Raw genomic sequence first — 41,309 nt, forward strand, 5'->3', positions numbered from 1 at the left:
GCTCGGGCGGGCGCGCGTGTAGATTCTCGCTCATGTCCATGTCCACGCGCCCTCGCGCCCATCTCGATGGTGTTGCTCGCCCCCTCGCTGGCTGTGAGCAATTGGGCAAGCTGTTCGAGAGCACCGTGTCGAAGGACAAGATGGCGGCCGAGTTGGCGACGTGGCTGAAACAGAACATTGGGTCACGTGACGCTCAGGGTTCAAGCAGCGAACTTCAGCACGAGCTGGCCGGCCGAGGGCGGCCGAAATGGACGGCGCCGAGCTCGGCGGCGTGCATGGCATGAGCCTGTATATGCAGCGCGTGGCCGTGCAAGGCGGCGCCAGCGAGCTGGCGCCGCTGCTCGGTAAGTGCGGCGGCTGCTCGGGATGCCGTCTGCCTGGACCCGCGCCCGAGTGGGCTGCTAAGCTGCCTGGATGCCGACCGCGCTGCCGAAGCCAACCGCCACCGCGTCACGGGTCGAGGACCTCGTCGCCCTGGTCATGGCGGGGCAGATTCGTATTCCGTTTTTTCAGCGCGGGCTCAAATGGGACAGCAAAGACGTCATCGCGTTGTTCGAGAGTATCTATCTCGGTTATCCGGTCGGCTCACTGCTCTTTCACCGCCGCGCGGCCACGGCCGTGCTCGTCAAACTGGGTCCTTTGAAGATTCACGCCCCAGAGAGCGAGGCCGCCCTGTGGGTCGTTGACGGTCAGCAACGATTGGCCGCGCTCGCGGCCAGCTTCAAGCGGCCCAAGCCGGTGCCGACCACCCCCGACGATCCGTGGGTGGTCTACTTCGACGCGCAAAACAAGAGGTTCTGCGCGCCGCCAGATGACGGAAAGGTCCCGGATACCTGGGCCCCCGTCCCCGAATTGCTCGACGCCTCGGCCCTCTCCGAATGGATATTCGCTTGGCCGAACGCCCATGACCCAGACTTGCGCAAAGCGATATTCGATGCGGGTGCCCGCTTGCGCGAATACACAATCCCGTCTTACACGGTCGAAACCGACCAAGACCAAGTCCTGCAAGAGATCTTCTTGCGCGTGAACAAATTCGGAAAGAGCCTCAAGTGGCAAGAGATTCACGATGCGCTGTATGGCAGCCAGAAAGAACCCTCGGCACCACCGTCGCGCCTTGGCGAACTCGCCGATGAACTCGCCGTCCTAGGCATGGGCAAACCCGACGAGGAGGATCAACTGCTTCGATGTCTCATCGCATTCGAGGGGTTCGACGTCACTCGAAACTTCGAAGAGTTGCGTCGCGCCAAGCCTGGGTTCCTCGAGGGCACGGCCGCCGCTGCTCTGCCAACGCTGCGGCGCGTGCTCGGTTTTCTACAAGCGGACGCGGGTATTCCCCACCTGCGAATGCTGCCGTGGTCAGCACCACTGACCATCCTCACCCGCTTATTTCGTTTTCACCCAGAGCCAAGTTCGCGTTCGCGCGAACTGCTCGCGCGTTGGCTGTGGCGCAGCATCCTCACCGCCAGGCACTACGACGATCGCACCTTTCAACGTCGCGGCGTCAGCGGTGTCGATGAACACGACGAGGAAGCCAGCGTTCAGACCCTGCTCGACCTGATCCCCACGCTCCCCCAGCCGCCTCAGTATCGGCTCCCCGATCGCTTTGATGCCCGCTCCGCCGACAGCCGCATCGTCTTGCTTGGTCTTCACTCACTCGAGCCTCGGGACCTGCGAACAGGCCGGCCCATCGATGTCCCCGCCCTCATCGAAGCCGCAAACGACAAAGCGTTTCGCAAGATTGTCGGCGCGAGCGTCGAACTGTCGAGCAGCCCGGCAAATCGAGCGCTGCTGCCCGGGGCTGGGCTCGCGCGTGTCGACCTGCTGGAGTGCGTTGGCGGCAGCAACAGCCTATTCCCCGCGGTCAATCGCGAGTCCCTCCGTTCCCACGCAATATCGGATGCCGGCGCGCTCGCGCTCGAGCGCGGTGACCTCGACGCCTTTTTGCAGGAACGAGCGCAAACCATCGAAGATCAAGTCGCAACCTACACCTCACAGATGGCAGACTGGGATGCGAACGATCGCCCTTCGATCGACTATTTGTTGAGCCACGGCACCCGGAGCCCGAGCCATGGCACGAAGCTTTGACGTCGAACTCCACGGCCAGGTCATCGGCACGCTGCGCGAGTCGGAGTCCGGATTCGTGGGGTTCAAGTTCAACGACTCCTATCGTCGGTCCCGTCGGCGTGACGTGCTCGGCCAGGCATTCGTCGACAAACTCGGCGCCGAACACGTCGGCAAGCAGCGCGAGCTACCGCCGTTCTTCGCCAATTTGGTCCCCGAGGGCGAACTCCGCCCGTTTCTCGAGCAGAGGTTGGGAATCGAGCCCCGAGATGATCTCGGCTTGCTCGCGCTCGTCGGTCACGATCTGCCCGGGGCCGTCGAAGTTCGGCCACGTGCGGGCGCGTCAGTTGCAACCACCGAAGATCACGAGTCGGAGCTCACGGACGTCGTCACACCACGCCCGCTCACGGACGCGGACGAGGAGCTGCGCTTCTCCCTCGCCGGTATGCAGCTGAAGTTCTCTGTCGTTCGAGCCGAAGACAAAGTCACCTTCCCTGTCTCCGGTGAACGAGGCGATTGGTTGGTGAAGCTCGACTCGGAGCGCTTTCCCGGCGTCGTGGAGAATGAACATGCGATGCTCAGTTGGGCCCGAGAGGCCGGTTTTGTCGTGCCCGCGTGCCAGCTCGTGCCAACTACAAGCTTGCAGGGGTCGCTAATTCGCTACGCCGAGCCAGGCGTCAACGCGCTGATGATCAGCCGCTATGATCGGCTGGGGAGCGACCGAATTCACCAAGAAGACTTCGCGCAGGTGATCAACGCGCGCCCGATCAACAAGTACGGCAACGTCACCTACGAGCAGCTGGCGATCTTGGTCCAGAACATCATCAGTGAGACAGCCCGCGATGAATTCATCCGCAGGCTCGTGTTCATGATCGCAAGTGGGAACTCCGACGCGCACCTCAAGAATTGGTCGTTGATCTACCCCAATCGGCGCGATGCTGAGCTCGCCCCGCTCTATGACCAAGTCGCAACGGTTGCGTGGCTCGACGCCGATGGCAAGGCCATCATCAAGCCAGTGGTCGCGCTCAAGCTCGCGGGTGTGCGTCGCTTCGCAGAGCTGAGCAGCGAGACGTTTGCTAGCTTCGCGGAGCGCATTCGAGTTGACACAAAGCATGTCGCAGCACTGGTCCACGACACCCTCGAGCGACTGAGGGAGGCGTGGAAACGTGTTCGTCAGCGCAGGGATTGGCAGCTTGCGGCCGCGCATGAGCAGGCGCTAGCGGAACACTGGCAGCGGACGCCCTTGCTGGCACCGCTGCTAGAGCGCCGGGCGTGAGGTGCGGTTCCCGGGCCTGCCCGCAGCAGCAACCACGCCAAGTTGCACGCGAGGATTCATGATCGCGGTCGAGCCTCAACCCTGGACGAAGACCCGCAGGACCCGACGCTCGAGCTCGGTCTCGGAGTGATGCTCCACGAGCCAGCCCCACGCCGCGTGGGCCAGGATCAAGCGGCCCGCGCTGAGCCGTTGGGCCGCGGTCCCGTCGATCAAGCTCCAGCGACCCAGGTCGCAGTCGGCGAACAGCGTGTTGACGTCGCCGGTCTGCGCGACCTCGGCGATCGCATCGGCGCCCGCCGGGCACGCGACGGTCCACGCCTCGAGCGAGTCGACGTCCTCGGCGAAGGGCCGCATCAACACGAGGCTGACCATGTCCGGCGGGACCGACTTGGCGTCATCGAAGGCCTCGACCATCGCCGCGGGCAGGCGCTCACCCTCGAGCTCGGCCATCGCCTGCGCGGCCAGCATCGAGTGGTACTCGCGGGGCAGCGTGTCGAGGGTGTCCATCGCCTCGCTGATCTCCTTCTTGGCCTCGGGGTCGAGGGGCGGGAGGCCGGTCGCGCGCCACCACGCCCAGCCGGCGCCGACGACCGCGACGGCGGCCACGGCGACGCCAAGCCCGATCAATCGGCGCTTGCGCTGGCCAGCCTCGAAGTCCGCGAGAGGGTCTTCGGCATCGCTCGGCTCGGACATCTACGGGGTTTCTAGTTGCCCCCGCGAACTTCAGCAACTTGCGAGGGCGGGCCACGGCTCCGGCCCTGGCCGCGATCCACTGAATCTAGACGCCCCTCAGAACCTGGTGCTCGGTGACGATCATCGACATCGGCACGTCGTGCCGAGCGCGGGGCAGCTCGTCCACGACCTGCACCTTAAAGCTCATCCCGATCGCATACACCGGATACCGAGCCAAGAACCGATCGACATACCCGCTCCCATGCCCAAGCCGAACGCCGTGGCGATCGAACGCCAGGCCCAAGATAATCGCCACGTCGATCCGCTCCATGATCTGCGCGTCGTCGAGCTGCGGGGACGCCCGCGCGGGCTGCTGCAGCCCAAACCGAAGCTCGTGCAGCTCGCACGGCCACGCGTGCGCGTGCAGCTGGCGGTCGCGCGGGTCGGCCCGCGGCAGATAGACGGGGGTCCCGGCGTCGACCAGCGCTTGGATCAACGGCCGCGTCTCGGGCTCGTCGCCAAACGACAGACACACCAGCACCCCCCGCGCGGCCTGAAGCTCGGGCAGCGCACGCATCCGCCCAAGCAACTGGTCCTGCGCGGCCGCCCGCGACTCCGGCGGGATCGCGGCCGCCCGCTCGGCCATTTCTTGCCGCAGTCGCTGCTTCGCCTGGGTGATCTTCAAGGGCTGCATGGTGGTCATCGCTTACTCGACTGGGCGGGCGAGCGGCCGCGCGGGACCGAAGAACTCGATGTGCCGCCGCGCGCTGGGGACCCCGAGCCGCTCGAGCGCCTCGTTGACCGCCACCATGAACCCAACCGGCCCACAGGTCCAGCACTCGACATAGGCGCGCTCGCGCGGATCAGCGGGCAGCAGCTCGGCGAGGCGCGCGTGATCGAGGTAGCCGGCGTGATCGTAGTCGGCACCGAGCCGCTCGGTCGCGTCTGGCTGCTCGTGAATTCGCACGAACCGAAACCCAGGCGCGCGCTCGGCCAGCTGGCGCAGGTCGTCGTCGAGCGGGCGCGACTGCCTGTCGAGCGCCGCGTGGACAAACAGTAGCGGTCGCTCGGGCTTGGCCACGACGCTGGCGGCGGCCATGCTGAGCAGCGGCGTCACGCCGACACCAGCGGCCAGCAACACGATCGGGTGATCCCCAGCCGCCGGGTCGTGGGTGAAGCAACCGCATGGCATGGTCAGACTCAGCTTCGCGCCGAGCTCGAGCGCCTGGGTCAGACGAGTCGAGACCACGCCCGGCTCGGCTTGATCGCGAGCTGGCTCGGCCTTGATCACGAACCGCCAGCTGTCGCCGCCGGGCGCCTGCGCGATGCTGTACTGACGCAGCGCGAGCGACTCGGCGCCCGGCAGCGCCACCGACACGTGCTGGCCAGGCGCGAACGAGGGCAGCGGCCCGCGGTCGACCGGGCGGACCCGCAGCGAGGTGATCGAGGGCGTCTCGACGCTCCGCTCGATCACCTCGAACTCGCGCAGGCCCGTCCAGCCGGCCGTGGTCCGCCGTTGCTGCTCGTAGACGCCGCGCTCGGCGGCGATGCAGACGTCCGCCAGCTCGCGGTAGGCGGCCGCCCAGGTGTGCATGAGCTCGGGGGTGGCGGCGTCACCGAGGACCTCGGCGATCGCCGCGAGCAGGTGCTCGCCCACGACCTCGTACTGGGCCGGTTGAACCTGAACGGCGACGTGCTTGTGGACGATGACCGCGAGCGCGTCGTGCAGCACCTCGAGCTCGTCGAGGTGTTCGGCGTAGGCCACGATCGCCCCGGCGAGCGCGCCCTGTTGCCCGTCCGGGTGCATGTGTGAGGGGTTGAACATCTTGGCGACCTCCGGGTTCGCCGTGAACATGCGTCGGTACATTGCCTGTGTGATCGCGACGGCCTGCTCGCGCAGGATCGGGAGGGACGCGCGAATGAGCTCGATTTGCTTCGGGTGCATGGCGCGGGTGCATGGCAAGTGTCGTGCCGCCGCGGATCTGGCTGTGCGGGCCTGCATGTGGGGGATCGGCGGCGTGCATGCGGGTGGCTGTGGTCGTCTGAACCACGATGGTGTTGTCTGCGCGACAACAGCTCGGGCGAGAGCCGCAGCGGTGGCGCTTGCGGTCCGGGTTGGGTGAGCTTAGGAAGAGCGTGTGAGCCGATCGTTCGCCCGAAACCTCGTCGCCGCCGCCCGCTGCGTCGATGGCGATCCGGGACCGGCGGCGGCTGGGCGTGTGCTCGGGCTTCTGCGCGAGGCCGCGGGCGCCGACGCGGCGGCGCTGCTCACCGCGAACGGCCAACAACTGCGCGTGCACGAGACCACGGGGCTGCTCGGGCGAGCCCGCGGGCGTCAGCTCCGGGTTGGCGAGCATCCTCGCCTGGGCGCGCTGCTGGAGGCTGCGTCGCCGCTGGTGTTCGCGCCCGACGATCCACGCCCGGATCCGTGGGACGGCTTCTTGCTGGTGGATCCGCAGGCAACGGTTCACGCGTGCGGAGGCGCGGCGCTGCGCGGGATCGACGGCCGCCCACGCGGTGTGCTGACCCTGGACGCGGCGTCGGCCCAGCGGTTTGGGCCTGAGATCGTCGGACACCTGGCGAGCTTCGCCGCGCTGATCGAGCTGGCGCTGGACGGCGATCAACCCGGGCTCGCGCCGCGCCGCACCCCACGCGCGCGCGAGCTGATCGGGGAGAGCCCGGCGATGATGACGCTGCGGCGTGAGCTCGAGCTGGTCGCGCCGAGCAACCTCCCGGTGCTGATCGAGGGCGAGACTGGCGTCGGCAAGGAGCTGGTCGCGGAGGCGATCCACGCCGCGTCGTCGCGCGCCGCCGGCCCTCTGGTGCGGCTCAACTGCGCCGCGCTGCCCGAGTCTCTGGCCGAGAGCGAGCTGTTTGGTCACCGCCGAGGTGCGTTCACGGGGGCGGTCGCGTCGTACCGAGGCGCGTTCGCACGAGCTGACGGCGGCACGCTGCTGCTCGACGAATTCGGTGAGCTCGAGCCGCGCCTGCAGGCCAAGTTGTTGCGGGTGCTGCAAGACGGCGAGCTCGCAATGCTGGGCGAAGAGCGGACCCGACGAGTCGACGTACGGGTGATCGCGGCGAGCAATCAGGATCTCTCGCAAGCGGTCAGCGCCGGGCGGCTTCGGGCGGATCTCTGGTATCGGGTCGCCGGGTTCCGGCTGCGGGTCCCGGCCCTGCGCGAGCGCGAGCGCGACATCCTGCTGTTCGCCGAGTACTTCCTCGATCAGGCCAGCGCGCGCCTGGGTCTGCGCGCGGCCAGCTTGTCGCCAGCGGCGCAGCGCTGCGTGCTGGAGTACGCGTGGCCGGGCAACGTCCGCGAGCTCGAGCACCGGGTCGCGCGCGCGTGCTTGCGGGTCGCCGCCCGCTCGGTGCTGCCCGCGGTCGTCGAGCCCGCGGATCTCGAGCTCGACGAAGCCACGCCCACGCGGCCGGACCTGACGAGCAACGAAGAGCTTCCTGCCGAGGGCCTGGCCGCGGCCGTCGACGATCTGCGCCGCGCAATGATCGAGCGGGCGGTCGCGCTGTCGGACGGCAACTGGGCCGAGGCCGCGCGCCGGCTGCAGATCGATCGCAGCAACCTCCACCGCATGGCCCGACGGCTGTTCTCTTGACCCCGGCTGGCGAACCCCGAGGCAGTCGGCGAACGGCCACGGTCCGGGTGGGCGTCACAGACTGTGCTACTAGAAGTGGGTGCTGCGCTGGCGCCCTACCCTATTTGTGCTCCTGCTGTGTATCGGCGCCCTGTCGAGCGGCTGCTGGAACCGCGAGGCGGTGTGGGAGGCGACGGACGCTCATCGATCGTCAGTGGTGCGGCGGGGCGAGAGCGAGGCGGATCGGCTGTATCGGCACGGCCGCGACTGCATGGACACGCTCGAGCGCGACGACTGTGCGATCGACTACTTCGAGCAGCTGATCGCGCTCGAGCCCGACCGCCGCGAGTTAGTTGGCGACGCGACCTTTCGACTGGTCGAGCTGTACCGGCGGCACGACAAGGCCGACGACGCGACCTTGCTGCTGCGCAAGTTCTGGGAGCTCGGCATGGGTCGGATCAGCGCGGGGGTCGTGCCGTACAGCACCCGCTTCGCGCCCGAGACCGTGTCCACGCTGTTCATGGTCGACGTCGCCAAGCTCGAGCAGAGCGGCCTGCACCGCACGCTGCCGCAGGACGCGAAGGACATGATGTTCACCTGCGACGAGGCACGCCGCGAGCTGCTGAGCGAGCAAGCCAAGGCCCGCCGCGAGGCCAAGGAGCAAGAGCGGCTCGCTGCAATGACCGAGAAGGAGCGCGAGGAGTACCACAACCGGCGCAAGCGGCTTCGCTTTGGTCGCAGCGACGACGACGGCAAGTCCAAGTCCAAGTCCAAGGACAAAGACGAGATCCAGACGGTCTACTCGGCGGGGGGGTTCTGCAAGGTCGCCGCCGCGCTCGGGCTCGCGGATCCACGCGACTTCGAGAAATTCCTTGGCGCCAGCAACCACGCGGATCAACGCGAGTCGCTGGCGATCATGCAGATCGACGAGCTCGAGACCAAGCTCGGCGCGGCGGTCGAGGCCGGGCTTATCGTCGCCGAGCTGGCCCCGCAGATCGAAGGCCGGGATCTGTCCGCGATGACCCAGGGCATGCGCGACAAGCTGCGGGTGTGGACGCTGGCCGACTTCGAGTACGACGGCGCACCCGTGCAGCTGCTGACCCTCGACCGCGGCGAGCTGACGATGGCACCCAAGGCGATGATCCCCGGGCTGCTCGACGCCCGCGCCCACGATCGGGATCGCCTGCACCCCAAGCTGCAAGAGCTGCTGGGCCAGGTCCCGACGGACGTGACCTTCGTGTCGCTGATCACCCCGGCCGCGACCGAGTCGTTCATGGGGGAGATGGGCGCGATGGGTCGGATGCTGCCAAACCCGGCCGGCCTGATGATCGCGGCGGTCGTCTACGACTACGCGGGGCTGTTCGTGCGGGTCCCCACCGAGGACTCGCTCAAGGCCTGGGTGCTGCTCTCGCTCGCGCGCAGGCTGATCGACACCGACGACGAGGGCGCCCGCGCGGGCGAAGAGGACTTCATGGGCAACCTGGACATCTCGCAGACCCGCGACGGCAAGGCGCTGCTGATGACCAACATCCTGACCACGGGCGCGGTGACCAACATGTTCTTGGGTGGGTGAGATTCGATCTGAGATCGAGCTCGCTTGCGTCGGGGCGTTCGCCAACGTAACCCATGAACTCGATGCTGGGCCGAGACCCGAGCGGGCGACTGCGACACTGGCTGCTCGGCGCCCTGCTTGCGCTATGGGCCGGGCCTGTGGCCGCGCAGGTGCCTGACCAGCCCCGATCGGTCGTCTTGATGCTGCCGGAGCTCGAGGACGACCGCGACGAGCGAGCCGAGGTCACGATCGCGGCCCACCTGCAAGACGCCGAGATCGACCTGCTGATCCGCCGCTACGACCCGGCTAGCTTCGAGCTTGGCCAGCTGTTCACCCGCTCGGACGCGCTGCTCGACGGGACCGACGCCCGGGGGATCTTGTGGGTTGGTCTCGGCCAGGATCTCACCCTCTACGTGCTGGTTCGCGGGGAGTCGCAGCTGCATGGGCGGCGGATCGACGGGAGCGCCGACGGGTCGGATCCCGATGACGGCCTGGGCGATCCGGTGGCCCTGGAGTCGCTGGCCAACATCACGGCGACCGCCGCGATCGCTGTCGCTGAAGGTCAGCCGATCGTGCTCCACGCTCCCGAGCCAGGCCCCAGCGTGGATCCAGAGCGCCCAGACGCTGGCTCGAGCTCCACGCCAAGCGCCATACCGGAGGCTCGGATCGAGGTCACTGGCGTCGTGATCCCCAAGCTCGTGCCTCGGGCCCCGCTGCGGGTTGGCTATCGCGGCCAGACCTACGCCTCGGGCCTGCCGTGGCTGTCGGCGGCCGAGCTCGCGGTCGGCTGGCGCCCGGTCGCCAGGGCCCACCTCGAGCTCGCGTACGAGGCCAGCACGCCGGTCACGGCCGAGGCGGCCAGCATCGGCCTGCAGCTGCAGCTGTTTCGCGTGCCCGTTGCCCTGGCTGGGGGCTATCGGTTCGAGCTGCGCCGCGGATGGGCGCTCGAGCTGGCCGGGCGGCTGAGCGTCGAGCCAACCCGGCGCCGCACGATCGCGACGGGCGAGCTGCTGGTGGCGACCGACCCACGCTGGCGGGCGATGGCGGGGGCGGGGCTGGATCTGCGCAGCAGCGTGGCCCTGCGCGACGACGTGCGGGTGTGGATGGGTCTGGGCCTGATCGGGATGTTCGTGCGAAGCGACTACGTGGTAGCGGACATCGAGCAGCCGTTGCTCCACCCCAGCGCGGTGCGCGTGACCGCGGGTCTCGGGGTCGAGTTCGACCTGATCCACCGCTAACGGCCACCCGCGGCCATCCACGATTTTTCGTGACCCGGTCCGGCCGCCGATCGGTACGAGTTCTCCAGCGCCTTCATGACCGCTTCCGCTCACGCCCTCGACCCGCCCCCGGCGGCGAATCGTCGGGAACAGGTCGAGAAGATCGCGGCGGGCTGCGATGAGCTGACGCTCGCCCGGGTGCGGGCGGCGGGCGGCGGTGATCGTCGGGCCCAGCGCTGGCTGGCCGAGGCGGTGCTGGCCGACGTCCGGACCGTGGCCCGCTCGCTGTCCCGGTGCAGCGTCGAGGCCGACGACGCCAGTCAATTTGCGATCATCCAGGTGCTGCGGGCGGCCGCGCAGTTCGAAGGTCGGTCCAGCGTCCGCCACTGGGCGCGGCGCGTGGCCACGCTGGCGGTGCTCAAGCATCATCGGCGTGTGCGTGCGCGCCAAGCTCGCGAGGCGCTCGAGCCCAGCGCCACGATATTCGAGACCTCACCGCCGAGCCGACTCGAGCTGGGCGATACCCTGCCCCGGAGCTTGCGCGAATACCTGGCCGAGCTCCCGACCGAACAGGCCGAGGCGTTGGTCCTCAGGCACGCGCTGGGCTACTCGGTCGCCGAGATCGCCGAGCTCACTGACGCCAGCCCCAACACGGTCAAGAGCCGGCTGCGCCTGGGCACCAAGCAGCTGCGGCGACGCGTCCGGCAAGAGACGCTGCTCGGCCCACCCACCGGAGGGCGGCGGCGATGACCGGTCGGCAAGGTGATCGCGTGGACGCGGCGCTGTCGCTGGCCTTCACTCGGCTTGGAGGCCCCGGTGCGCTGGGTGACGAGCTGGGCGACGACGAGCTGCTCGCGGGGCTGTTCGACGACGACGAGCGCGCGAGCTTCGAGGCCCACACGGCCAAGCTCAGCGATCCAGCGTCGGCGTGCAGCGGTGACGATGACCCGCCGACACCCGAGCGCCGACGATCGTGGCCACGCATGGTGGCGCTGGGTCTGAGCGTGGCCGCCTGCGCGCTGCTGCTGGTTGCGATCAACGCGCTCGGACCCTCGACCCACGCGCAGCCCGAGCTGCCAACCCCTCGGACTGGCGCCAGCGCGGCCATGACCAACGCTCAGTCGCGACCAGTCGGCTGGGCGCTCCCGGGTGAGCGTCACGAGCTGCGCGGCGACGACTGCCGACGCGTGGCCGCCGACGTGAGCCTGTGCTCGCGGGGCGCCGCCAGGTTTCGCGTCAATGAAGGCTCGACCGAGACCGCGGTCGCGCTCGAGCTCGAGTCTGGTGAGCTCGAGCTCGACGCGCGGAGCTCCAGCGCGTCGATCGTGCTCTCGACCGCGGCCGGCCGAGTGATCCAGCTCGATCGCTCCAGCCAGTTCCGCGTGGCCTTTGACCGCGTGCGCGAGCTTCTGCAAGTCGAGGTCATCACGGGCGAGGTGATCGTCGAAGATCAGGACGGCGACGGTGTCTCGCTGGGCGCCGGGGATCAGCTCGACCTCGGACCTGCGCCTGCCCAGCCCGCCTCGGCCGCGCCCAATCCCCAGCCAGTCCCCACGCCAGTCCCCCAGCCAGGTCCCAAGCCTGCACAGGTCGAGCCCGCGCGAGCCGACTCGCCGGATCAGCTGCTCGCGGCGGCGCAGCGCGAGCTCGCGGCCGGCGAGCGCAAGGCGGCGGTGCGCCTGTATCGCGAGCTGGTCGATCACCACGGCGCCAGTGAAGCTGGCCGCACGGCGCGTGTATCCCTGGGTCGAATCCTGCTCGCCGCCGACGATCACCACGCGGCGCTCGCCGAGTTCGAGGCCTACCTCGATGACGCGGGCGGCCGGCGGTCGTTGGTGGAAGAGGCGCGCTACGGACGAATTCGTTGCTTGCGAGGCCTGCACCGCGCGCTCGAGCTGCGCGAGGCGATCGACGAATTCGAGGCGCGACATCCCAGCAGCCTCCACCTTCGTCGGCTCGCGGACTGGCGACGTGAGCTCGAGGCCCCGGCGCCATGACCAGGTGACCAGGTGACCAGGTGACCAGATGACCCGCTTCCTGAATCGCGCGCTGGTCTGGCTGTCGCTGGGTCTGAGCGGCTGTCCGCTGCCACCGGACGAGGTCGCCGAGCTCGCGACGCTCGACTTACCGGACGCCTCGAGCTCGACAGACTCGACGGACATGGGCGCCTCGAGCAGCTCGGGCGAGTCCGCGTGCTCGCCCGATCCCGACGAACCGCCAGATCCGGCGCCCGATCCCGCTGACCAACCGTGCGGGTTCGTGTGTCCAGCCGGAGCGATCTGCGACGACGCCTGCGGCGCCAATCCCTGCACCAGCGACTGCACCAGCGCCGTCAGCTGCAACCTCGACTGTATGTCCTCGGGTGACTGCGAGATGACCTGCATCGACACCGACACCTGCTCGATGGCGTGCTCCGCTGGTTGTTCGCAATACTGTGACGGCGGCGCTTGTGATCTGTCGTGCCCCGGGGGCAATTGCACCTTGCACTGTCTCAACGCCGAGCTGTGCGCCATCCATGCGTGCCCGGCGGGCTGCACCCTCATCTGCGACAATGCCATCGAGTGCCAGTTCGACTGCGGCGACCCTGGCAGCTGCACATTAATCACGCTCTGACTCGATCTTTGATTGACCCAATCGTGGGCCGACGAGGAACGAGTATGCACAAAGGCGACGTCGAGTACACACCGTCGCCTGAGGATGCAAACACCATGATCGATATTATCAAGATCTTCCGTCGCTACCCGACTCAACTGACCCTGGCCGCCGCGCTGATGACCGTCACCGGCTGCGAGATCGGCCTGCACATCGACGGTCTGTACCCCGATGAGCAAGGTGAAGACGAGAGCGGCGGGCCAGACACTTGCGTGCACGAGTTCGACGACTGCCTGACCGACGCTGGCAATGATCCGGCGGCGATCTCTGCGTGCCACGACGTCCTGCTGGGCTGCCTCGGCGAGGGGGACGAGGGCTGGGCCGAGAGCAGCAGCGGTGATGAGCCCCCGCCGCCGGACGACTGCGCCGAGCAGTTCGACCAGTGCTTGCAGTACAACCCCGACCCCGCGGTGTGCGAGGAGGAGTTCGAGGCTTGCAACGGCGGCGGCGATGACTGGGGCAGCGAGAGCAGCGACGGCGGCGAGGACTGGGGTGGCGAGAGCGGCGACGGTGGCGACGGTGGCGACGACGGCTGCGATCCGCCCCAGCCATGCGAAGAGCAGCTCGACATCTGCCTGCAGGAGAACCCCGAGGACCCCGACGGCTGCTTCATCGCGTTCGACGAGTGCCTCGGCGGCGAGCCACCACCGCCACCCACACCCTGCGACCAGGATCTCGAGGCCTGCCTAGAGCTCCCGGTCGACCCCGAGCTGTGCTTCTTCGAATACGACGAGTGTCTCGGCCAGGATCCACACCCGCCGAGCCCCTGCGAGGACCAGCTCGACGCCTGCATGGAGGACAACCCGATGGATCCCGACGGCTGCCTGATCGGCTTCGAGGAGTGCATGGGCAACGATCCTGCCCCACCCGACGAGTGCGAGCAGGACTTCGACCAGTGTGTCTACAACGCGCTCGACGACGCCGACCTGCTGCTGTGTGAAGCGCAGTTCGACGCCTGCCTCGAGCCCTGACCCGCGACATCTCACCAGCCCAGGCGCCCGCGCGTTCGTGCGGGCGCCTGCTTTGGTCAACTGCGCAGCTTGCCGAGCAGCTCCGAGTGGGCGGCCATCGAGTCGGCGTCGTAGGTGATCGAGTCGCCGGGCACCTGCAGGCAATAGCTGCCGTGCCCGTCGTTGCGGATCCAACGATCCCAAAACCCGGGCACCTGCTCCTCGAGATCCTTGCGCAAGCGGTTGAGCGCCTGACGGGTGCCGCTTTGAATCTCTGGCACGTCGAGCAGCGACAGATGTTGACCCGGCGCTCGCTTGGCGTGGACGGCGAGCCGACCGAACAGGCGAAACCGCTGCTCGGACAGCAGCAGCTCTTTGCCGTTGATCTCGAGGTTGCAGCGGCGGCGGTCGTAGGTGCCGATCAGGTGGATCGCGGGCGGACCTTGCTCGGGCCCAGGCTCGCGGGTGGCTCCGCCGGGTCCGCGCTCGCGGGCGACCGACCCCGTCGCGTCGGTCACGACCTCGTAGCGCTCCTCGCTGCGGCGCGCGAGCAGCTGCTTGATCGCGGCCTCGGGTGACTCCTTGCCGCCGTCGAAGGGCTTCTTGATGAAGTCATCGGCGCCCTCACGCAGCGCGCGGCGGCAGTACTCGTGGTCGTCGCCGTGGGCGGTCATCACGATCACCCCGGGCCGGCGAGCGTCGGGCAGCGACACGATCCGCTCGAGCAGGGTGAAGCCGATCTCGAGCCGCGGGAGCCGACCCTCACGCAGCGGGATCTTCAGATCCAACAGTATGTAGTCGAACATCGTGTCCTCGAGCAGCGCCAGCGCGTTCTCCTGCGAGCTGGCCGAGCTGACCTCGTGACCGAGGGACTCGATGGTCTCCTTGATGAGATCGAGCAACGTTGGATCGTCCTCGACGACGAGCGCCACCTGCTTGGTTCGGGCCATCGGGCACAGTATAGGGGCCAGGCTGGGGTGCGATTGATCCAGACCGGATCTCGGGGCGGATCGGGCGCTCGATCGCGGATCAGGCCGCGTGTCGGCGAAACCTGGAGATCGTCGACCAGCGCCGCGCGAACTTCACGCTCAGTGGTCTTTTGGCCACCCCCGCGGGCTCAGTCTTCGATCGTCGGAAACATGCAGATCACCGAGGTCCCGGCGTCGGGGGTGCTCTCGATCTCGAACGTGCCATGACATTCGCGCTCGATGATCTTCTTGGCCAGCGGCAGCCCGACGCCCGTGTGCTTGTCGTCCTTCTTGCTCGACACCATCGGCAGCAGCGCCTGCCGAATCTCTTCGGGCCCCATCCCGTAGCCGTTGTCTTCAACGCTGAGCCGGACCCACCCGCGGCGGGGAATGGTCGCGCTCAGCGTCACCCGGCCCTCGCCCTCGACCGCCTCGATCGCGTTCTTGGCCAGGCTCGACATCGCCTGCAGCAGGCGCACGCGTGGCGCGTGCACGCTGGTCGTCGACGGGATCCCCGCCTCGACCTCGAAGCTCACGCCCGGAGGGATGTCGAGGGCGTCGCGAACGATCTCCGCGACCTTCTCGAGCATCGCGACCACGGGCACGCCCTCACACTCGAGCTTGGGCTCGTCGACGAGCCGCTTGGTGTCGTCGAGCATCAGCTGCAAGAAATTGGTGCGCTCGCGGGCGATCCGCAGGGTCCGCTCATACACGTTCTTGCTGGTGTTGCTCTGCTCGAGGCTGGCGTGCAGCTTGGTCAGCGCGTCGAGCAAGCTCGCGACCACCGTGCGCATCTCGTGAGTGGTCTCGTTGGTCAAGAGCCGATATTTCTGGTCGGCGATCCGCTCGGCGGCGCTGGCGACCCGCTCGCCGTACGCCTCACGGAGCTTGCGCAGCTCGATCGTGACCTCGTCGATCTCGTCGGTCTTGGCCTGGTAGGCGAAGTCGAGCTCGCGCCGCTTGGCCGCCGACCCCCGCGCGGCCTTGGCCACGAAGCTGTTGTCGTCGGTGTCGAGCCGCGCCGCGATCACGGCGTAGTCGGGGTGCTCGAGGTACGCGAGCGCGCGCGCGACCAACAGCCGCACCTCCCACTTGGGATCTTCGCTGTAGACCAGCAACGACTCGGCGATCGCCCGGACTCGCTGGGCCGAGGGGTGGCTGTGCAGCTCATCGATCATCGCGCTCACGGCCGCGCTGCGATCGTTCCAGTTGCGATCGTCTTGCTGCTGCTTGGTCGCGGACTTCGGCTTGGGCTCGCCCTCGGCCCCGGCGTCTGCCTGCGCCCCGGCGTCGGTCTCGGACTCCGGTTCGACCGCTGGCTTGCCGCGCTTGGTGGACCGCGACTTGCTCGCGCCCTTCTTGCTCGACGCGGACGGCTTGCGCTTGCTGGGACGTGCGCTCATCTCAGTGTCCGTACCGGCGCTTGCGCTCGAGGAAGGCCTCGGCGCCGCCTTCGAGGATCTTCTCGATCTCGAATTTGACCTGTTCGACGTCGCCCCGGGTCCGCAGCTTGCCGTGCTGGCCGTCGGACTCGGTCACGAACACGGCCTCGGCGTCACCGAGCACGGGGATGTTGGGGTTGTGGGTCACGAAGATCAGCTGGCGCCGAGCTTTGACCTCGCCGATGTTGCGCACGACCGTCTCGTAGATGAACGCGTTGTCGAGGTTGTCCTCGGGCTGATCGATCAGCAGCGGGCGATCGCTGTCGAGCAGCAAGATCGGCAGGATCGTCGTGCACTTCTGCCCGGTGCTGAGCGTGGACGCGTCTTTGTAGGTGCCGCCGTCACGCAGCTCGATCTTCGGACGATCCTCGAGCTGCAGGGCCTCGAGGTCGAGCAGCAGCTTGCCGTCCTCAGCCCCGCGCAGGCGATCGATCAGCCAGTCGGCCTGCTCGTCACGAACCTCGAGGGTGGTCGCGATCTCCGACACGGCCGAGCGCTCGACCAGCCGCACGAGCTCGCGCGGCGGCATGTTCTGCTCGATCCGCCCAACCAGCGTGCTGTAGTGGCGGCCCTGGCCCTTGAGCGCCTCTCGCAGGCGGTCTGCATAGTCCCCGCGCTCACCGAACTGGGTGATGCTCACGCGGATGTCGGGCTCGAGCCGGGCCGTGATCTCGCGGGCGATCTTCTGGCGCAGCACGAACACCTTGTCGTGCAGCTCCGACAGCCGATCGAGCAGCTCGCCGCGCTTCTTGGTCAGCTCGAGCAGCTCTTTGCGACGCCGCTCGACCGAGCGGCGCTGCTCGAGCAGCTCGTTGAGTCGGGTCTGCAGTCGGGCCCCCTCGCGGGCCTGGGCCTGGGCGTCCTGGTGGGCGCGCAGCAGCTCGGTGTAGCGCTGCTCTTGGCCGCCGTGGGCCTCGGTCAGCTGGCGGTCGAGCTCCTCGACGCTCTGCCGGGCGTCCTCCACGATCTTGCGCGCGCTGGTGATCGCCCCGACCGCGTCGTTGCCGGCCGCCTCCAGCACCATCTGCAGGCGCTCGAACAGCTTGCCGTTCTCGCCCTCACTGCGCTCCACGAGCTGGCCAAACCCGCGGACCATCCGGGTCAGCGCCTCGAACTGATCGATGACCCCGGCCAGGGTGTCGTCGGTCCGCTTGAGCATCCGCTTTTCCTGGTCGCGGGCGCCCTTGAGCGCGACCTCGCGGTTGATGTCCTCGGCCTGCTCGCCGCCGACGTCGAGCGCCTCGATGCGCTTTTTGATCTCGGGGATCTCGCCGAGCATCTCCTCGCGGTCGGCGATCGCCTGACGCAGCTGGTGGATGTCGGCGCTGTTCTTCTCGAGCTGCGAGATCACGTCGCGGCGGGTTGGATCGAGGCCGGCGATCTCGTCGGCGACGAACTGATCGATGACCTCGAGCTGCGCGCGGGGGCTGATCGCGATGTCCTCGATCTGGTGCTGGCTGTAGAAGTCGGCCGCGAACACCTGCCCGCGCGACAGCGAGACCTCGACCGGAGAGCCGCGCTCGTCGGAGACCTCGGGCTCGCCCGAGCTGCCACGCACGACCCGGTACTTCATGCCGTCGCGGGTCTCGATCGTGACCTCGACGGTGCCGCGATCGAGGTTGGCCTTGATCAGCTTGGTCAGCTGCAGCTGCCGGGTGGGATCCGTGCTCTGGATCTGGCCGAGGCAGTAGCGGCACAGCTCGAGGATCGTGGTCTTGCCGGTGCCGCGGGCGCCGATGATGCAGTTGAGCTTCGCGGCGAAGTCGAGCTCGAGGCCGTCCCAGAATCCGCCGAGCACCGTGAGGCGGCGGATCTTGTGCGAGGCGCGGGGACCATCTTGCTCCGCTAGGATGTCGGCCATGGGCGAGAGAATACCCAGATTTTCATGCGGGTCGTGCGACCCGCGGAGATGGGAAGGTGCGTTCGAAGCTCGCCCCAGAGGGACCACACATGCGCGGCGTCTCGGGAGGGCGCGTCGGCTGCTTCAGCGCGAGCCGGGCGGGCGCGGGTGGGCAAAAGCTCACGGCCGGCGCACCACACAGCTCGGGCCGTTCGGGGCATTGTGGGGCGGTGAGCGAGTATCCGACCGTCCCCTTGTCGTTCTCGCGCCGGGCTGACGCCGAGGTGCGTGAGCGTGCCCACGCGTACTACGAGCTGATGCACCTGCGTCGCAGCATTCGGCAGTTCAGCGCCGATCCGATCCCGCTCGAGGCCGTCCGCGAGGCCATCCGCACGGCCGGGACAGCGCCGAGTGGGGCGCACAAGCAGCCGTGGCGGTTCGTGATGGTGACCGACCCGGCGGTCAAGCACGAGATCCGGCTGGCCGCGGAGGCGGAGGAGCGCGAGACCTACGAGCAGCGGATGAGTGACGAGTGGCGGGCCGCCCTGGCGCCGCTGGGGACCGACGAGCACAAGCCGTACCTCGACCACGTGCCGGCGATCATCGTGATGTTTCGGATCGACTACGACCTGCGGGCCGACGGGTCGCGCAGCAAAAATTACTACGTGCAGGAGAGCTGCGGGATCGCGCTGGGGATGTTGATCGCGGCGCTTCACAACGCGGGGTTGGCGACGCTGACGCACACGCCGAGCCCCATGAATTTCCTGGCCAAGATCCTTCGGCGGCCCAAGAACGAGCGGCCGTTCATGCTGCTCCCGGTCGGCTACCCGAGCGCCGACTGCCGGGTGCCCGACCTCGCGCGCAAGCCCCTCGATGAGCTCCTGATCGAGATCTGAGCGGCAGCGGGGCCTGGCGCGGTCGCCGAGGTCGAGTCGTGTTCGCGGCTGATTCACCCGCGCCGATCGTGGTATACGGGCGCCCGCACCATGCAATCGCTCGTCCGCAACATCCTCATCTCTGCCACCGTCACCGTTGCCGCAGTCACGTGCGGACTCGCTGTGGGCCTGGCCCCGAGCGAGGCGTTGGCCGGGCCGGAACAAGAACAGATCTGGTTTGGCACCGGCGTCGACTCGCTCGACACCGACGACAACGGCCAGGTCACCTCCGAGGGGGCCAAGACCAAGACCGACGAGGTCGACCGGATCCCCAGCGAGGAAGACTGGGAGCTCAAGCTTCACGCGCGCATGGGCAAGCATGCCGCCCAAGGTCCCGTCTACGTCGAGTTCTACCAGACGGTCCAGGACAAAGAGTACATCGTGCACCGCCACGAAGACGCGGAGTACGACGGCTCGCGGTTCTACACGGCGGTGCTCCTGCTCGAGGCCAACATCGGCTTCAACAAGGATCGCCAGTACCGCGTTCAGATCGTCCAGAACAACGGCAAGCGCGACCTGGTCCTGGCCAAGGGCAAGGTCACGCTGATCGACACCGGTCGCAAAGCCGAGGGCGCCGACGAAGAAGAGCCCGAGCCCGAAGACGACGAGGGCGAGGACGAGGACGAGGACGAGGACGAGGACGAGGACGAGGACGAGGCAGGGGCCGACGTCGCGCCTCCTCCGATCGAGGACACCCCAGCCAAGAAGAAGGGCTGCAGCGTGACCAGCGGTGGCGCGACCGACCTCGGCGCGACCGGGCTCGGGATCTTGTTGCTCGCCGCGACGATCCGTCGCCGCCGCGACGCCTGAGCTGACGCCACACTGCCCGGGCGGCCATGCTGCGCAGTGCTAACCTGCCGTGCATGCGCCGCCTCGTCGCGTTGTGTGCGGCCTCGGCCGTGTTGGCGCTCGGGTGCGAGGATCCGCCGATCGAGGAGCTGCCCGACCCCGGCGGACCCGGTGAGACGCTTGGGAGCGGGGATGGGTCGACCAGCGAGACTGGTGACGGCGACGGGGACGGCGATGGCGACGGCGATGGCGACGGCGACGGCGACGGCGACGGTGACGGCGACGGCGACGGTGACGGTGACGGCGATGGTGATCGCTTCGGCTTCGCGTCACCCGTGACCACCGAGGTGTTCGCGTTCAATGATCTGCAGCTCGGCGATCTCGACGCGGACGGGTGCGCCGACCTGGTGCTGTCGGGCACGGGCGCGCCCCCGCGGATCAACGTATACGCCAGCGACTGCGACGGCGGGTTTCTGGCGCCGCCGATCACCCACGAGCTCACCACCTTCACTGGGTTCGCGCTCGGTGATCTCGACGCCGATGGCCGCGCCGACTTGCTGCTGCAGTCCAGCGGCGCCCCGCCGCGGATCGACGCGCACCTGAGCAGCGCCAACTTTGGGCTGGGTCCGTCGACCACCAGCGAGGCCTTTACCTACGATCAACTGTGGGCGATCGACATGGACGGCGACGGACGCAGCGAGGCCCTCACGTCCCAGAGCGACGCGACCCCGCGGTCGATCAACAGCTGGACCGGATCGGGAGACGGGGCCTTGACCCTGCTCGCCAGCGCCGAGGTCGGCAGCTTCGACGCCGCCGCGGTCGGGCAGCTCGACGGAGATCTGTTCGGCGACGTCGTCACGGGGCTCGGCGACGTGCCCGTCGTCAACCCGTGGCTGGGCCAGGGCGACGGCAACCTGAGCAGCGCGGAGCTGTTCTGGCCGTTCACGTTCTCGATCATCGCGCTCGGTGACCTCGACGGTGACGGCCGCTCCGAGCTGCTGACCGACGTGCCCGGCAACGACTGGCGCGTCTCGATCTACGCCAACACGGATCGCGGCTTCTCGCCGACCGTGCACGACTTCGCGGGCGTCTCGTTCACTCGCCTGCGCAGCGCAGACGTCGACGGCGACGGCAGCGACGATCTGATCGTCACACCGACCGGAATGCCGCCGCGGGTGATCGTCTGGAAGTCCAACTAGAGCGCGTCGCTGAGCAGCCAGTACAGCACCACGAACGGGCTCACGTCGACAGCCAGGCGACGCGCAGGCCGTGCTGGGGCGCTGGGAGCCCCAGGTATTCGTGGCTGAGCGTCAGCGACAGGACGCCAGATAGGTAGGTCAGCACGGGGCCATGGCGAACGCCCAGCGCCGTCGCGTGGGGCCGTCGGGGATCGGCGTCGAGCCAGCCACGAGCGCGGCGCGATAGCTCCCGCCGATCGTCCAGGTGAAGTCGTTCACGTCCTGGAACAGCCCGAGCTCGAGTCCGAGCTCGCCGAGGTGACGGCGCCCGATCAGGCTGTCGAACCGGTAGCCGATCGCGGGTCGGAAGATGAACATCAAGTTGCTGTCATCGTGGGGCTTCGAATAGATCGACAGGCCGAGATCGAGAAACAGCGAGAAGCTTGGGCGGGGGCGGTGACCCAGGCGAAACAAGGGGCCGAGATCGAGGCGCAGCGACGGCAACAGCGGCTGATCATCATCGGAGGAGGACGCGCCGCGCTCGCGTGGCTTTGAAGGAGGCAGCGGTGTCTGCTGCGGCGGCCTGGGCGGCCGCGAGTCGGGCGGTATGTCGGCCGGTATGTCGGCCGGCTCGATCGCGGGCGGGGGCGTGGCCGACGGCTGTCCGGCGCGGGCCGGCGAGATTGGTGCGGCCAATCCCGCGCACAGTCCAAGCAGCGGTATCAGGCGCGTGAGGGTTTGGCGCACGGAGCTTTATCGCATGCGATGCGACTCAACCGCGATCATTTACTCGCCGGGCCGCGGCGCATCACGTGGTCAGAGCGGCGAACAGTTGGGAACGTGGATGAGACACAGTGGCTTGAATCTCTGGGTAACGAGACCCGCCACCCCGCGTAATGGGCCTCCACATGAGCCAGACCAGCGCCGACCCTCTGTTCCAACCTCTCGAGCTCGGCGCCCTGCGGCTGCCCAATCGGGTGTTGATGTCACCAATGACCCGGTCGCGAGCGCGACAGCCCGGCGACATCCCGACCGAGCTCAACGCCCGCTACTACGCGCAGCGGGCCAGCGCTGGGCTGATCTTCAGCGAGGCCACCCAGGTCAGCCCGCAGGGCAAGGGCTACGCGTTCACGCCCGGGATCCACAGCGACGAGCAAGAGGCGGGCTGGCGGGGCGTGACCGAGGCCGTGCACGCCAACGGCGGCCGCATCGTCATGCAGCTGTGGCACGTCGGCCGCATGTCGCACGAGGAATTCCACAATGGCGAGCCCCCGGTCGGGCCGTCGGCGATCAACGCCAACGCGCAGATCTTCCTTGGCGGCGAGCGTGGCTTCGCGCCCACCTCCACGCCCCGCGCCCTCGCGCTGGGCGAGCTCCCGGGCATCGTCGAGCAATTCCGCCAGGGCGCCGAGCGGGCCAAGCGGGCCGGGTTTGACGGCGTGGAGATCCATGGGGCCAACTCGTATCTCCTGCATCAGTTCCTCAGCGACGGCGCCAACCAGCGCACCGATGCCTACGGCGGCAGCGTCAGCAACCGGATCCGACTCACCGTGGAGGTCGCCGAAGCGGTAGCCAGCGTATGGGGCCCCGATCGGGTCGGCCTGCGGATCGGCCCCGGGCTCGGCGCCATGGGGGGCGTCACCGAGTCGGACCCGCTCCCCGTGTACACGGCCCTCACCGACGAGCTCAACCGCATGGGGCTCGCGTACCTCGACGTCATCGAGTACTTCGGCGCGCCCGACAAGCGCCCGACCGAGCCTGGCGATCTCCACCGTCAGATCCGTGAGCGCTTTCGCGGCGCGTATCTGGCCAACGGCGCGTTCACGGCCGAGACCGCCCGCCAAGCTGTGAAGAGCGGGCACACCGACGCCGCGATCTTCGGCGCGCTGTTCCTCGCCAACCCGGATCTGCCCGAGCGGTTCCGACGGGGCGCGCCGCTCAACCCACCGCAGCGCGAGAGCTTCTTCGGCGGCGACGCGAAGGGCTACATCGACTACCCCACGCTGAGCTGGGCGGAGACTTAGGAAGGGGTGCCCCCACCCGCGGCGTGAGGACTACAGTTGGCGAGTCGGCAGACCGTGGCATCGCGCCAGTAGCCTCCCCGCGGATGAACCCACAGCCCACCGACTCGCCGCGACATCGCAATGACGCCCTCGCTCGATTCCAACTATCCAATGACGACGGTTTACCGTCGATATTCCGCATACTAGCGACGCACGTAGGTTCGGGTATGAACCACGTTGTCACGCACAAACACCAGCTCGACGCGCTCGGCATGTAGAGCCTCGTTGGCCACATCGATCACCACCGCCCAGCTGTCGACCGGCTCGCCGGCGACCTCCGTGACCACGTCACCGTTCTCGAAGCCGAGGGCGTCACCAAGGTTACCCCGCACGATGCCAGCGAACGCCCAGCCGTCTTGCTCGCCGGAGGCGGCCATGTGCGGCGTCAGGTAGGTGCCGTCGGCCGCGAAGGTCGAGCTGTCGGCCACGAGGACCTGATCAATGAGCGCTTGCTCGACTTCGCAGCTGTCCCTGACACAAGTGACGAACTCGGAGGGGGTGAGGAGCGGCGCGTCGTCGCCAGTGGTCTCGTCGCCGGTCTCACCCGTCGTCTCGTCGTCGGTCTCGCCCATGGTCTCGCCGCCAGTCTCATCCACGGGGCCACACAGGTCCTTGTGCACGAGACAATTCCCGACGTGTTGAGGCTCGGTCAGGCTCTCCTCGCAGTTGTTGGACACGAGATTCATGATGTCCGCTTGTTCTTCGCAAGCGAGCAACGCGAGGGCTCGGAGTGCCTCATATTGTGGGCTGCCTTGGTTAGAAACGTCGGCGGCGCTGTCGGGGCCGAGACACAGGTTTCCTTCGGTGTTCTTGCCGTCTACCACGATTGCTTTGATCTCTCCGTCGACAGTGAGACCCTCGGCGCCATCCGCGGCGATTATCCAGGCCTCCCCACAGTCAGAAAACAACGGATTCGGCCCGAGACATCCGGCCATGAAGAGGACGGGCAACATTGCGAAGTATCGATTGGACGTGATGTTCATCTGATTTTTACTCTGGTTCTTCAAACGGTTGATCGGGATCGCAGTTTTGAAGTGCGATGATGTGTTCGGTGCATTCATAGTCCGCAGGTGGAGTCAGGTCTCCATTCTCCAGACTCATGAGGTAGACCTCGTACTGCTCACACTCGAGCCTCCCCACACAGAGAAAGCCCTCGAGGACCCGCGTGTCGCACTGGTTCAGCACGTCCCAGGTCTCCGCCGTCGAGCACTTCGTGATGCACTCCTCGACCGACGAGTAGTAGGGGTCCGGCGAGCACTCCGTCGTGACTGGACACGAACTCATGCATGCGTCTGCGATCAGCTCGCTGTAGTCGGGCTCGATCTGCCTGTCGGAACAACTGGCGAGGAGCAGCAGGATGGGAAGGATTCGTCGTTCAACGTTGGGCATCGGTCGTCTCGGTCAATGGAGAGCTCGCCTTGCGCTCGAGCACATGTGCATATGGCGTGCCGTCGCTAGTGTGCCTCACAACGGCCTGCGACTCGCGCTCGCGCTCGGCGGGGGCGAGCGAGTGACGAAAAATTCGTCAGCGGCGACGAGAATTTCGTCGACTGCCCTCTAACTGACTCAATTCAGCCCGCTACGGCGACGAATTTTTCGTCACTCGCACCGCGAGACCCGAGCGCGAGCGACCACACCTGCCCCAGCGCTCAGCGGCTCAGGGCACGTGGACTTCGGTCACGTACTCGCGCGTGATCGCGAGACTCTCCGAGTCGACCATGAACACGTTGGCCTTGCCGACTTGCCCGTCAAACTCCACCACCAACCAGATCTCCACCGCCCAGGCCGTAGACTCCGCCAGACACGGCGGCACCCAACCAACCACCACCGCAGATCCAAGCGCGTCGTTCTGCCGGGCGCGATACGCCGCCTGGAAGCTCTCGAGCTGCTTGACGGCCGACAGCGCCGCGCGGGCAACGGGCGGCCGGACTTCCTTGCGCCAGTCGCTGAAGAACCGGAATTCCTCGAACGCAGCGCTCCCCGGCCGCAGCACGGCGATGTAGGTCTCGCTCGCGTCGAGGTCGCCGTAGTCCTGCAGGTCGAACTCTGGGAACACGTTGTCGGTGGCGATCGCCTGATCGCGGGCGCGGATCTGGGTGTCGAGCAGCCGCGCTTCGTGGCGGCTGTACGCGGTGTAGATCCGCAGCAACATGTACTCGCTGGGGATCTGGTGATCCCAGTCGAGCACGGCCCGCACCGCCGCGTACTGGTTGGACCCGTAGGGCGCCAGCTTGGGCATTGCCTCGTGCAGCTGCACACGAAACTGCGCGGTGGTTGCGATGTTCTGCTCTTGCAGCCGCACGTGCACGCGCAGATCCGTGAACGCCTGCTCGACGAGCTTGGATGGCGGCTCGATCGGCGGTGGCTTGCCCTTGTTCTTGTTGCGCCCGAACAGACTCACGAACTCGCCGCCTTCTCCCTGACCTCGCCCGCGTGCGCGCGTGGTCGCTCATTGGCGGCAGCCTGGACCGCACGCCGTAGTCCAGCGATGGTCTGCGAGACGGCCGGTTGTTTCAAGCGCAAGCTGGCAGCGTTGACGATCAGCCGGCTGGTGACCTCGAAGATGGTCTCGACCTCGACCAGGGCGTTTTGGCGCAGGGTCTCGCCGCTCTCCACCAGATCGACGATCTGGTCGGCCAGACCGGTGATCGGGCCGAGCTCGACGGAGCCGTACAGGGGGATGATGTCGGGCTGAATGCCCCGGGCTCGGTAATGCCGCAGGGCGCAGCGCGGGTACTTGGTGGCGACCCGCAAGTCCATGCCCCGGCGCAGGAGCTTGCGATCGGGCGGGGCTCCCTCGGGGACGGCGACCGCGAGCCGACACCGACCGATGCCGAGATCGACGGGCTCGTACAGATCCCGGCCCTGCTCGAGCAAGGTGTCGAGACCCGCGATCCCGAAGTCGGCGATGCCGTGCTCGACGTAGGTGGGGACGTCGACGGGCTTGACCAGCAAGATCCGCTCGCCGGTCGGGAGCTCGAACAAGAGCTTGCGGCCGACCTCGTCGAGCGACGCGGCGATCTCGATGCCCGCGGCCGCGAGCAAGGGCAGCGCTTGATCGAGGATCCGCCCCTTGGGCAGCGCCCAGGTCAGCGGCGCAGACGTCAGCGGCTCAGGCACCGCCACCATGGTACCTCGACATCTGCGCGCCGAGGGGACACAGACGGGCCTCGATCGCCTCGTAGCCGCGGTCGATGTGATAGACGCGGCGGACCTCGGTGGTGCCCTCGGCGACCAGCCCCGCGAGCACCAATGAGGCGCTGGCGCGCAGGTCCGTGGCCATGACCGTGGTCCCAGAGAACTTGGTGGGGCCGCGGACGACCGCCGTGTTGCCGTTGACCACGATGTTGGCCCCGAGCCGGTTGAGCTCCGGTACGTGCATGAAGCGGTTCTCGAAGATGGTCTCACGGATCACGCTGGCGCCGTCCGCCATGGCCGCGAGCACCATGATCTGGGCTTGCATGTCGGTTGGGAAGCCCGGGTGCGGACGCGTGACCACGTCGAAGGGGCGCAACCGCTCCGGGCCGATGACGCGCAGGCCCCCGGCCTCGACCCGACACTCGGCCCCGGCCGCGACGAGGGTGTCGATGATCGCGTGCATGTGGTCGACCGGGGCGTGCTCGAGCAGCACGTCGCCGCGGGAGATCGCCGCCGCGACCGCGAAGGTCCCGGCCTCGATCCGGTCCGGCAGGATCGCGTGGTCGATCCCGCGCAGCTCGTCGACTCCGTCGATCTCGATGGTCGGGGTGCCCGCGCCCGAGATCTGCGCACCCATCTTGTTGAGGAACAGCGCGAGCTCCTCGACCTCGGGCTCGCGCGCGACGTTCTCGAGCGTGGTGTGCCCCTTGGCCAGGGTCGCCGCCATCATGACGTTTTGGGTGCCGCCGACGGTGACCTTGTCGAACAAGAAGCGCCCGCCCGTGAGCCGCTTGGCCTCGAGATCGACGTAACCGTGCTCGAGGGTCACCTTGGCGCCGAGCGCCTGCAGGCCCTTGAGGTGCTGGTCGATCGGCCGGGCCCCGATCGCGCAGCCGCCCGGAAGCGAGACCCGCGCGCGGCCGTAGCGGGCCAACAGCGGGCCCATGACGGTGACCGAGGCGCGCATGGTCTTCACCATTTCATAGGGCGCCTCGAGGCTGCCCTGGGCGACCCCGCGGGGATCGATCTCGACGGTCCGACCGTCGGTGTCGGCGATGACCTCGACCGCACAACCAACCTCGCGCAGGAGCCGGTTCATGGTCGAGACGTCCGTCAGCTTGGGGACGTGGCGCAGCCGGGTCAGGTCCGATGCCAGCAACGCCGCGCACTGGATCGGCAGCGCGGCGTTCTTGGCCCCGCGGATCGGCAGGGTGCCCACGAGTCCGGTGCCGGGCATGCCGGGCGGCTTTCCGATGATCTCGAGCTTGTCCATGGTCGCTCTACGCCCACGTTGCAGGCTTTTATCCGCCGACCTCCGCTCGCTTGGTTTGCGGTGACGGCGCTGGTCCCGTGGGAGGCAGGCGCAGCCTCGCACGGATTCGGGTCACAACCGATCGGTTGTCTGGTTGGTCGTCTGTTGAGTCGCCTGATCGGTCGCCTGAGTAATAGTCGTTCAGCGCCGTGGTCTGATCCCCGCAGTCGTCGATCCGTGTCAGCTCGAGCTCCCGAACCACGCCCACCCAGCGCTGCTCGATGCGGACGTGGGCACGCAGTGGCCGACCCTCGACGATCAGCAGCTCGCGCGACGTGAGAATCCCGATCTCGGGGCGAGCGAGATCGTGCCCGTCGTCCCAATTGCCCAGGATCAGCGCGACTTCTGGTGGCCCTTGGCTGACCCCGGCGAGCACCTCACGCCACGGACGGGCGCGGCACGGCCGGTCGTGAGGGAACTGGCCCTGATCGTCGACGCAGGTGGTCTCGTGACAGCGACCCTCGACCGCGCCGCCGAGCCAGGCCTCGCCCACGCGCACCCGATGATCCGGCAGCGCGGGCCAGCCGAGCGCCACCGCGTCCTCGAGGGGATCCCAGCTGCGCTGCCGACAGGCGAAGTCCGGCGCGGCTGGGCCGGCCGCTCGCGCGGACCACCACAGCTGCCGACGGCGCTCCGCTCCACTGTCCGGATCGACGGGATCCAAAGCTGGGTCGAGCGACATCAGCAGGCCGTCGACGGCGACCAACCCCGGCCGACTCGAGCTCGGCCGAGCCGCCAGCGCCAGCGCCCAGCTCGCGTGCTCTTCCTCGCGACCAAGAAACACCGCGACGGCGGGATCACGAAAGGTCTCGTCGACCCGCACCCGATAGACCTCGACACACTCGCCCGGCGCTCGCCAAGTCAGCTCGGCCGCCGCGCCGACGCCCGCGTCGAAGCTGAGCGCGAGTCCCCGCGCGCTCGCGAATGCGCGTGCTCGATCGCGGGCTTCGACCAGCGCCGGAGCAGCCGCGCTGGCGGCCGCGCTCACCCGCGGCCGCCACCACCACCGCTGCGCACCCACGCCTGCGAACGCGATCACGGCGACGCTCACCAAGATCGGCAGCCAGCGCTGCACAGGCGTATCACTGCTGCTCACACGTATCGCCGCCGTGCGCATGTATAGCAGCTGCCCGCCTCAAATTTTTCACGCATCGCGACGGCGTCGCGCGAGCCCGCACGAAATTTGGGTCACAGCGCAATCCGTTGGATCCGATGTGCATGGCCCATCGAACCCAGGCTCCCCGTCTCGCTCTCGCACTGCTCGCCGGCGTCGTCGCCTCCACCGCGCTGGCTGACACGAGCCTCGCCGCACCGGGTGACCGGGCCCGCGTGAACAGCTTGTCGGTCCCGATGTTCAGCGATCGCAGCGAGGCTCTGTGGCCGCTGCAGGTCGGGCTCGAGATCGTCAGCGAGTCCGGCGAGCTCGTCGTCCCTCGCCGCGAGCTGGTCGTGTCCGACGGCCAGCACACGATCTTCTCCGAGGTCGTCGCGACCCCGAAGGGCACGCACGCGTTCGAGCTCGAGCTCGTGGCCCGGCACCACGCGGGTGACGCGATCGAGCTCGAGTATGATCTGCTGGTGCGCCAAGCCCGGTTCCAGGGGCTGACCTGGACGGGCTACTTGCTCCACCGCCTGTCGCTCGCGCCCCGCCCCAAGCTCGGACCCAACGCCGTGGCTGCGGCCCGCGCCGATATCGTGGAAACCCGTGAACCGGCCAACCAACCTGCACACAGGCAGACGCTCACGGTCGATGGGGATCGGTATGAGATCCGCCTCTATGCCGCGAGTCTGCGCGGTTGACACCCATTCCCGCGACAGATAATCCTTGTGCGAACTCGCGTGCCCGCAAGACGGGGCCGAGGTCCCGGAGCTCCCAGATGCCGAAGCGTTCCCTCACCGCTCGACTTTCCCGCCTCTCTTTCCTCGGCGTGTTCGCGCTTGGCTTGACCGCCATGTCGCTGACCGGCTGCAAGAAGCCCGAGTACCCCGCGTGCAAGAAGAACAAGCACTGCAACCAGGAAATGGACGAGAAGTGCGTCGACGGCACTTGCCAAAACTGCGTCGAGAATAGCGAGTGCGCTGGCAAGGGCCCCAACGGCCAAGACTACGTCTGCTACGAGTTCCGCTGCGTCGATCCTTCGGAGGCGGCGGCGGGTGGCTCGGGTCAAGGTTCGCCTTGTACGAGCAGCCTCGACTGCACGGGCGGCCTGGTCTGTCAGGCTGGCAGCTGTAACTTCTGCGCCCAGGACATGGACTGCCCGACCGGCACCTGCGACCTCGGCACCGGCCTGTGCAGCGACGGCATGCCCGGCGCGCCCGGCTCGTGCACCATGGACGACGACTGCGCGATCGATGAGATCTGCGACGGCGGCATGTGCATCTTCTCCGGCGACTACGGCGGCGACGGCGAGGTCCTGTGCGAGCTCCAGGCCGTGTTCTTCGGGTTCGACAGCCCCAAGCTGAGCCCCGAGACCGAGGCCAGCCTCAAGGCCGCCGCTCAGTGCATCGCGGATCAGGGCCGGTTGGTCTACCTCGAAGCCCACGCTGACCCGCGCGGCACCGAGGAGTACAACATCCTGCTCACCGACCGCCGCGGACAGGGCGTCAAGAGCTTCCTGCAGAACCTTGGGGTCCCCCCGGAGAACATGCAGGTGATCTCGAAGGGCAGCCTCGAGGCCCGCGGCACCGACGACCAGTCCTACGCCGACGATCGTCGCGTCGAGTTCATCTGGCAGTAGACTTGGGCAGCAAGCCCGGTGCGAGCGCGCGGCGCTCGCACCACCTGACCGCTCCTACGGGCTGCTTGCCCCACCCCGCCCGCGCTGCCGACCCCCAGGCACGCTGAGGCGCGCACGAGCGGGCCCGATACCGGCCCGCGATCTGAGGACCACCATGATCCGCTCCCGAGTTGTCCGAGTCGCCGTTCCGCTGCTGCTGATCGCGCCACTGTCGGCTTGCATCACCATGAAGTCCGAGCATGACGAGCTCGCGGCCGAGGTCATGACGCTGCGCAAGAAGGTGTCCGAGCGCGACACCCAGCTCGAGCAGACCCTGGTCAAGGCGCAAGAGCAGATGGCCGTGGTCGAGGAGCAGCTCGCCGCGGCCGAGAAGATCCTGCGCAACAACCAGGCCTCGATCGGCGTCCGCGTCGACAACCTCGAGTTCGACCACCAAGACGTGCGCGGGATCGCGGAGGACAGCCTCAACGAGCTCGCGGCGCTCAAGCAAAACATCGCCGAGTCGCGCACCGAGCTCGATCAGCGCCTGACCTCGGTCGAGCAGACACTCAACGCCGAGACCAACATCCCGGAGGGTAAGACCGAGCTGCTGCGTGAAGCGGAGCGGGTCCTCAAGGCCAAGGACTATGGGCGGGCGCGGCGACTGTTTCGGACCTACCTGTCGCGCTATCCGAGCGACGCCAAAGAGCCCGAGGTCCGCTTCAAGATCGGCCAGACCCTGTTCTCGGAGCGGGACTATCGCAGCGCGCTCGGTGAGTTCTACTGGCTGGTTCAGAACGCGCCGGACAACGAGGTCATCCACGACGCCGTCTACTACTCGGGGTTGGCGTTCGCCAAGCTCGGCCAGTGCGACAAGGCGATCGCCTACTTCAACGCGATCGTGAAGAAGGGCTCCGAGGCGCCCGATCGCTACAAGACCCAGGCGGAGAAGCAGATCAAGACGCTGGAGACCGACACCGGAAAGATCTGCGGAGACCGGCGCAGCGAAGAAGCCGAAGACGCGGTCGACGGCGAAGACGCCGAGAGCTGATCCTGAGGCCCCACCCGTCTCCACCCTTGCCCGCGGTGTCACGGCTGGGGCAGCATGCTCGCCCAGGAGCCCGCGACCGCTCGGGCCTCAGGCCCGGGTCGAATCGCGGCATGGGCTCCTACAGGGCCCGCGCCATGCTGATCCGCGCTGATCACTCCATCATCTGTCCACCTCGTGTACACCGAGGTGTTCGATGAGTGAGTCCGAGACACCCGACTCCAAGCCCAGCGTGGGTGCCAACCCGGGCCCAGGCGTGCCGACCGAGCCCCGGCCCGAGAGCGAGGAGGACACGCTGCCGATGCGTATCTCCGAGCCACCAGCTGTCGCGGGGCCCGTGGCACCCGGCGACGCCAAGCCGAAGCCATCGCTGTTCAATTCTGGTTGGGAGGGCCTGCTCGGCCCCAAGCCCGCGAGCCCGACCTTCTCGCCGCCCGGGCTCGCGAGCAGCAAGCCGGTCGAGCCGGTCAGCCCGCCGAGCTTCGTAGCCCCCACCGACAAGCCGCGCACCTCCGAGGGGGGCACGGTCGTGTCGGGGGAATTTGGTGGCTCGCCCGCTGCGGCGGCGAGCGGCGAGCATCCCCGGCCCGCGCTCGCCAGCGCGGAGCAGGCCGACGACGCTGACGCACCGGCTGACGACGAGCCGGCCGACGACGACAATAGCGCGCAGGCCGACGACGACGACGACGCGCAGGCCGACGACGATGACACCCGGGCCGACGATGACGACGATGGCGCGCAGGCCGACGACGACTCGCAAGATGACGACGACGACGACGACGACGCGCAGGCCGACGATGACGCGCGCGTGTCCGAGATCGTGACCCGCCGGGCCGCGAACGAGGCTCCGCCCGCCGCGTCGTCTCCGGACCAGCCACGCGGACGAGCGAGCAGCTTGTTGTGGATTGCTGCGATCGCCGCCGCGATCGTCCTGGCCGTCGTCCTCATTGATCCCAGCGGATCTTCTGAACAAGCAGGGAACGGCCTGTCGACCCGACCCAACAAGCCGAGCGACGCGACGCCAACCCAGCGCGTGGACAAGCCGAAGCCACGCCCGCCGGAGGTCAAGACCCACGCCGCCGATCCAAAGCTCGCGGCGCTGCGTGAGCAACAGGCCGCCGAAGCTGCAGCCGCGGCCGCAGCAGCTGAAGGTGACGGTGATCCCGATGCGGGTGAGCCCAAAGCCCCAGGCAGCGAGGCCACCGAGCGCGTCGACCCCCGCAGGATCCCGCCGGGCACCCCCGAAGAGAACGCCAAGGCCTTCGCCAAGCTCCCGGTCTCGGTTCAGGACGGCCCGCCGATCGGCGAGATCGGGCTCAACGGGATTCACATCGACGAGATCGAGATGGCGGCCGGCCGCGAGAATACCGAGTGCGACGACCCGACCCGCACGTTCTCGACGACCGGCACCGAGTTCGTGAACGTGTGCATCCGCGTGGTCCACACCCGCGCTCTCGACACGCTGCGGGTGATCTGGGAGCAAGACGGAACGGTGACCCGCCGGGGCAAGGTGCGGATCCCCGAGAATTTGCACGCCTATAAGACGCGGGCATACCTTCAGGTGCGTCCCGAGTACGTCGGCTCTTGGCGTGTTCGCATCGTCCCCGAGGGCGAAGAGGACACCGACCTCGCCGTCGCTGAGTTCTCGATCGAGTAGGCCGATCGGCCAATCAGGCTTCCTAGCGCGATGTTTGCTTCTCCACGTTTTGGTCGTCGTCCCTTGGCTTCCTCGCTCGCGCGTCGCGGCCTGGTCGCGCTCGGCATGCTGATGCTGTTGGCCACGCCGGATCAGGCCGCGCAGGCGCTCACGATCGCGCCGCCCGGCGCCCCGCCCGGCGACGGGGGCGGCACCGATGGCGGCACCCTCGAGCCCGCGCCCGAGCCCGAGCCCGAGCCGCCGCCAACCTGGCGGTTTCGCCACGCCGACAAGCCGGTCAAGGTCGTCGTGCTCGCGGGCTCGGTCGGCGCGTGGCAGCGCGATCCCTACGCGCAACACTTCGAGAATTGGTGCAGCAACGTCGAGGTCGAGAACCTGTCGATCACCGGCTACGGGGCGTTTCAGCTGCGTCAGCGCTTCATGGATCAGGTCGTGGCCAACGGCTATGTGAACCTCCGGGATCCGGCCAGCGAGTATTGGCTGGTGTTTCAGGGCGGCCTCAACAGCGTGGCCATGCCCGAGAAGACCAACAAGGAGATCCGTCAGCTGTTCATGTCGGCCCACCAGCGCAACATGAAGGTCGTGGCGCTCTCGCTGACGCCGTGGGGCGAAGAGAGCGACAGCAAGCGCTGGAAGGGGCTCGAGGGCCTGACCTACCAGCGCTACACCCAGAAGATCGTCGACTTCGAGCTGGGCCGCCTGACCCCCGAGCAGGCGCTGGGCCGCTACCTCGACGCGCGCGACCAGCCCGACGCCGCGTGGGATCCGGCCGAGCTCGCCGACATCGGCGTGGATCTGTACGACTCGGCGCTGCGAGACCGCGACGCGCCGCTGCGAGAGATCGAGCCGCTGCGCAGGGAGCTCGAGCGCTCGAAAGCGTGGAAGCAGCGCTTCGCCGAGCTCGACGAGACCACGCGAGAGCTCGCGCTGGATGAGTTCGCGCAGCGAGCCGCCGAGCTACCGCGGTGGTTCATGCGCAAGGAGCTGCATAGCTTCGACGACATTCACCCGAACGAGCATGGGCATCGGTTGATCGCCCAGATCGCGTGCCCGCAGCTGCCGAGTAGCTGGGGTTGCTCGTGCCCGGCGGTCGGCGCTGATGTACCTGCAGGCGCCGAGTAGCGCACCGGATCACGCAGGCGTCAGTCTTCGCCGTCCTTGCGGTCACGACGAAAGCGGCGCTTCAGCATCCACCAGGCGCTCTTGCGCGAGGCCTTCGCGCTCTCCCGTGCGACCCGCTCCGCCCCCTTGCGAACGCCCGCCTTGACGCGCCCGCGCAGCGTGGCCTGCTCGGCCTCTCGGGCGACGCGGCGCTGCTGGGCGATCTTCCGCGCCATCACACCCACGGCGAGCCCAAGCAGCACCGCGACGGCGACGAGAACCACGAGCAGTTCGATCTGCACCCGCACACTCTACCAGGACCAGCCCGCCGACTGACGAACTGGTTCCCCGGTGCCAGGGGCCGCATGCGGCCGAACAGGCCACACATGCGGCCGAAGGCGAACTACTTCGTGTCTGCGGCGGGAAAGTCCGGGCGCGCGATCGGGTTGCCGTCGGGGTCGAGGTACTGGATCCCGCCGCCGCCGAACACGGCGTCTTCGGCGATCTTCTCCAGTGACTCGAGCACGACCGCGCCGTCCCCAACGACGAGCACGACCTGATCGGTAGCTTGCAGGTGTGCCTGCGCCGCGGCGTGGACGGCCGCCGTGTCGGCGGCCCGCAGGCGCTCCTGGTGCCCGACGTGCCAGTCGAGCGGGAGGCCGTGGTAGTCGAGCCCGCGCATCGAGAACAGCGTCTTGGTCGCCGTCGCAAACTCTGCTGGCATGGCAAGCAGCGCGCCCTCTTGCTCGCGCCTGAGCTCCTCGGGCGTCGGGGCGCCGCCGCGCATGCGCTCGATCTCCTTGGCGATCTCGAGCACCGCGAGGCCGGTCACGTCGGTTCGCACCGAGCTGCTCGCGGCGAACGAGGAGCCGCCGCGGCTGTACGAGAACCCGCCGCGGGCCCCGTAGGACCAGCCCTTGTCTTCGCGCAGGTTCATGTTGATGCGGCTCGAGAACGAGCCGCCCAGGATCATCGCCATGAGCTGGGTGGCCTCGTAGTCGGGCGTGTCGCGAGCCGGGCCGGGGTGGCCGATGAGCACCTCGGACTGGGCCGAGCCGGGCACGTGGACGAAGAAGATCGTGGCGCTGGCCGGCTTGGTGGTGCCGAGCTTGGCCGGCTTGGGCGCCTTGCCCTTCCAGCTGCCAAACCGCGCGTCGAACTCGGTGCGCAGCTCGTCCTGGGTGATCTTGCCGACGACCCACAGCCGCGCACCGTCGGGCTTGAGTCGCTTGACCCAGGCCTGGCAGTCCGAGAGCGAGACCTTGTCGAGGCTGGCCTCGGTCTCGATCTTGGCGTAGGCGTGCTTGTTGCCCCAGATCAGCGACGGAAAGATCCGGTGGGCGATCGAGGCGGCCGAGCCCTTGCTCTGCGCGATCCGAGCCTTGCGCTGGTCTTGCAGGCGGTCGAAGTCCGACTGCCGCATGCCAGGCTCGAACAGCATCTCGGCGGCGAGGTCCAGCGCCGGCCCGAGCTCGCGCTTGAGCGCGCGCAGGTTGAGGCTGGTGAGCTCGGACCCGGCGCGGATCCCCACGCTCACCGCGTGGTCGTCTTGTGCGGCCGCGAACGCCTCTTTGTCCTTGTTCTTGGTGGCCTCGCCGACCAGCGAGCTGCACAGCGCGGACATGCCTGTCTTGCCCTTGGGATCGTTGATCTCGCCGGTGTCCCACTCCATGTACATCAAGACCGTGGGCAGGGTCTGCTGCTGGACCAGGAACACCTCGACCCCGTTGGCGAGCTCGAAGGTCTCGACCTTGGGGATCTCGACGTTCTTGATCGGCTTGGGCGTGGGCCGCTGGGCACGAAACGCCTCGTCGGGCCAGCTCGGGGCCGGGTCGGCCACGGCCACGTCGACCGAGGTGGTGTCGGGATCGACCGTGACCTCGCCGCGCTCACACGCGCCGACGAGCAGCCCAACCGTGAGCAACGCGAGCCCCCAGAGGCCCCCCGAGCGGGTGATGACTGACGACTTCATTGCTTTGCTCCTTTCGGGGCCGACTCGACCGGGATCGTGATGATCTCCGCGCGCGGCTTGGTCAACCATTTCGCAGCCGCGGCCTTGACCGCGGCCGGCGTGACCCCGCGGATCCGCTCGACGTAGGTCTGGGCGTAGCCCGGCTCGCCCGTGTAGTGGTTGAACCACTGCAGCTGGTTGGCGCGGCCGCCGAGATCTTCGAGACCCCACACGAAGCCCGACTCGACGCTGATCACATGCCGGGCGAGCTCGACCGCGGTCGGGCCCTCCGCGACGAGCTTGTCGATCTCTTCTTGGATCGCCGTCGTGACCTGGGCGCGCTGGGCCTCGGCGTCGGGCTGGCCGGGCGAGAGCGTGACGATCACGTCGAAGGTGCCCGAGAACCCGCTGCCGGACTGGAACACCCACACGCTCTGCGCGAGCTTCTCGACGTCGACGAGGCGCTTGGTCAGGCGGCCCCAGCCACCCGAGCCGAGCGCGGCCGCGGCGACGTCGAGCTCGAGATCACCCTCGGCGAGGCTCGCGGGGCTGTGCCACACGAAGTGCATGCGCCCGAGTCGAGCGAAGGAGTCGTGCAGCTCGGTCCGAACGTTCTGGCTCAGCTCCGGGGCCGGCACGGCGACGTGCGCTGGCTTGGGCAGCTTGGGGAAGCTCCCGAACCACTTGTCGACCAGGGCCTTGGCCTCGTCGATCTCGAAGTCCCCGGCGAGCACCAGCGTGGCGTTGCTGGGCACGTACCACTTCTGAAAGAACTCGCTGACGTCGTCGACGCTCGCGTTCTCGAGGTCCTCGTGGCGCCCGATCGTGAGGTAGCGATAGGGGTGCCCCTCCGGATACAGCGCGGCGGCCACGGCGAAGCGCTCGAGCCCGTACGGCACGTTGTCGTAGCGTTGGCGCCGCTCGTTGCGGACCACGTCGATCTGGTTTTTCAGGCTGGCCTCGTTGAGCAGCGCGAGCAGGTAGCCCATGCGATCGCTCTCGAGCCACAGCGCGGTCTCGATCTCGTGGCTGGGCACGACCTCGAAGTAGTTGGTGCGGTCGGAGTTGGTCGTGCCGTTGACCCCGGTCCCGCCGATCTCGCGCAGGGTGTCGAAGTGCACGTCTTCGCCGATGTGCTTGGCCCCCTGGAACATCATGTGCTCGAACAGGTGGGCGAACCCCGACATGCCTGGGACCTCGTCGCCGCTGCCGACGTGGTACCAGATGTTGACCGCGACCAGCGGCGCGGTCGGGTCTCGGTGCAGGATCACCTGCAGGCCGTTGTCGAGCGTGTAGCGCTCGTAGTCGATCTCGAACTCGGCGTCTGAACTCTCCGCAAGCGCTTGCTCACTGGTCCCCGCCGTGACGGCGTGGGGGGCGATGAACATGAGCGTGAGTCCGAGACCGAGGATGCTGAAGAGGCGTCCGCGGGTCATGATTTCTCCGTACGATCTGCTGGCAACTGTGGCGGAGATCTTCGCCCATGCGCGGGCCCGGAGCAAGCGAGGTATTGTCGGCCCAAACCCAGAATTGGTGCAGGAATAGGCTTTCAGTGCCGACCCAGTGCCGATCCAGTACCGAGGTTCACAGGACGCTCGACCACTTTCGCCGGGCTCGCTCGGGGAACGCCCGTCCGTCGAGGAGCGCGAGCAAGGCCGGGTACACCCACGCCCGATCCCGGGCGACGACACGCACCGCCGCGCGGACCAGCTCCGAGTCGCGGGGCAGCAGCAGCTTGTCGGGCGTGGCGCCGATCCTTCGTACAGGACCGGCTCCGGTGCACATCGCGATCTCACAGGTCTCGACCTGTGCGCGCAGCTGCACCAACAACAGGCGCTGGTCGGGCTCGAGCTCGGCGTCGGGCAGCTGGCGACCGCCGGGGCGCAGGCCCAGCAACAGGTCGCGGCTGCGCAGCAAGCTCGGGCCCTCACGAAGCAGCCGGGCGAGACCGCGCCGGGCCTCGACGCGGCGGCGAGGCTGGCGAAACCCGAGCTCGAGCAGCTCGCCGAGCAGCGCCCGCTGACTCTCGTCGAGCACGTAGACCCGGCCCTCAGCGGCGAACTCGGCTGGATCTTGGTCGGGAAACAGGGCGCTGAGCAGGCGCTCGCCGCCGTCGTCCTGGACCGACTGGCGCAGCGCGAGCAGGTCACACCAGCGCTCACGACCGTCGCGATCGAGCCCGCGGAACAGCGGCAAGCGGGCGATCGCCTTGGCGTGGTCGCGGTCGCGGCGGGCGCCGTGGAGCAGCAGCTGGGTGAGCCGCCCCCGGTCAGCCGTCGACAGCGAGGCGCTGCGAGCCTGCGCGAGGTCGATCATGTGTTCGACCGCGCCCGACATGATCCCGGTCACGTGCGGCTGGATCAGGTCACGCAGCCGCGCCGCGCTGGCGGTCGACTCGGCGAGGTCCCGAGTCTCGATCGCGGCCTCGAAGCACGGTCCCTCGGTGACGCTCATGTGCGTGGTCACGAGGCCATCCTGCAGCAGGTACAGGCGCGTGACCTCGCCGTTGCGCGGCAGCCCGATCGTGCCGCTGACCGGCTGGGTGATCGCAACGGTGGAGAAGACGTCGTCGAACCCACCGGTCAGCGAGCGGTTCGCGTGGCCCAGCGAGCGGCCGTCGATGATGATCTCCGCAGGGGCGTAGCGAGCCGCGCTCGTCAGCCACTCACGCGCGCGGGCACGATCCAGCTTGGCGCCGCGCACGATGATCTCGGCGAACGCCGGATCGATGTCGGCCCCCGCGGCGAACCGCTGCAGCGTCGCCCCCTCGCCGCGCCGCCAGCTCAGGCCCATGGTCTCGCCCGCTTCGTTGGCGTTGGGGCTGATGATCTGCACGCTCGCGGGATCCAGGCCGACGATCCCAAGCAGCGAGAGCGCGCCCGCCCGCTCGAGCGCCGACAGGGCTCGGTGGCGACGCTGGGGCGAGCGCTTGGTGTCGAGCAAGACCGAGAGCTCGTGCAAGACCGGGAGCAGCACACCGCCGCCGAGCGAGCGGACCCGCAGCTGCTGGCGACCGAGCTCGATCTCGACTCGGTTCGCGCCGTGCCGCAGGGCCCGCCGGACCAGCTCGGCGGGCAGCTGCCACGGGCCTTGCAGCTGGGCCTGGGTCAGCTTGCGCAGCTCCGACTCGACGTCGATCGTCAACAAGCTGGCGACGTCGATGTGCTCAACCATGGCTTGGCTCGGCGGTGTCGGGGTTGCCCGGCGGCGGGTCGTCGAGGTTGGCGGTCTCGACGAGCGCGAGGGCAGCGAGCGGCGCCAGCAACCGCGCGCGTCGTTCGGTGCCGAGATCCAGGTGGTCGAGCAGGTGATCGAGCAGCGCGAACGCGGCCGCGTGCGGTCGCGTGGGTCGCAGGCGCTCGGCCTCGAGCAGCCACGCGTCGTCCACGTCCAGCAGGACCAGGCGATCACCGATCCGGCGGCTCGACCCCAGCGGTCGCAGATCCAAGGTCGCAACCCGCTCGCCGAGCCCACGCACCGCCGCGCAGCGCCAGCGCTCGCCCTGATCGCGCAGGTACGCGGCGACGATCCCGAGCACCAAGACCTCGGTCGCGCGGGCCAGACGGTGACCCCAGCGATCCAGATCGATCGCGCCGAGCGAGGCCGCCACGGTCCGCCCGACCGGGGTCTGGGCGTCGAGCAGCGAGACCCCGCGGCGCCGGGCGTCGCGGCACAGCTCGGTCTGCTCGCCGCCGGCGTAGAGCCGCCCCTCCGAGGCCAGCGCCCGAACCCGGTTGAGCGACAGCGCCGCGCCGCCACGCAGCGGGATCAAGCGCCGATGAAACAGCGAGGGCAAGTGGCGATACGCGGCCGGCTGGGCCAGCGCGCCCTGCAGCAGGCCGGACAGATCCACGCCTTCGTCGAGCGAGAACCGCCGCGCGGTCCGACGCGAGAGCGAGACGCCGAGCAGCCCGAGGCCGAGCAGCCCGCAGCTGAGCGCGAGCCATGGCACCCACGGCCCAGTCAGCGCCGCCACCAGCCCCGGCGGAAGTCGGTCACGAATGCTCGCGCTCGACGGCTGCGATCCGGTCTGGTCGATGACTGTGATCACGCCTGGGTTGTCCCCGGCGACAGCTGGCGTGGATCCGTTGCCCTGACTGCTCGGATCACTCGGATCATTCGGATCACTCGGATCACCCGCTTCATTCGAGCTCGGCGGCTCGACCCTCGCCGTCGGCTCCAACGAGCCACCGTCAGGCCCAGCGTCGAGGTCCAGGCTCGCGACCGCGACCCCAGCTGGCGGAGGCGGCAGCCCGGGGATCGAGCCGCCCGCAGTGGTCGCGCGGGCGGTCGCGTCGGCGACCCGCCAGCTGCCATCTTCACCCAGATACTCGACCCACGCGTGGAGCCACGCCGACACGCTGCCTTCGTGACCCACCCAGCCGACCGCCAAGCGAGCGTCGATGTCGGCGGCGTGGAGCACCGCGACCAGCAGCCCGTTTTGCACGTCGCAGTCGCCGGCGCCGATCTCCAGGGTCCGCGTGACGAAGTCCTTGCCCTCGAGCACGGCGACCTGATGCTGGACCGCGACGGCGTTGCTGGTCTCGTAGCGCACCCGGGCTTGGACCAGATCGATCGCCGCCCGCGGCCGCTGCTTGGCCGGGAGCTCGCGCAGCGCCCGGGCCTCGAGCAGCAGTTGCTCGGGCAGCGCGGCGTCGCTGCGCGGCGGCATGCTGACGATCGAGCCGGGCCCGGTGCGGTAGCGAAGCGTGCCCTCGAGCGACCAACCGAGGATCAGCACGGGCTCGCCAGCGGCGCTGGCGAACACGCGCTTGGGTCCGGCCAGCACGCTGGTGCCGAGCGCGTCCACGCTGTGGGTCGGCTCGAACACCAAGCTCGAGACGTCGAGGCGATGGCCGCTCGGAACCGGCAGCGGCAGCTCGGCGCCGCCGCGGACGTCGATCGGCAAGGTCACCTCGATGCACTGACTCGTGCACACCTGTCCGGGATAGCGCGCGTCGGTCAGCGGTGCGATCGCGCCCGCGTCACCGGTGACCTGCTCGATGATCAGCGCCGCGAAGTAGGGTCGGGCGGTGGCCGGCTCGTAGCGCAGCGCGAGCGGCTCGGCGGCGGCCGGGTCGAGCTCGCTGACCTGCGGCCCGTGATAGCGCCGGCGTAGATCCCCGTAGCGGGTGCGATCGGTCCCGTCCGCGAGCCCGGCCCCCGCGGCCCCCGAGCCGCTCGCGCTGCGCTACGA

General features: G+C 68.4%; 38 protein-coding genes (1 of these 38 cut by a window edge). 20 read left to right on the forward strand and 18 right to left on the reverse strand.

The features are described from left to right. From ENSA7_RS21105 to ENSA7_RS21120, 4 genes are all read left to right on the forward strand, one after another. Window positions 1-22, forward strand: partial view of a TIGR01777 family oxidoreductase gene (locus ENSA7_RS21105; RefSeq protein WP_244923858.1) — the 3' end only. It extends 1,361 nt beyond the left edge of the window; the window shows 22 of its 1,383 coding nt (coding positions 1,362-1,383); its start codon lies beyond the left edge, outside the window; the stop codon is at window positions 20-22. A gap of 10 nt (window positions 23-32) precedes the next feature. After that, window positions 33-284: a hypothetical protein gene (locus ENSA7_RS21110; protein WP_146157949.1), complete on the forward strand. Its 252-nt coding sequence runs from the start codon at window positions 33-35 to the stop codon at window positions 282-284. Window positions 285-414: 130 nt separating this feature from the next. Next, a complete protein-coding gene (locus ENSA7_RS21115; protein WP_106091119.1) occupies window positions 415-2,085 on the forward strand; it encodes a DUF262 domain-containing protein in 1,671 nt (556 codons plus the stop codon). Continuing rightward, a complete protein-coding gene (locus tag ENSA7_RS21120) occupies window positions 2,069-3,337 on the forward strand; it encodes a type II toxin-antitoxin system HipA family toxin (RefSeq protein ID WP_106091120.1) in 1,269 nt (422 codons plus the stop codon). Before ENSA7_RS21115 ends, ENSA7_RS21120 begins: the two co-directional genes overlap by 17 nt. Before the next feature lie 75 nt (window positions 3,338-3,412). On the opposite strand, the gene ENSA7_RS21125 is transcribed toward ENSA7_RS21120, so the two are convergent. The 3 genes from ENSA7_RS21125 to ENSA7_RS21135 all read right to left on the reverse strand — a co-directional run bounded on the left by ENSA7_RS21125 (window position 3,413) and on the right by ENSA7_RS21135 (window position 5,954). Continuing rightward, window positions 3,413-4,030 (reverse strand): hypothetical protein, encoded by a 618-nt coding sequence (locus tag ENSA7_RS21125; RefSeq protein ID WP_106091121.1) that lies wholly within the window; start codon window positions 4,028-4,030, stop codon window positions 3,413-3,415. A gap of 85 nt (window positions 4,031-4,115) precedes the next feature. After that, entirely contained in the window at window positions 4,116-4,703 is a 588-nt protein-coding gene (locus tag ENSA7_RS21130; RefSeq protein ID WP_181233960.1) for a 5-formyltetrahydrofolate cyclo-ligase, read from the reverse strand. 12 nt (window positions 4,704-4,715) lie between these two features. After that, window positions 4,716-5,954 (reverse strand): globin domain-containing protein, encoded by a 1,239-nt coding sequence (locus tag ENSA7_RS21135; protein WP_181233961.1) that lies wholly within the window; start codon window positions 5,952-5,954, stop codon window positions 4,716-4,718. Window positions 5,955-6,147: 193 nt separating this feature from the next. On the opposite strand from ENSA7_RS21135, the gene norR reads away from it, so the two are divergent. From norR to ENSA7_RS21170, 7 genes are all read left to right on the forward strand, one after another. Then, window positions 6,148-7,623, forward strand: coding sequence for a nitric oxide reductase transcriptional regulator NorR (norR, locus tag ENSA7_RS21140; RefSeq protein ID WP_106091124.1), 1,476 nt, complete (start codon window positions 6,148-6,150; stop codon window positions 7,621-7,623). A gap of 106 nt (window positions 7,624-7,729) precedes the next feature. Next, window positions 7,730-9,175 carry a hypothetical protein gene (locus ENSA7_RS21145; RefSeq protein ID WP_106091125.1) on the forward strand — a complete coding sequence of 482 codons (1,446 nt, stop codon included), beginning with the start codon at window positions 7,730-7,732 and terminating at the stop codon, window positions 9,173-9,175. A gap of 53 nt (window positions 9,176-9,228) precedes the next feature. Next, window positions 9,229-10,392 carry a hypothetical protein gene (locus tag ENSA7_RS21150; protein WP_106091126.1) on the forward strand — a complete coding sequence of 388 codons (1,164 nt, stop codon included), beginning with the start codon at window positions 9,229-9,231 and terminating at the stop codon, window positions 10,390-10,392. Between the two features lie 75 nt (window positions 10,393-10,467). Continuing rightward, window positions 10,468-11,121 (forward strand): RNA polymerase sigma factor, encoded by a 654-nt coding sequence (locus ENSA7_RS21155; RefSeq protein WP_106091127.1) that lies wholly within the window; start codon window positions 10,468-10,470, stop codon window positions 11,119-11,121. Next, window positions 11,118-12,368: a tetratricopeptide repeat protein gene (locus ENSA7_RS21160; RefSeq protein WP_106091128.1), complete on the forward strand. Its 1,251-nt coding sequence runs from the start codon at window positions 11,118-11,120 to the stop codon at window positions 12,366-12,368. Before ENSA7_RS21155 ends, ENSA7_RS21160 begins: the two co-directional genes overlap by 4 nt. Before the next feature lie 28 nt (window positions 12,369-12,396). After that, the gene (locus tag ENSA7_RS21165) at window positions 12,397-12,984 is read left to right on the forward strand and encodes a hypothetical protein (RefSeq protein ID WP_106091129.1); all 588 of its coding nucleotides are present in this window, start codon (window positions 12,397-12,399) and stop codon (window positions 12,982-12,984) included. 95 nt (window positions 12,985-13,079) lie between these two features. Then, on the forward strand, window positions 13,080-13,994 hold the full coding sequence (locus ENSA7_RS21170) for a hypothetical protein (protein ID WP_146157950.1): 915 nt from the start codon (window positions 13,080-13,082) through the stop codon (window positions 13,992-13,994). A 56-nt stretch (window positions 13,995-14,050) separates the two neighbouring features. Here ENSA7_RS21170 and ENSA7_RS21175 read toward each other — a convergent pair whose 3' ends face one another. From ENSA7_RS21175 to ENSA7_RS21185, 3 genes are all read right to left on the reverse strand, one after another. Continuing rightward, the gene (locus tag ENSA7_RS21175; protein WP_106091131.1) at window positions 14,051-14,923 is read right to left on the reverse strand and encodes a response regulator; all 873 of its coding nucleotides are present in this window, start codon (window positions 14,921-14,923) and stop codon (window positions 14,051-14,053) included. A gap of 167 nt (window positions 14,924-15,090) precedes the next feature. Next, entirely contained in the window at window positions 15,091-16,344 is a 1,254-nt protein-coding gene (locus ENSA7_RS21180; RefSeq protein WP_106091132.1) for a sensor histidine kinase, read from the reverse strand. A gap of 1 nt (window position 16,345) precedes the next feature. Then, entirely contained in the window at window positions 16,346-18,244 is a 1,899-nt protein-coding gene (locus ENSA7_RS21185; RefSeq protein WP_106091133.1) for an AAA family ATPase, read from the reverse strand. Window positions 18,245-18,453: 209 nt separating this feature from the next. Between ENSA7_RS21185 and ENSA7_RS21190 the strand changes: the two genes are divergently transcribed. The 3 genes from ENSA7_RS21190 (at window position 18,454) to ENSA7_RS21200 (ending at window position 21,146) form a co-directional block, all read left to right on the forward strand. Further along, on the forward strand, window positions 18,454-19,119 hold the full coding sequence (locus ENSA7_RS21190) for a nitroreductase family protein (RefSeq protein WP_244923859.1): 666 nt from the start codon (window positions 18,454-18,456) through the stop codon (window positions 19,117-19,119). 90 nt (window positions 19,120-19,209) lie between these two features. Then, a complete protein-coding gene (locus ENSA7_RS43990) occupies window positions 19,210-19,968 on the forward strand; it encodes an MYXO-CTERM sorting domain-containing protein (protein ID WP_181233962.1) in 759 nt (252 codons plus the stop codon). 53 nt (window positions 19,969-20,021) lie between these two features. Next, entirely contained in the window at window positions 20,022-21,146 is a 1,125-nt protein-coding gene (locus ENSA7_RS21200) for an FG-GAP repeat domain-containing protein (RefSeq protein ID WP_106091134.1), read from the forward strand. A 138-nt stretch (window positions 21,147-21,284) separates the two neighbouring features. On the opposite strand, the gene ENSA7_RS21205 is transcribed toward ENSA7_RS21200, so the two are convergent. Further along, complete coding sequence (locus tag ENSA7_RS21205; RefSeq protein WP_106091135.1) at window positions 21,285-21,629, reverse strand: hypothetical protein; 345 nt, start codon at window positions 21,627-21,629, stop codon at window positions 21,285-21,287. 404 nt (window positions 21,630-22,033) lie between these two features. Between ENSA7_RS21205 and ENSA7_RS21210 the strand changes: the two genes are divergently transcribed. Continuing rightward, window positions 22,034-23,149, forward strand: coding sequence for an alkene reductase (locus ENSA7_RS21210; protein ID WP_106091157.1), 1,116 nt, complete (start codon window positions 22,034-22,036; stop codon window positions 23,147-23,149). Window positions 23,150-23,331: 182 nt separating this feature from the next. Here the strand turns inward: ENSA7_RS21210 and ENSA7_RS42385 are convergent, their stop codons facing one another. The 6 genes from ENSA7_RS42385 to ENSA7_RS21240 all read right to left on the reverse strand — a co-directional run bounded on the left by ENSA7_RS42385 (window position 23,332) and on the right by ENSA7_RS21240 (window position 28,713). Beyond that, on the reverse strand, window positions 23,332-23,874 hold the full coding sequence (locus ENSA7_RS42385) for a PDZ domain-containing protein (RefSeq protein ID WP_146157952.1): 543 nt from the start codon (window positions 23,872-23,874) through the stop codon (window positions 23,332-23,334). Between the two features lie 304 nt (window positions 23,875-24,178). After that, window positions 24,179-24,577, reverse strand: a complete 399-nt coding sequence (locus ENSA7_RS21220) for a hypothetical protein (RefSeq protein WP_106091137.1) — start codon at window positions 24,575-24,577, stop codon at window positions 24,179-24,181. Window positions 24,578-24,845: 268 nt separating this feature from the next. Continuing rightward, complete coding sequence (locus ENSA7_RS21225; RefSeq protein WP_106091138.1) at window positions 24,846-25,589, reverse strand: hypothetical protein; 744 nt, start codon at window positions 25,587-25,589, stop codon at window positions 24,846-24,848. Continuing rightward, window positions 25,586-26,317: an ATP phosphoribosyltransferase gene (gene hisG / locus ENSA7_RS21230; RefSeq protein WP_106091139.1), complete on the reverse strand. Its 732-nt coding sequence runs from the start codon at window positions 26,315-26,317 to the stop codon at window positions 25,586-25,588. The genes ENSA7_RS21225 and hisG overlap by 4 nt, the downstream gene beginning before the upstream one ends. Next, window positions 26,301-27,599, reverse strand: a complete 1,299-nt coding sequence (murA, locus tag ENSA7_RS21235; protein ID WP_106091140.1) for a UDP-N-acetylglucosamine 1-carboxyvinyltransferase — start codon at window positions 27,597-27,599, stop codon at window positions 26,301-26,303. Before murA ends, hisG begins: the two co-directional genes overlap by 17 nt. A gap of 28 nt (window positions 27,600-27,627) precedes the next feature. Next, window positions 27,628-28,713: a hypothetical protein gene (locus ENSA7_RS21240; RefSeq protein ID WP_106091141.1), complete on the reverse strand. Its 1,086-nt coding sequence runs from the start codon at window positions 28,711-28,713 to the stop codon at window positions 27,628-27,630. A 254-nt stretch (window positions 28,714-28,967) separates the two neighbouring features. On the opposite strand from ENSA7_RS21240, the gene ENSA7_RS21245 reads away from it, so the two are divergent. From ENSA7_RS21245 to ENSA7_RS21265, 5 genes are all read left to right on the forward strand, one after another. After that, window positions 28,968-29,438 (forward strand): hypothetical protein, encoded by a 471-nt coding sequence (locus ENSA7_RS21245; protein WP_146157954.1) that lies wholly within the window; start codon window positions 28,968-28,970, stop codon window positions 29,436-29,438. 152 nt (window positions 29,439-29,590) lie between these two features. Beyond that, window positions 29,591-30,376, forward strand: coding sequence for an OmpA family protein (locus tag ENSA7_RS21250; protein WP_181233963.1), 786 nt, complete (start codon window positions 29,591-29,593; stop codon window positions 30,374-30,376). Window positions 30,377-30,530: 154 nt separating this feature from the next. Beyond that, window positions 30,531-31,406 (forward strand): tetratricopeptide repeat protein, encoded by an 876-nt coding sequence (locus tag ENSA7_RS21255; RefSeq protein ID WP_106091144.1) that lies wholly within the window; start codon window positions 30,531-30,533, stop codon window positions 31,404-31,406. Window positions 31,407-31,599: 193 nt separating this feature from the next. Next, window positions 31,600-33,060 carry a hypothetical protein gene (locus ENSA7_RS21260; protein ID WP_106091145.1) on the forward strand — a complete coding sequence of 487 codons (1,461 nt, stop codon included), beginning with the start codon at window positions 31,600-31,602 and terminating at the stop codon, window positions 33,058-33,060. 63 nt (window positions 33,061-33,123) lie between these two features. Further along, a complete protein-coding gene (locus ENSA7_RS21265) occupies window positions 33,124-34,182 on the forward strand; it encodes an SGNH/GDSL hydrolase family protein (protein WP_106091146.1) in 1,059 nt (352 codons plus the stop codon). Between the two features lie 20 nt (window positions 34,183-34,202). Here ENSA7_RS21265 and ENSA7_RS21270 read toward each other — a convergent pair whose 3' ends face one another. The 5 genes from ENSA7_RS21270 to ENSA7_RS21290 all read right to left on the reverse strand — a co-directional run bounded on the left by ENSA7_RS21270 (window position 34,203) and on the right by ENSA7_RS21290 (window position 41,051). Beyond that, window positions 34,203-34,463, reverse strand: a complete 261-nt coding sequence (locus ENSA7_RS21270; RefSeq protein ID WP_106091147.1) for a hypothetical protein — start codon at window positions 34,461-34,463, stop codon at window positions 34,203-34,205. A gap of 101 nt (window positions 34,464-34,564) precedes the next feature. Then, window positions 34,565-36,133 carry a M16 family metallopeptidase gene (locus ENSA7_RS21275; RefSeq protein WP_181233964.1) on the reverse strand — a complete coding sequence of 523 codons (1,569 nt, stop codon included), beginning with the start codon at window positions 36,131-36,133 and terminating at the stop codon, window positions 34,565-34,567. Continuing rightward, complete coding sequence (locus tag ENSA7_RS21280) at window positions 36,130-37,548, reverse strand: M16 family metallopeptidase (RefSeq protein WP_106091149.1); 1,419 nt, start codon at window positions 37,546-37,548, stop codon at window positions 36,130-36,132. The genes ENSA7_RS21275 and ENSA7_RS21280 overlap by 4 nt, the downstream gene beginning before the upstream one ends. A 148-nt stretch (window positions 37,549-37,696) precedes the next feature. Beyond that, complete coding sequence (locus ENSA7_RS21285) at window positions 37,697-39,286, reverse strand: hypothetical protein (protein ID WP_106091150.1); 1,590 nt, start codon at window positions 39,284-39,286, stop codon at window positions 37,697-37,699. Then, the gene (locus ENSA7_RS21290; RefSeq protein WP_106091151.1) at window positions 39,279-41,051 is read right to left on the reverse strand and encodes a transglutaminase-like domain-containing protein; all 1,773 of its coding nucleotides are present in this window, start codon (window positions 41,049-41,051) and stop codon (window positions 39,279-39,281) included. Before ENSA7_RS21290 ends, ENSA7_RS21285 begins: the two co-directional genes overlap by 8 nt. Window positions 41,052-41,309 lie beyond the last annotated feature (258 nt).

The sequence above is a fragment of the Enhygromyxa salina genome, assembly GCF_002994635.1.
Lineage (GTDB): Bacteria > Myxococcota_A > Polyangia > Nannocystales > Nannocystaceae > Plesiocystis > Plesiocystis salina_B.

Coding starts and splice junctions, on each gene's coding strand:
- ENSA7_RS21120 (WP_106091120.1), top strand. CDS start 2,069: ATGGCACGAAGCTTTGACGTCGAACTCCACGGCCAGGTCATCGGCACG.
- hisG (WP_106091139.1), bottom strand. CDS start 26,317: ATGGTGGCGGTGCCTGAGCCGCTGACGTCTGCGCCGCTGACCTGGGCG.
- ENSA7_RS21165 (WP_106091129.1), top strand. CDS start 12,397: ATGACCCGCTTCCTGAATCGCGCGCTGGTCTGGCTGTCGCTGGGTCTG.
- ENSA7_RS21130 (WP_181233960.1), bottom strand. CDS start 4,703: ATGCAGCCCTTGAAGATCACCCAGGCGAAGCAGCGACTGCGGCAAGAA.
- ENSA7_RS21125 (WP_106091121.1), bottom strand. CDS start 4,030: ATGTCCGAGCCGAGCGATGCCGAAGACCCTCTCGCGGACTTCGAGGCT.
- ENSA7_RS21170 (WP_146157950.1), top strand. CDS start 13,080: ATGATCGATATTATCAAGATCTTCCGTCGCTACCCGACTCAACTGACC.
- ENSA7_RS21185 (WP_106091133.1), bottom strand. CDS start 18,244: ATGGCCGACATCCTAGCGGAGCAAGATGGTCCCCGCGCCTCGCACAAG.
- ENSA7_RS21150 (WP_106091126.1), top strand. CDS start 9,229: ATGAACTCGATGCTGGGCCGAGACCCGAGCGGGCGACTGCGACACTGG.
- ENSA7_RS21135 (WP_181233961.1), bottom strand. CDS start 5,954: ATGCACCCGAAGCAAATCGAGCTCATTCGCGCGTCCCTCCCGATCCTG.
- ENSA7_RS21280 (WP_106091149.1), bottom strand. CDS start 37,548: ATGACCCGCGGACGCCTCTTCAGCATCCTCGGTCTCGGACTCACGCTC.
- ENSA7_RS42385 (WP_146157952.1), bottom strand. CDS start 23,874: ATGAATCTCGTGTCCAACAACTGCGAGGAGAGCCTGACCGAGCCTCAA.
- ENSA7_RS21285 (WP_106091150.1), bottom strand. CDS start 39,286: ATGGTTGAGCACATCGACGTCGCCAGCTTGTTGACGATCGACGTCGAG.
- ENSA7_RS21110 (WP_146157949.1), top strand. CDS start 33: ATGTCCATGTCCACGCGCCCTCGCGCCCATCTCGATGGTGTTGCTCGC.
- ENSA7_RS21220 (WP_106091137.1), bottom strand. CDS start 24,577: ATGCCCAACGTTGAACGACGAATCCTTCCCATCCTGCTGCTCCTCGCC.
- ENSA7_RS43990 (WP_181233962.1), top strand. CDS start 19,210: ATGCAATCGCTCGTCCGCAACATCCTCATCTCTGCCACCGTCACCGTT.
- ENSA7_RS21255 (WP_106091144.1), top strand. CDS start 30,531: ATGATCCGCTCCCGAGTTGTCCGAGTCGCCGTTCCGCTGCTGCTGATC.
- ENSA7_RS21260 (WP_106091145.1), top strand. CDS start 31,600: ATGAGTGAGTCCGAGACACCCGACTCCAAGCCCAGCGTGGGTGCCAAC.
- ENSA7_RS21200 (WP_106091134.1), top strand. CDS start 20,022: ATGCGCCGCCTCGTCGCGTTGTGTGCGGCCTCGGCCGTGTTGGCGCTC.
- ENSA7_RS21155 (WP_106091127.1), top strand. CDS start 10,468: ATGACCGCTTCCGCTCACGCCCTCGACCCGCCCCCGGCGGCGAATCGT.
- ENSA7_RS21210 (WP_106091157.1), top strand. CDS start 22,034: ATGAGCCAGACCAGCGCCGACCCTCTGTTCCAACCTCTCGAGCTCGGC.
- ENSA7_RS21160 (WP_106091128.1), top strand. CDS start 11,118: ATGACCGGTCGGCAAGGTGATCGCGTGGACGCGGCGCTGTCGCTGGCC.
- ENSA7_RS21250 (WP_181233963.1), top strand. CDS start 29,591: ATGTCGCTGACCGGCTGCAAGAAGCCCGAGTACCCCGCGTGCAAGAAG.
- murA (WP_106091140.1), bottom strand. CDS start 27,599: ATGGACAAGCTCGAGATCATCGGAAAGCCGCCCGGCATGCCCGGCACC.
- ENSA7_RS21275 (WP_181233964.1), bottom strand. CDS start 36,133: ATGAAGTCGTCAGTCATCACCCGCTCGGGGGGCCTCTGGGGGCTCGCG.
- ENSA7_RS21180 (WP_106091132.1), bottom strand. CDS start 16,344: ATGAGCGCACGTCCCAGCAAGCGCAAGCCGTCCGCGTCGAGCAAGAAG.
- ENSA7_RS21115 (WP_106091119.1), top strand. CDS start 415: ATGCCGACCGCGCTGCCGAAGCCAACCGCCACCGCGTCACGGGTCGAG.
- ENSA7_RS21175 (WP_106091131.1), bottom strand. CDS start 14,923: ATGGCCCGAACCAAGCAGGTGGCGCTCGTCGTCGAGGACGATCCAACG.